This window comes from Polaromonas sp. P4_H1 (assembly GCF_056400945.1).
The window spans coordinates 1-52,835 of record NZ_JBFUKG010000025.1; the positions used below are offsets into that span (position 1 = coordinate 1).

Annotated in this window: 51 protein-coding genes, 1 tRNA gene and 3 pseudogenes; 31 read left to right on the forward strand and 24 right to left on the reverse strand. The window is 61.7% G+C overall.

Features of this window, described 5'->3' with window-relative positions:
* A pseudogene (locus AC1DS5_RS23485) lies at positions 1-197 on the forward strand (IS481 family transposase); the annotation flags it as partial.
* Between the two features lie 643 nt (positions 198-840).
* Here the strand turns inward: AC1DS5_RS23485 and urtD are convergent.
* From urtD to urtA, 4 genes are all read right to left on the reverse strand, one after another.
* Positions 841-1,722, reverse strand: coding sequence for an urea ABC transporter ATP-binding protein UrtD (gene urtD / locus AC1DS5_RS23490; protein WP_477720665.1), 882 nt, complete (start codon positions 1,720-1,722; stop codon positions 841-843).
* Positions 1,719-2,852 (reverse strand): urea ABC transporter permease subunit UrtC, encoded by a 1,134-nt coding sequence (gene urtC / locus AC1DS5_RS23495; protein ID WP_477720666.1) that lies wholly within the window; start codon positions 2,850-2,852, stop codon positions 1,719-1,721. Before urtC ends, urtD begins: the two co-directional genes overlap by 4 nt.
* On the reverse strand, positions 2,849-4,369 hold the full coding sequence (gene urtB, locus AC1DS5_RS23500) for an urea ABC transporter permease subunit UrtB (protein ID WP_477720714.1): 1,521 nt from the start codon (positions 4,367-4,369) through the stop codon (positions 2,849-2,851). The genes urtC and urtB overlap by 4 nt, the downstream gene beginning before the upstream one ends.
* Positions 4,370-4,655: 286 nt before the next feature.
* Entirely contained in the window at positions 4,656-5,933 is a 1,278-nt protein-coding gene (gene urtA, locus AC1DS5_RS23505; RefSeq protein WP_477720667.1) for an urea ABC transporter substrate-binding protein, read from the reverse strand.
* A gap of 664 nt (positions 5,934-6,597) precedes the next feature.
* On the opposite strand from urtA, the gene AC1DS5_RS23510 reads away from it, so the two are divergent.
* The 5 genes from AC1DS5_RS23510 to AC1DS5_RS23530 all read left to right on the forward strand — a co-directional run bounded on the left by AC1DS5_RS23510 (position 6,598) and on the right by AC1DS5_RS23530 (position 9,809).
* Positions 6,598-6,972, forward strand: a complete 375-nt coding sequence (locus AC1DS5_RS23510) for a cupin domain-containing protein (RefSeq protein ID WP_477720668.1) — start codon at positions 6,598-6,600, stop codon at positions 6,970-6,972.
* Between the two features lie 169 nt (positions 6,973-7,141).
* Entirely contained in the window at positions 7,142-8,005 is an 864-nt protein-coding gene (locus tag AC1DS5_RS23515; RefSeq protein WP_477720669.1) for an alpha/beta fold hydrolase, read from the forward strand.
* A gap of 106 nt (positions 8,006-8,111) precedes the next feature.
* Positions 8,112-8,531: a DUF1801 domain-containing protein gene (locus tag AC1DS5_RS23520; RefSeq protein WP_477720715.1), complete on the forward strand. Its 420-nt coding sequence runs from the start codon at positions 8,112-8,114 to the stop codon at positions 8,529-8,531.
* A 38-nt stretch (positions 8,532-8,569) separates the two neighbouring features.
* Positions 8,570-8,734, forward strand: a complete 165-nt coding sequence (locus tag AC1DS5_RS23525; RefSeq protein WP_477720670.1) for a transposase — start codon at positions 8,570-8,572, stop codon at positions 8,732-8,734.
* A 139-nt stretch (positions 8,735-8,873) separates the two neighbouring features.
* Positions 8,874-9,809, forward strand: a complete 936-nt coding sequence (locus AC1DS5_RS23530) for a hypothetical protein (RefSeq protein WP_477720671.1) — start codon at positions 8,874-8,876, stop codon at positions 9,807-9,809.
* A gap of 124 nt (positions 9,810-9,933) precedes the next feature.
* Here the strand turns inward: AC1DS5_RS23530 and AC1DS5_RS23535 are convergent, their stop codons facing one another.
* Entirely contained in the window at positions 9,934-10,290 is a 357-nt protein-coding gene (locus tag AC1DS5_RS23535) for a hypothetical protein (RefSeq protein ID WP_477720672.1), read from the reverse strand.
* A 322-nt stretch (positions 10,291-10,612) separates the two neighbouring features.
* A complete protein-coding gene (locus AC1DS5_RS23540; RefSeq protein WP_477720673.1) occupies positions 10,613-10,765 on the reverse strand; it encodes a hypothetical protein in 153 nt (50 codons plus the stop codon).
* Here AC1DS5_RS23540 and AC1DS5_RS23545 point away from each other — a divergent pair.
* Complete coding sequence (locus AC1DS5_RS23545) at positions 10,752-11,519, forward strand: sulfurtransferase (protein WP_477720674.1); 768 nt, start codon at positions 10,752-10,754, stop codon at positions 11,517-11,519. The two genes, AC1DS5_RS23540 and AC1DS5_RS23545, sit on opposite strands and share 14 nt — an antisense overlap.
* Before the next feature lie 44 nt (positions 11,520-11,563).
* Here the strand turns inward: AC1DS5_RS23545 and AC1DS5_RS23550 are convergent, their stop codons facing one another.
* Complete coding sequence (locus tag AC1DS5_RS23550; protein WP_477720675.1) at positions 11,564-12,268, reverse strand: glutathione binding-like protein; 705 nt, start codon at positions 12,266-12,268, stop codon at positions 11,564-11,566.
* 115 nt (positions 12,269-12,383) lie between these two features.
* Between AC1DS5_RS23550 and AC1DS5_RS23555 the strand changes: the two genes are divergently transcribed.
* The 3 genes from AC1DS5_RS23555 to AC1DS5_RS23565 all read left to right on the forward strand — a co-directional run bounded on the left by AC1DS5_RS23555 (position 12,384) and on the right by AC1DS5_RS23565 (position 14,692).
* Positions 12,384-12,629, forward strand: a complete 246-nt coding sequence (locus AC1DS5_RS23555; RefSeq protein WP_477720676.1) for a SlyX family protein — start codon at positions 12,384-12,386, stop codon at positions 12,627-12,629.
* 121 nt (positions 12,630-12,750) lie between these two features.
* Positions 12,751-13,479 carry an aldolase gene (locus tag AC1DS5_RS23560; RefSeq protein ID WP_477720677.1) on the forward strand — a complete coding sequence of 243 codons (729 nt, stop codon included), beginning with the start codon at positions 12,751-12,753 and terminating at the stop codon, positions 13,477-13,479.
* Positions 13,480-13,705: 226 nt separating this feature from the next.
* A complete protein-coding gene (locus AC1DS5_RS23565; protein WP_477720678.1) occupies positions 13,706-14,692 on the forward strand; it encodes a response regulator in 987 nt (328 codons plus the stop codon).
* 39 nt (positions 14,693-14,731) lie between these two features.
* On the opposite strand, the gene AC1DS5_RS23570 is transcribed toward AC1DS5_RS23565, so the two are convergent.
* The 4 genes and pseudogenes from AC1DS5_RS23570 to AC1DS5_RS23585 all read right to left on the reverse strand — a co-directional run bounded on the left by AC1DS5_RS23570 (position 14,732) and on the right by AC1DS5_RS23585 (position 16,816).
* Positions 14,732-15,517: a DUF899 domain-containing protein gene (locus AC1DS5_RS23570; RefSeq protein ID WP_477720679.1), complete on the reverse strand. Its 786-nt coding sequence runs from the start codon at positions 15,515-15,517 to the stop codon at positions 14,732-14,734.
* A gap of 46 nt (positions 15,518-15,563) precedes the next feature.
* Complete coding sequence (locus AC1DS5_RS23575; protein ID WP_477720680.1) at positions 15,564-15,941, reverse strand: VOC family protein; 378 nt, start codon at positions 15,939-15,941, stop codon at positions 15,564-15,566.
* Between the two features lie 24 nt (positions 15,942-15,965).
* Positions 15,966-16,298, reverse strand: a pseudogene (locus AC1DS5_RS23580) (SRPBCC family protein); the annotation flags it as partial.
* 8 nt (positions 16,299-16,306) lie between these two features.
* The gene (locus AC1DS5_RS23585; protein ID WP_477720681.1) at positions 16,307-16,816 is read right to left on the reverse strand and encodes an ArsR/SmtB family transcription factor; all 510 of its coding nucleotides are present in this window, start codon (positions 16,814-16,816) and stop codon (positions 16,307-16,309) included.
* Positions 16,817-16,947: 131 nt separating this feature from the next.
* Here AC1DS5_RS23585 and AC1DS5_RS23590 point away from each other — a divergent pair, with 131 nt between their 5' ends.
* Positions 16,948-18,042, forward strand: a complete 1,095-nt coding sequence (locus AC1DS5_RS23590; RefSeq protein ID WP_477720682.1) for an endonuclease/exonuclease/phosphatase family protein — start codon at positions 16,948-16,950, stop codon at positions 18,040-18,042.
* Positions 18,043-18,386: 344 nt separating this feature from the next.
* Positions 18,387-18,812, forward strand: coding sequence for an EF-hand domain-containing protein (locus tag AC1DS5_RS23595; protein WP_477720683.1), 426 nt, complete (start codon positions 18,387-18,389; stop codon positions 18,810-18,812).
* 56 nt (positions 18,813-18,868) lie between these two features.
* On the opposite strand, the gene AC1DS5_RS23600 is transcribed toward AC1DS5_RS23595, so the two are convergent.
* Positions 18,869-19,831, reverse strand: a complete 963-nt coding sequence (locus AC1DS5_RS23600; RefSeq protein WP_477720684.1) for a rhodanese-like domain-containing protein — start codon at positions 19,829-19,831, stop codon at positions 18,869-18,871.
* A 250-nt stretch (positions 19,832-20,081) separates the two neighbouring features.
* On the opposite strand from AC1DS5_RS23600, the gene AC1DS5_RS23605 reads away from it, so the two are divergent.
* The 10 genes from AC1DS5_RS23605 to AC1DS5_RS23650 all read left to right on the forward strand — a co-directional run bounded on the left by AC1DS5_RS23605 (position 20,082) and on the right by AC1DS5_RS23650 (position 32,069).
* Positions 20,082-22,475 carry an ATP-dependent DNA helicase gene (locus AC1DS5_RS23605; RefSeq protein ID WP_477720685.1) on the forward strand — a complete coding sequence of 798 codons (2,394 nt, stop codon included), beginning with the start codon at positions 20,082-20,084 and terminating at the stop codon, positions 22,473-22,475.
* Between the two features lie 266 nt (positions 22,476-22,741).
* The gene (locus AC1DS5_RS23610) at positions 22,742-24,097 is read left to right on the forward strand and encodes a hypothetical protein (RefSeq protein WP_477720686.1); all 1,356 of its coding nucleotides are present in this window, start codon (positions 22,742-22,744) and stop codon (positions 24,095-24,097) included.
* A 368-nt stretch (positions 24,098-24,465) separates the two neighbouring features.
* Entirely contained in the window at positions 24,466-25,293 is an 828-nt protein-coding gene (locus AC1DS5_RS23615; protein WP_477720687.1) for a VOC family protein, read from the forward strand.
* Positions 25,294-25,338: 45 nt separating this feature from the next.
* On the forward strand, positions 25,339-26,142 hold the full coding sequence (locus AC1DS5_RS23620) for an IclR family transcriptional regulator (RefSeq protein ID WP_477720688.1): 804 nt from the start codon (positions 25,339-25,341) through the stop codon (positions 26,140-26,142).
* The gene (locus AC1DS5_RS23625; protein ID WP_477720689.1) at positions 26,139-27,830 is read left to right on the forward strand and encodes a bifunctional 3-(3-hydroxy-phenyl)propionate/3-hydroxycinnamic acid hydroxylase; all 1,692 of its coding nucleotides are present in this window, start codon (positions 26,139-26,141) and stop codon (positions 27,828-27,830) included. Before AC1DS5_RS23620 ends, AC1DS5_RS23625 begins: the two co-directional genes overlap by 4 nt.
* A gap of 34 nt (positions 27,831-27,864) precedes the next feature.
* On the forward strand, positions 27,865-28,884 hold the full coding sequence (locus tag AC1DS5_RS23630) for a Bug family tripartite tricarboxylate transporter substrate binding protein (RefSeq protein WP_477720690.1): 1,020 nt from the start codon (positions 27,865-27,867) through the stop codon (positions 28,882-28,884).
* 43 nt (positions 28,885-28,927) lie between these two features.
* On the forward strand, positions 28,928-29,776 hold the full coding sequence (locus AC1DS5_RS23635; protein ID WP_477720691.1) for a fumarylacetoacetate hydrolase family protein: 849 nt from the start codon (positions 28,928-28,930) through the stop codon (positions 29,774-29,776).
* A 4-nt stretch (positions 29,777-29,780) separates the two neighbouring features.
* Entirely contained in the window at positions 29,781-30,179 is a 399-nt protein-coding gene (locus tag AC1DS5_RS23640; protein ID WP_477720692.1) for a nuclear transport factor 2 family protein, read from the forward strand.
* Complete coding sequence (locus AC1DS5_RS23645) at positions 30,176-30,925, forward strand: class II aldolase/adducin family protein (RefSeq protein WP_477720693.1); 750 nt, start codon at positions 30,176-30,178, stop codon at positions 30,923-30,925. Before AC1DS5_RS23640 ends, AC1DS5_RS23645 begins: the two co-directional genes overlap by 4 nt.
* A gap of 166 nt (positions 30,926-31,091) precedes the next feature.
* Positions 31,092-32,069: a Bug family tripartite tricarboxylate transporter substrate binding protein gene (locus AC1DS5_RS23650; RefSeq protein WP_477720694.1), complete on the forward strand. Its 978-nt coding sequence runs from the start codon at positions 31,092-31,094 to the stop codon at positions 32,067-32,069.
* 350 nt (positions 32,070-32,419) lie between these two features.
* Here AC1DS5_RS23650 and AC1DS5_RS23655 read toward each other — a convergent pair whose 3' ends face one another.
* From AC1DS5_RS23655 to AC1DS5_RS23685, 7 genes are all read right to left on the reverse strand, one after another.
* Positions 32,420-33,877, reverse strand: a complete 1,458-nt coding sequence (locus AC1DS5_RS23655; protein ID WP_477720695.1) for an aldehyde dehydrogenase family protein — start codon at positions 33,875-33,877, stop codon at positions 32,420-32,422.
* A 75-nt stretch (positions 33,878-33,952) separates the two neighbouring features.
* A complete protein-coding gene (locus tag AC1DS5_RS23660; protein ID WP_477720696.1) occupies positions 33,953-34,927 on the reverse strand; it encodes a Bug family tripartite tricarboxylate transporter substrate binding protein in 975 nt (324 codons plus the stop codon).
* 359 nt (positions 34,928-35,286) lie between these two features.
* Positions 35,287-35,979 (reverse strand): hypothetical protein, encoded by a 693-nt coding sequence (locus tag AC1DS5_RS23665; protein ID WP_477720697.1) that lies wholly within the window; start codon positions 35,977-35,979, stop codon positions 35,287-35,289.
* Positions 35,980-36,529: 550 nt separating this feature from the next.
* Positions 36,530-37,339 carry a hypothetical protein gene (locus AC1DS5_RS23670; RefSeq protein WP_477720698.1) on the reverse strand — a complete coding sequence of 270 codons (810 nt, stop codon included), beginning with the start codon at positions 37,337-37,339 and terminating at the stop codon, positions 36,530-36,532.
* A gap of 134 nt (positions 37,340-37,473) precedes the next feature.
* Complete coding sequence (locus tag AC1DS5_RS23675) at positions 37,474-37,704, reverse strand: hypothetical protein (protein ID WP_477720699.1); 231 nt, start codon at positions 37,702-37,704, stop codon at positions 37,474-37,476.
* Positions 37,705-37,918: 214 nt separating this feature from the next.
* On the reverse strand, positions 37,919-38,092 hold the full coding sequence (locus AC1DS5_RS23680; protein ID WP_477720700.1) for a hypothetical protein: 174 nt from the start codon (positions 38,090-38,092) through the stop codon (positions 37,919-37,921).
* Complete coding sequence (locus AC1DS5_RS23685) at positions 38,089-38,469, reverse strand: hypothetical protein (protein ID WP_477720701.1); 381 nt, start codon at positions 38,467-38,469, stop codon at positions 38,089-38,091. The genes AC1DS5_RS23680 and AC1DS5_RS23685 overlap by 4 nt, the downstream gene beginning before the upstream one ends.
* 364 nt (positions 38,470-38,833) lie before the next feature.
* On the opposite strand from AC1DS5_RS23685, the gene AC1DS5_RS23690 reads away from it, so the two are divergent.
* Positions 38,834-39,454, forward strand: coding sequence for a DUF502 domain-containing protein (locus tag AC1DS5_RS23690; RefSeq protein ID WP_477720702.1), 621 nt, complete (start codon positions 38,834-38,836; stop codon positions 39,452-39,454).
* A gap of 182 nt (positions 39,455-39,636) precedes the next feature.
* Entirely contained in the window at positions 39,637-40,998 is a 1,362-nt protein-coding gene (locus AC1DS5_RS23695) for a dicarboxylate/amino acid:cation symporter (protein ID WP_477720703.1), read from the forward strand.
* Positions 40,999-41,087: 89 nt separating this feature from the next.
* Here the strand turns inward: AC1DS5_RS23695 and infA are convergent, their stop codons facing one another.
* The 4 genes from infA to AC1DS5_RS23715 all read right to left on the reverse strand — a co-directional run bounded on the left by infA (position 41,088) and on the right by AC1DS5_RS23715 (position 46,643).
* Positions 41,088-41,345 carry a translation initiation factor IF-1 gene (infA, locus tag AC1DS5_RS23700; protein ID WP_477720704.1) on the reverse strand — a complete coding sequence of 86 codons (258 nt, stop codon included), beginning with the start codon at positions 41,343-41,345 and terminating at the stop codon, positions 41,088-41,090.
* A 116-nt stretch (positions 41,346-41,461) separates the two neighbouring features.
* On the reverse strand, positions 41,462-41,701 hold the full coding sequence (locus AC1DS5_RS23705) for a hypothetical protein (RefSeq protein WP_477720705.1): 240 nt from the start codon (positions 41,699-41,701) through the stop codon (positions 41,462-41,464).
* Positions 41,702-42,085: 384 nt separating this feature from the next.
* On the reverse strand, positions 42,086-43,135 hold the full coding sequence (locus AC1DS5_RS23710; RefSeq protein WP_477720706.1) for a response regulator: 1,050 nt from the start codon (positions 43,133-43,135) through the stop codon (positions 42,086-42,088).
* Positions 43,119-46,643, reverse strand: a complete 3,525-nt coding sequence (locus AC1DS5_RS23715) for a hybrid sensor histidine kinase/response regulator (protein ID WP_477720707.1) — start codon at positions 46,641-46,643, stop codon at positions 43,119-43,121. The genes AC1DS5_RS23710 and AC1DS5_RS23715 overlap by 17 nt, the downstream gene beginning before the upstream one ends.
* 187 nt (positions 46,644-46,830) lie before the next feature.
* Here AC1DS5_RS23715 and AC1DS5_RS23720 point away from each other — a divergent pair, with 187 nt between their 5' ends.
* The 7 genes from AC1DS5_RS23720 (at position 46,831) to AC1DS5_RS23750 (ending at position 51,933) form a co-directional block, all read left to right on the forward strand.
* Positions 46,831-47,133: an urease subunit gamma gene (locus tag AC1DS5_RS23720; RefSeq protein WP_477720708.1), complete on the forward strand. Its 303-nt coding sequence runs from the start codon at positions 46,831-46,833 to the stop codon at positions 47,131-47,133.
* Between the two features lie 317 nt (positions 47,134-47,450).
* Positions 47,451-47,789: an urease subunit beta gene (locus AC1DS5_RS23725; RefSeq protein WP_477720709.1), complete on the forward strand. Its 339-nt coding sequence runs from the start codon at positions 47,451-47,453 to the stop codon at positions 47,787-47,789.
* Entirely contained in the window at positions 47,789-49,510 is a 1,722-nt protein-coding gene (ureC, locus tag AC1DS5_RS23730) for an urease subunit alpha (protein WP_477720710.1), read from the forward strand. Before AC1DS5_RS23725 ends, ureC begins: the two co-directional genes overlap by 1 nt.
* Before the next feature lie 118 nt (positions 49,511-49,628).
* The gene (gene ureE, locus AC1DS5_RS23735) at positions 49,629-50,303 is read left to right on the forward strand and encodes an urease accessory protein UreE (protein ID WP_477720711.1); all 675 of its coding nucleotides are present in this window, start codon (positions 49,629-49,631) and stop codon (positions 50,301-50,303) included.
* Positions 50,304-50,331: 28 nt separating this feature from the next.
* Positions 50,332-51,033 (forward strand): urease accessory protein UreF, encoded by a 702-nt coding sequence (locus AC1DS5_RS23740; RefSeq protein WP_477720712.1) that lies wholly within the window; start codon positions 50,332-50,334, stop codon positions 51,031-51,033.
* 80 nt (positions 51,034-51,113) lie between these two features.
* Positions 51,114-51,770, forward strand: coding sequence for an urease accessory protein UreG (gene ureG, locus AC1DS5_RS23745; protein ID WP_477720713.1), 657 nt, complete (start codon positions 51,114-51,116; stop codon positions 51,768-51,770).
* A 73-nt stretch (positions 51,771-51,843) separates the two neighbouring features.
* Positions 51,844-51,933 (forward strand) — tRNA-Ser (locus AC1DS5_RS23750).
* 670 nt (positions 51,934-52,603) lie between these two features.
* Here AC1DS5_RS23750 and AC1DS5_RS23755 read toward each other — a convergent pair.
* Positions 52,604-52,835, reverse strand: a pseudogene (locus AC1DS5_RS23755) (IS4 family transposase); the annotation flags it as partial.

Sequence of the window (52,835 nt, forward strand, 5' to 3'; positions counted from 1 at the left end):
CATCGTGCATCGTGCGGGTCGTGGGCTGGAATGGTGCTGTCGCGTTTCAGGGTGTCAAGCTCAGGGTCTCCACTGCGCTGCACCGACTGCCCATCGCGTTCAGGGCAGATCCCCGGGCCGATGGTTGCTTCGATGCTTTCTTCTGCCATCATCACTTCATGCGCATCAACATGAACACCATCCTCGATTCCAACTAACCGGGCAAAGTGTTTCCTATGTCTCCGAACACCTGTTTCCCATGTCTCCTGTCCATACACTTCGCCAAAGAAACCTAAGGAAAAGAAAGGCGACCCGCAGTCTGGGTCCCTTCGCTGCGCTACGGGCAACCTGTGCTGCTCGACTCCGGCGGGGGTCCGCAGAACTCGCCTTCGGCTCAAACAACTGCGGCCCTGATCCCGCCTCCATCTGCGCTGCTCGGCCCAGCCACACGGGTGAGGGGCGGATAGCAATACCGAATGCCCAAAGAAAATACCAAGACAAACAATGACACGCCACGGCGTGTCATTGTGATCTTCGGACTTCGGACTCCGGTATTTGGGCTTTCCTCTCAAACCCCCTTCTGTCTGCGCCGAGGAGCGCAGGGCCAGGCGGATCAGGGATCGCGATTGTCTGAGCGCAGCGAGTTGAGCGAGACCCCGCCTGGACCGAGCACCGCAGGCTGCCCGCAGCGCAGCGGAGGGACGCAGACAGCAGGGTCGCCTTTTCTTTGGTGACTTTCTTTTGGCGAAGCAAAAGAAAGTTACTAGCTGCCGGGCTACCCCCGGCCTCGTCGTGAAAGCACGCGGCGACCGCATCATCAGGGCTTCAACAGACTCAGCCTGAACGGATGAAAAGAACACCTCACCGCCCAAGATACACCTCAATCACCCGCTCATCCGCCTGCACCTGATCCAGCGTCCCCTGCGCCAGCACCGCCCCATCACACAGCACCGTCACAATTTCCGAAATGGTCTTGATGAAGCTCATGTCATGCTCCACCACCATCAGCGAATGCTTGCCCTTGAGCGACAGAAACAGCTCGGCCGTGCGCGCGGTTTCCTCGTCTGTCATGCCTGCCACCGGCTCGTCCAGCAGCAGCAACTTGGGGTCCTGCATCAGCAGCATGCCGATTTCCAGCCACTGTTTTTGTCCGTGGCTCAGGTTGCCCGCCATGCGGTTCACGCTGTCGGCCAAATGAATCGTCACCAGTGTTTCGGCCAACTGGTCGCTTTGCGCCGAGTCGAGCCTGAAAAACATGGAGGACTTCACGCCCTTGTTGGTCTTCAGGGCCAGCTCCAGGTTTTCAAACACGGTGAGTTGTTCAAACACCGTGGGCTTCTGGAACTTTCGGCCAATGCCCATCTGAGCAATTTCGGCTTCCTTGTGGCGCAGCAAATCAATCGTGCTGCCAAAGAAAACCGTGCCTTCATCGGGCCGGGTCTTGCCGGTGATGATGTCCATCATGGTCGTCTTGCCGGCGCCGTTGGGGCCGATGATGCAGCGCAGCTCGCCCGGGGCAATGTCCAATGACAGCTTGTTGATGGCCTTGAAGCCGTCGAAGCTGACGCTCACATCTTCCAGGTAGAGGATGCGGCCGTGGGTGGTGTCAACTTCGCCGGACTCAACTATGCGGCCCGTGCTGGCGTTGCGCCCTCCCGATTCCGTGTTGTTTTTTCCGGCCGCCAGCAGCGCCAGGTGCTCTTCAACGCGGCGTGCGCCTTGCTCAAGCAGGTCGGGGGTCATTGCGCGCTTCCCTTACGCAATTTCTTGACCAGCCCCACCACGCCCTGGGGCAGGAACAGCGTCACGCCAATAAACAAGGCGCCCAGAAAGTACAGCCAGAACTCCGGATACGCCACGGTGAGCCAGCTCTTGGCGCCGTTGACGATGAAGGCGCCCACAATCGGCCCGATCAGGCTGGCGCGCCCGCCCACCGCCGCCCAGATGGCAATTTCAATCGAGTTGGCCGGGCTCATTTCGCCGGGGTTGATGATGCCGACCTGCGGCACGTATAGCGCACCCGCCACACCGCACATGATGGCAGAAATCACCCAGATGGTGAGCTTGTAGCCCAGCGGGTTGTAGCCGGAGAACATGACGCGCGTTTCGGCATCGCGTATGGCCTGCAGCACGCGGCCAAACTTGCTGCCGACCAGCCATTTGGAAAACAGGAAGAAGCCCAGCAAGGTCAGGCCCGTCAGCACGAACAGCACCATGCGCATGGAGGGCGTGGCGAGCGGGATGTGCAGAATCCGCTTGAAGTCGGTGAAACCATTGTTGCCGCCAAAGCCGGTTTCATTGCGAAAGAACAGCAGCATGGCCGCAAAGGTCATGGCCTGCGTGATGATGGAAAAGTAAACACCCTTGATGCGCGAGCGGAAGGCAAAGTAGCCGAACACAAAGGCCACCAGGCCCGGCACCGCCACAATCAAAATCAGCGTGGCAATAAAGCTGTCGCTGAAGGTCCAGTGCCAGGGCAGCGCCTTCCAGTCGAGAAAGACCATGAAGTCGGGCAAGTCGCTTTTGTAGTTGCCGTCGCGGCCAATCTGGCGCATGAGGTACATGCCCATGGCGTAGCCGCCCAATGCAAAGAACACGCCGTGGCCCAGCGACAAAATGCCGGTGTAGCCCCAGATCAGGTCCATGGCCAGCGCACAGATGGCGTAGCACATGATCTTGCCCAGCAGCGCCACGGCATAGGTGCTCATGTGGAACATGCTGCCCTGCGGCACCCACAGGTTCAGCACCGGCGCCACCGCGCAGACGGCGATGAGCGCAATCATGAAAGCGCTCCAGCCGGCGCGGGTAAGCAAGGGGCCTTTGGCCGGAAGGTGCACGATGGTGGGCATGGGGATGGGCATTTTCATGTTCATGCCTCTGCCGAGCGGCCCTTCATCGCAAAGATGCCCTGCGGCCGCTTCTGGATGAAGATGATGATGAACACCAGCACGGCAATCTTGGCCAGCACCGCGCCCGTCCAGCCTTCGAGGAATTTGTTCAGGATGCCCAGGCCCATCGCGGCATACACCGTGCCGGCCAGCTGGCCCACGCCACCCAGCACCACCACCATGAACGAGTCCACGATGTAGCCCTGCCCCAGGTCCGGCCCCACATTGCCGACCTGGCTCAGCGCGCAGCCCGCCAGCCCGGCAATGCCCGAGCCCAGCGCAAACGCGTAGGTGTCCACGCGTGCCGTGTTCACGCCCATGCACGAGGCAATGGGCCGGTTTTGCGTGACGCCGCGCACAAACAGGCCCAGCCGCGTCCTGCTGATCAGCCAGGCCATGCCCAGCAGCACGGCAATGGCAAAGCCGATGATGACCAGCCGGTTGTAGGGCAGCGAGAGATTGCCCAGCACCTGCACGCCGCCGCTCATCCATACCGGGTTTTCGACGCCGACGTTTTGCGCGCCGAAGATGGAGCGCACCAGCTGCTGCAGCATCAGGCTGATACCCCAGGTGGCCAGCAGTGTCTCGAGCGGGCGGCCATACAGGAAGCGGATCACGCTGCGCTCCAGCGCCGCGCCCATCAGCGCCGACGCCAGGAAGGCCACCGGCACGGCGGCCAGCAGGTACCAGTCAAACGCGCCGGGCAAATACTTCTGGAAGAGGCCCTGCACCACGTAGGTGGCGTAGGCGCCAATCATCATCAGCTCACCGTGCGCCATGTTGATGACGCCCATCAGGCCGTAGGTGATCGCCAGGCCCAGCGCCACCAGCAGCAAGATGCTGCCCAGGCTGATGCCGCTGAAGATGGCGCCCAGCTTGTCGCCCCAGGCCAGCGAAGCCTCCACCTTGGCCAGAGCGGCCCGCAGCGCCACCTTGACGTCGGCATCTTCCTCGCTGCCCAGGCGTTCGATCAATACGGTCTTGGTGTTGGGGTTGTTGCTGGTGGCGAGTTGCGTGGCCGCTTCCAGGCGCTTGGCCTTGTCGCTGCTGCCCAGCAGGATGGCGGCGCGCACCAGCTCCAGCTGGCTTTTCAGCGCCGGCACGGTTTCGGCCGCATAGGCTTTTTCAATCAGCGGCAGGCGGGCTTCGTCGCTGCCGCCCGAGAGGGTCTTGATGGCATCGCGGCGCACCTTCTCTTCTTTGGAGAACAGCTTCAGCGCAGCCAGTGCCGTGTCCAGCTCGCCACGCATCATGTTGTTGTTGATGACGTCTTCAGCATCGGCCGGCAAGGTCAGCTCGGCGCCCGTCACCGGATCTAAAGCCTTGTCGTCCTTGACCACAAACACCTTGTCGCCCGCGGTTTTGACGGCATCGTCGGCCATGGCCTGGATGAAGGCGGCAGTTTTCGCATCCGCATTGGCTGCGGCCTTGTTCAAGGCCTCGACCCGCGCCTCGGTCTCGCCCAGCGCCATGGCCCTGGCCTCCTCGCCCGTCAGGGCCATGGCCTGGCCGGCGAATGAAAAAACCGCGACCAGCAGAAGCTGCGGGAGGCGTCGGTAAAAGAAAAGTCGTCTGTAGATGTGCATGAAAGAACCTGTAGGCTGGGCTCGGCAAGGACCCAGGCTGCAACTCCCTTGGGTGATGAAACGACTGGCACCACTACGGCGCAAGAAGCGGGCCAAGAATCACATACCCTTGACCTTCGTGGGTCTGCAGCTGAAAAGCCGCACCTATTTCTTGCGAACCAGGTGCGGCTTGCGTTACAGGCCCGCGTGGGCTGCGGTGCGCTTACTTCGAAGCGACCTTGGCCGGCTCGTCTGGCTTCTTGTCGTTGCCTTCGATGTACGGGCTCCATGGCTTGGCCTTCACCGGGCCAGGCGTCTTCCACACCACATTGAACTGGCCGTCGGCCTTGATCTCACCGATGAAGACCGACTTGTGCAGGTGGTGGTTTTTCTCATCCATCTTCGACACGATGCCCGACGGTGCCTTGAAGGTCTGGCCAGCCATGGCGGCAATAACCTTGTCGGTGTCGGTGGACTTGGCTTTCTCGACAGCCTGCTTCCACATGTTGATGCCGATGTAGGTAGCTTCCATCGGGTCATTGGTCAGAGGCTTGTCTTTGTGGCCGGCAATGCCCTTGGCCTTGGCGTAGTCAGACCACTTCTTGATGAACTCGGTGTTGGCCGGGCTCTTGATCGACTGGAAGTAGTTCCAGGCAGCCAGGTGGCCGACCAGCGGCTTCGTGTCCACGCCGCGCAGTTCTTCTTCACCCACCGAGAAGGCGACCACAGGCACGTCCTTGGCCTTCAGGCCGGCATTGCCCAGCTCTTTGTAGAAAGGCACGTTGGAGTCACCGTTGATGGTGGACACCACGGCCGTCTTGCCGCCGGCAGAGAATTTCTTCACGTCAGCCACGATGGTCTGGTAGTCAGAGTGGCCAAACGGGGTGTACTTCTCGTCGATGTCAGTGTCCTTCACGCCCTTGCTCTTCAGGTAGGCGCGCAAAATCTTGTTGGTGGTGCGTGGGTACACATAGTCGGTACCCAGCAGAACCCAGCGCTTGGCGCCGCCACCGGCCTTGCTCATCAGGTAGTCCACCGCAGGAATGGCCTGCTGGTTAGGCGCCGCGCCCGTGTAGAACACGTTCTTGGAGAGTTCTTCACCTTCGTACTGCACGGGGTAGAACAGCAGACCGTTCATTTCCTCAACGACGGGCAGCACCGACTTGCGGGACACCGACGTCCAGCAGCCGAAAATCACCGAAACCTTGTCCTGGCCCAGCAACTGCTTGGTTTTTTCAGCAAACAGCGGCCAGTTGGAAGCCGGATCCACAATCACGGGCTCAAGCTTCTTGCCCATCACGCCACCTTTGGCATTGATCTCGTCAATCGCCATCAGCACAGTGTCTTTCAACACGGTCTCGGAAATGGCCATGGTGCCCGACAGGCTGTGCAGAATGCCAACCTTGATCGTGCCCGTGGTCTGGGCATGTGCTGACAGGGCAGAAAGGCCCGTCAGCGCGACGGCAGCGGTAAGCGCCTTGAGGGTAAATCGACGTTGCATGAGTGCTTCTCCGGTAGGGTGGTAAATCGCGTTTCGCAGCGCTCAAGCCCGGAAACTCGGGCTTTTACGCAGCGATGAATGGATTCTGGGGACCGGAGGGGGATTGGGATATACGCCGGGTGGCGTATGTTGCAGGCAGGTGAAGAAGTGGTTTGAGGCTGGTTGAACGCCACTTGGGCCAGTCCGCTAACCTAGAGATAAAGATATTGTTGGAGGCGAGCAATGACCACCTTGGACCGAGGCAAGCCGTCCAAACACTTTGGCCGATGACAACCACTCATCCTCAATTCCGAGGATAGCCAGACCGTCACAGTTAATTAAGAATGGATGTCTTGGTGCCGTAATTGACGACGGCGACTTTCTCAAATCCAATATACCTGTGCAAATACGCAGTTGACCGAGTTAACTAAATGATTAAAAACAGGGTTTTTGAGTTTTCAGCGCCATGTTATCCGGCAGGGCGCCGTGTTATTCCGCAGTTTTGCGGGATATATCAAAGTTAGGCGTCATCAGCGCACCCTACGACGTCGATTGCTTCTATTACTCGTTTCCGCTACAAAGAGATCCCAGTCGCTGTTCTGCTGCGAAGGAAGCAACCAACTTTTCCACCAGTGCAACGTGACGGTGGGCAGAAAAACGCTGAGAAACTTGCCAAGGAGAGAAAATGATCACCGGAAGCATAGTGGTAGTAAACCCCTCTGAGATGGAATGGACTGAAAGGCTAATGGAGCAAATCGGAAGACCGTTTCATGTCAAAAACCTACTCAACGAACCTGAAACCGGGATGAGTGTGACGCTATTGCGGTATCCGGCTGGACTGATAAACCCTCATCACAGACACCCTTGCGGTCACGGAATGTACGTCCTTGAGGGCAAGCTTGTAACTCACCGGGGTGAATTTGGTCCGGGAACATTCGTTTGGTTTCCAGAGGGTGAAGCAATGGAGCATGGCGCATCTCCAGACGGAGACATGACAGCGCTGTTCGTTACGAACAAGTCGTTTCGCATTGACTACATAACAGATCAAAGTCCAGGCTAATAGCCACACCCCTCACAAGAGGCCGCGCCGAGAGTGATCCTATTGAGCCGCCACTCAAATGACGCCTAACCCCATCAATCGACACGGACCCACAGCAGCAGGAGGCGGCTTCGCCGCATGTGTTGGTGGTCCGGTCATCTTTACGTTGGGCCGCAAGAGAAGGAGACCTATGAAGATTGTCGGCGCGGCAATCCTGCTACTTGGTGTAGCTCTGTCATCTGGCTGCGGCAGTCGTAGTCTCGCCAGTGGCGTCGTCAAGCAGCCTGTTCAGACCGGCTATGCTCCCGTCAACGGCCTGCGAATTTACTTTGAGATTCACGGCATTGCCAACCCGGCGCGACCGCCACTCGTGCTGCTACATGGCGGCGGCGACACAATCAAGACCTCTTTCGGTCACATCCTGCCGGAGCTTGCGCGTGACCGGCAGATCATTGCGTTCGAGCAGCAGGGCTACGGGCACACGGCGGACATTGCTGACCGTCCGTTCAGCTTCGAGCAGTCGGCGGACGACACTGCCGCGTTGTTGGACTACCTGCACATCGAAAAAGCCGATCTCTTCGGTTTCAGCAATGGCGGCACGATCGCGTTGCAGGTGGCGATCCGGCATCCGAAAGTCGTGCACAAGCTCGTATTGGCATCGGCCTTGTCCAGGCGCGATGGCGCCTATCCTTGGCTTTGGAAGGCGATGGCCAAGGCCAAGCTGGAGAACATGCCGAAGGAATTGCAGGAGGAGTATCTCAAGGTCGCGCCGCACCCCGAGAACCTGCGAATGTTTCACGACAAGGCCGCCCAGCGCGTGCGCGACTTCAAGGACATCCCGGCTGACGCCATCCGCGGCATCACCGCGCCGGCGCTCGTTATCGTCGGCGACGCCGACGTCATACGCCCCGAACACGCCGTGGAGATGTTCCGGGCCCTTCCGCAGGCGCAGCTTGCCGTGCTCCCCGGCACCGATCACATGAAGGTGACGGCGCGCACCGAGTGGCTGGTGCCGACGATCAGCGCGTTTCTGGACGCACCGGCGGCGAAGTAACAGTAGCCCCGGCCTTGCCTCATTGTTTTCCAATTTGCGGCCCAACAATGCGCTCCAGCCGACGGTCTTGCAAATGAAATATATCTGGAACTTCCAGGATGAAAACATGAAAAAGTCGGACGCGAGCCAAGACCAGTCGGCATCGGAGCTCATCTCGAAAAGAATCGCCGAACTCGGGGACTGGCGCGGGGAAACCCTCGGCAGAATGCGCAAGCTCATCCAGGAAGCAGACCCGGACGTTGTCGAGGAGTGGCAGTGGATGGGCACTCCGGTTTGGTCGCACGACGGCATCATCTGCACTGGCGAATCCTACAAGGATAAAGTGAAGCTCACCTTCGCCAAGGGCGCGTCTCTGAAGGATCCGGCCCGTCTCTTCAACTCGAGCCTCGACGGAAACGTACGCCGCGCGATCGACATCCACGAAGGAAAAGCAGTTGACGAGTCCGCCTTCAAGGCGCTCGTTCGCCAAGCAGTCGCCCTCAACAGTTCTGGCAAGTCGAAACCTTCGAAGAAAGCGAAGGCCTAAGGGATTCTCTGGACTACCTGGTTGATCATGTACTCGATTTGGGTGCCCTGCATGTCCGCTACAACAACGACGCCACCGGCGCGCCCGCTTATGACCCGGCCGTCCTCCTCGAGATAGTCCTGCTGGCCTACAACCGGGCCCTCGTCTCCAGCCGCAGCATCAAATGCCTCTTGGGAGTGGCCGTTCTCGGGAAGCCCGGTTAGCTACTCCAGCCTCAATTATTCGTTACGACTGCTGGACGTGTATGTCATACGATGTGTCGCACATCGCGAGGCTGCTTTCAAGATATTGCATCAAGTTGTCGAAGGACTTCTTTTGGGTCGTATGCTGCCGGTGACCTCCATGAGACGAATGACCCTTGCCAGTTTTTTTCAGCTTGTCACCACCAACTCTTTGATGGGCCGGATTGCAGCGTGGAAGCGGACACTAATCACGGGAGGAATTAGCGGTCTCTTGCCGAAGCGCCAAGAGATCAGCCGCAGTCGAGGATCAAGGTATATTGCGCTCAATATAAAAATTAAGCGGGGAGAAAATAAAGTGAGTCGGACTAAGTTCATTTGGGCGTATATCGCCGGGATGTTGGTGGCCCTGTATGGTGGAGCGCCTTGGTCCTATCTTTTTGTCTTCATGTCTGCTCATACCGGACCTGTCGAGACACCACCTCATTTCTACTTTTTTGCGTTGATCGCACCAGCTTGTCTTGTATGGGTAGCTCATGCACGGGGAGGCTCCATTGGGCGACCTCAACTGGCTTTGTTTCCAATTGGGGCCCTTTTGTTGTCCTTCTTTGGCATCCTCTGGGATCGCTATTTAAGTGGGGCTCCAGCAGCTATGAATCGTGGAACCACAACTCCTGTAGTAACGCTGCTGTCACTTTATGGCCCAGGGTTAGTCCACGCAATATGTTTTTCAATTGGCGCGAAGCTGAGAGCGTCTACCTCTATCGAACGAAATCAACCTCTCGGAGCAATGACAAACGATGAGCCCGATTCAGCGGAGAAAGGTGAGCCCCCAGTATTGGCAATGGCTTTCGTGAACTGCGTGGCGATTCTTCCGTTGGCTCTTCTATTTCGATTGGGCGCAAGTAATGGCCAAACGATAATTTTTTGTGCAGTGATCGTGCTTTTCATAGCTGTTTTCACAGCGGCAGGAATGGCTGCTGCAAAAGGAAAATTTAGACACTCAGCTGTAGCCATTGCTGGAATGGCCTGGCCTAGTTTTGTTGTTGCCTTCATTGCCTTGAATTACATACTCCGCGCAATGGGCGGCAAGATCTAGGCGGACGTTTTGGCCGCTGACAGTCTGGAGTAGACCTTCGACCCCGGATGCTCGACCGGTCGGTCTTTGTGGAAGACACCGAGCTAGCCCATGAGGCCGGCCAAGTGAGCGCATGAATTCAGCCCTAGCCGTCCTTGTCCTCATCTTCCTCATCATCCGACTCATCCACCGCCAGGTCATGCACGTCGGCCACGGCGGCGTCAAAGTCGGAGTCGACATCGGACGAGGACTCGTCGTCGTCTTCTTCCCCTTCAATATGGTCGGGCAGAATGTCGGCGTCCGACGGGTCCATGCCTGCGCCCGCCGACGCGCGCTCGCCGGTGCCCACGGCGTCGCTGTCGCTGGACATTTCGTCGTCGCCGTAGGCGCCCTGGGCATCACTGCCGCTGTCGGAGTTGTCGCTGGGGCCAAGTGCGTTGGTGTCTTTTCCCCGGACATGTTCGGGAGCGTGCAGGCCGCCGAAAATACTGCTGGTTGCCATGTTGGTCCTTCGTAAGAGAAATCACTCTATGCCTTCTTGGGATTCAAGGCAAATCAGGGCAATGAAATTACTCTGCAAATGGCCTTGGCAGCGCCGCTTGATTTAATCGGAGATTCCCGCTAGTCACTCTCAAAACGATAGCTTCTCTCGCAGATATTCACTGGGTCCATAGCCCACGCCATCAACAGTCTGGGGTCTTGCCGCACGGGCGCGGGTTCGCCCGGCCGTGACGTGAGAAAATCTATCCCTTCATTGCAATCCACTGGCTTGGGCATCGCCTGAATCCTGGCCTCTAAAAATACGCACGCGCTTTGCCCTTCTTTCACGTCGCCTCGCCACGCTGGCAACAGCTCATCACGCCAGCCTGGCTCGCCAGGCTGATGGCGGGCGCCAGCGTGAGCGCCGCACCGGCGAACAACTGGCGTTTGTTGGAGGTCGATTGCGGGGCGCCCAGCGCATTCTTGAAAAGCCACATACCCGGCGCCGCCTACCTGGACACCCTCTGCCTGGAAGAAGGACCGTTCTGGAACAAGGTGCCTGACTCGGCCTTGCTGCAATTGTTGTTGGGCCTGGGTATTCGTCATGACACGACGGTGATTCTGTACGGCCGAAACACAACGGCCGCGGCGCGTGCCGCTCACCTGATGCTCTATGCGGGCGTCAGGGACGTGCGCCTGCTGGACGGCGGTTTTGACGCCTGGGTGCGCGCGGCGCTGCCTTGTGCAGAAGGCGCGCCGCAGCGCCACCCGCCCGCAGCCAGCTTTGGCGCGGCCTTTCCGGGGTGTCCGCATTACCTGATCAACACGCACCAGGCGAAGTCGCTTTTATCGCAGCCTGACGGCGCGCTGGCCAGCATCCGTACGTGGGATGAGTTCACCGGCAAGACCTCTGGCTACAGCTACATCAAAGCCAAGGGCGACATTGCAGGGGCACGCTGGGGCCGCGCTGGCAATGGCGCTGATGTGAACAACATGAGCGCCTTTCAACGGCCGGACGGCACCATGCGGCCTGCCGGCGATATCTGCCAGTTCTGGGCAGAAGAAGGCATACACCCCGGCCTGCAAACAGCGTTTTACTGCGGCACGGGCTGGCGCGCATCAGTGGCGTTTTACTATGCCTGGCTGATGGGCTGGGAGCGCATCAGCGTGTACGACGGCGGCTGGTTCGAGTGGAGTCATGGACTCGGCCACGAAACGGTGACCCAACCAGGTCTTTGTGCGCAAGCCTGACGAACGACAACCGTTCGCCAGCTATCGACCAAGCCGCGCAGCCGTCAACCCCGTTTCGGTATCCCCAGGCCTTTGACAACCGCCGGCCGCGCCACAAATGCCGCGAGCACCCGCTTCACATTCGGGAAGCTGTCAAACCGCACCAGTTCACCCGCCTCGTAAAACCCGACGAGGTTGCGCACCCAGGGGAAGGTGGCGATGTCGGCGATGGTGTAGGCGTCGCCCATGATCCAGGTGCGGCCCTCCAGCCGCTGCTCCAGTACGCCGAGCAGGCGTTTTGACTCGGCGACGTAGCGGTCACGCGGGCGTTTGTCTTCGTAGTCTTTGCCGGCGAACTTGTGAAAGAAACCGATTTGCCCAAACATGGGCCCGATGCCGCCCATCTGGAACATCAGCCACTGAATCGTCTCGTAGCGGGCAGCGGCGTCTTGCGGCATGAACTGGCCGGACTTGTCGGCCAGGTACAGCAATATGGCGCCGGATTCGAACAATGCCAGCGGTTTGCCGCCGGGGCCGTTCGGGTCGAGGATGGCGGGAATCTTGTTGTTGGGACTCAATGACAGAAATTCTGGCGACATCTGGTCATGGGCTTCAAAGCTGACGAGATGAGGCTCATACGGCAGGCCGGTTTCCTCAAGCATGATCGATGCCTTGACGCCATTGGGCGTGGGCAAGGAGTAAAGCTGGATCCGGTCAGGATGTTGGGCGGGCCATTTCTGGGTGATGGGGAAGGCAGAGAGTTGGGTCATGATGGAGCAGCATTGTCTTGCCAGAAACACGAGCGCGGGTTTGGCACACCCCGTAGCCCGAGCAACCGGAATGGGTATTTAAACGTCACTTCCCCAGTTCATGTCCAATAAGCCCATGGAACAACCGAACACCACCGCGAACACCACCGCCAACACAACCGACCAGCGCCTGACCGATCTGGAGATCAAGGCCTCGTTTACCGAAGACCTGATGGATCAGCTCGACAAGGTCATCGTGCGCCAGCAGCAGCAAATTGATGCCCTGATACACGAGATTGCCGAACTCAAGCAGCAGCCCGTGCGCGACGGCGATGTTGTGGTGGGCCGCAGCCTGCGCGACGAGCTGCCACCGCACTTCTGACGCCCTGCCCCGATGCGCCGGCCGCCGCCGCGCTATAAAGACGGGTCATCCGTTTGAATTCAAATTCATTTGAATTAATTGAATTCATTTGAGTTCGTTTGAATTACAGAAAGACCCGCTCATGCCCCACGCCGATTCACACCAGAAAGATTTTGAGGCGGCATACCAGCTGCGCAGCGACCTCGCCCTGGCCTTGCGCGCCGCCGCGCGGCATGGGCTGGCCGAAGGTGTCTGCAATCACTTCAGCGTGGAGTTGCCGGACGGCTCGGACCGCTTTTTGCTGAACCCGCGCGGCCTGCTCTGGAGCGAGATCGGCGCGGACGATATCGTGATGATTGATGTGGAGGGCAACAAGCTGGCGGGCCGGCATGAGGTGGAGCCCACGGCCATGTTCATCCACGGCGCCATTCACGGCCATGCCCGCAAGGCCTGCGTGCTGCACACCCACATGCCTTACGCCACGGCCCTGACGCTGACGTCCGACCGCGGACTGGACACCACGCTGTCGCAAAACGCGATGCGCTTTCACGGCCGGGTAGCCATTGATGCGAATTACAACGGCCTGGCGCTGGACGCTACCGAGGGCCTGCGCATTGCCAAGGCGATGCAGGGGGCGGACGTGGTATTTCTGGGCAACCATGGCGTGGTCGTTTGCGGCGCGCGCATGGACCACGCGTACGACGACCTGTATTACCTGGAGCGGGCCTGCATGGTGCAGGTGCTGGCACAGTCCACCGGCAGGCCCCTTGTGCCGGTCGATGCGGAGATTGTCGAGCGCGTGGCCGGGGACACCATGGGCGAGCGTTTGCAGTCCGAGCTTTTCTTTGAAGCGCTTCGTCGCACGCTTTGATTGAGGCCGGGGCGTTTTTTGTTTTCGTTTGTGTATTTGGTTTTGGTTTTGGCATTTGTTGTTTTGGCGTGCGCTCAAGGCAAGCTGGTAGGCGATCATTGACGCCTTTAGCCAAAAGTTCTACGCTGTCATCCTGGCGCGCGAGGGATCGAGGCGAAATAAGCTGCCAGCACTTGCGGTCGCCGCAGAAAGACACCACCTAGCATGGTCACTGGAAAAGGCTTCCGTGCATCCTGACCTTCCGCAATCCGCAGGGCCGGTCAATCAAGGGCTTGAGCCCATCGTGACGCATGCCCTGCAGCGCTTTCGCGCCCTGCTGCCGGGGGAGGTCGAGCTTGCGGTTGAAATGGCTCATGAACATCCCCAGGTGCGCGCGCATGCAGACCGGCTGGAGCAGGCGCTGGTGAGTGTGTTCATCGTGGCATGGCACTCCATGGTTGGCCTGGCAACAAGAATCGTGGTGGAGATGAGCGAGGTGCTGCTGGACGACGTTGTGCTGGACCCCGACGCGGGCAAATTGCAGGGCGGGCTGCCGCCCAGGCGTTACGTACGGCTGGTTGTCAGCAACAACAGCCGGGTGACCACAGGCCCCGCCCACACGCTGATGCCGGCGCCTACGCTCGTTGACGACAGGCCCGCAAGCGCGCGCCGGCTCCCGCTGGTGGAGATCAGCAACATCATCGCCCAGCACCACGGCATGATCACCTCGTCCCCGGAGCCGGGCCGGGGAACCGCTTTTGATATTTACCTTCCCACCGCACTGCCCAGGGAAACCCCGGCAGTCGACACCTTGCACTCCGACCTCAAGCACATCGTCTATGTGGACGACTATCAAGCCATGCGGGGCCTGGTCAGCGAGGCACTGCCCGATGCCGGCTTTCGGGTCACCTGCTATGAAAGCGGCCGGGACGCCCTGCCAGCCCTTAAGGCGGATCCGTCCGGATGTGATGCGGTGGTCACCGACTACCGGTTGCAAGGCTATTCCGGTATTGAATTGCTCAAGCAAATCAAGCGGCTGCGCGCAGACCTGCCGGTGATCATTATGTCGGGCTACGTGGATGACGCGCTGAGGGCCAGCGCTCTCGAGGCGGGGGCGGCCCTGGTGATGAGCAAGACCCATGACCTCAGCGAGTTGTGTATCGCCCTGCGCGAACTGTTCGGCGATTCACCGCACCCCGATCTGGTCACCTATTCCGGCTGGTCGAAACTCTGAGCGGCGTACGGGGACTTCAGCGGGGCGGATGCTTGGGTCTCATATGGCGCCGGCCTCCGCATGGCAGCAACTGGAGGCAGCCTGCGCGGCCGGCTTGGGCGCCCCTTCATAGTTGTCATATTTGTCGTGGTGGCGCACCCACGCCATGGTGAAAGGCAAGCTGTCTTCATTGCGACCCTGGGGGGTGAGGTCTATCCAGCTGTAGGTTCCCAGCAGCAGCTCGAGGCCGCGCGCGTAGGTGGAGTAGGTGTGAAAGATGTTGCTCTGGTCGTCTTTGCAAAACACGCTGGCGCCCGGCAGTTCGTCAAATCCTTCCGTCATGCGGTAGTTGTAATACACCTTGCCCCGGGCCAGCTCCTCATTGGTGAAGGAGACGTGGTAGTCGCGATTGAAGTCGCTCGCGTATGACGACAGCCACTTGAAGCGCCAGCCCATGCGCAGCCTGAAGGCGGCCAGGTCGGCCAGCGGCGCATGCGACACGACAGCCACGGTGATGTCGCGCTGCGCTATGTGCGTCAACACGCCGTCCAGATGGTCGGCCAGCAACGAACAGCTGGGGCAGCCTTCCTTCCAGCCCGGGCCGAACATGAAGTGGTAAATGATCAGCTGGCTGCGCCCTTCAAACAGGTCGGCCAGGGTCTGCCTGCCCTGGGGGCCCTCAAACACGTAGGGCTTGTCGACCTTCACCCACGGCAACCTGCGCCGCTCGGCGTTCAGCAGATCGCGCTGGGCGGTGAACTCCTTTTCCCGGGCAAGCAGGTGCTGCCGGGCTGCGACCCATTCTTCGGGCGACACGATGGCGTGGATGGCGGGATTTGCGTTCACGGGTGCACTCCTTGAAAGTTGGGCCGGACGTGAAAAGGCCGGCGGGTCAGCGATTGACGATGTGAAGGATGTTGCCGTCCGGGTCCTTGAACCAGGCGCCCTTGAAGGTGCCGGCAACATGGGCATCGCCCTGCCGCGTCAACCCGGGCAGGTCGTAGTGTTCAAACACCACGCCCTTGGCCTTCAGTGCCCGCATGACGCTGTCGAACTCGTCGCCCACACTCCAGGTAGCCGACGTAGCCTGATTGGTACCGGCATAGAGTGAGGCATACACAATCACGGCAGCGCCGCCGCTCTGGTAGACGAGCACGCCTTTTTCCGAACTCTCCAGGGGCTGAAGGCCCAGCGTGCCTCCGTAGAACTTGCGGGCCACGTCGATGTCCTTGACAGCAATGGTGGCCATGGCGTTTCTGTTTGCGAGCATGATGATCTCCTGTGGATTGGCATATCAGGTGAAAAGAAGGTCGAGTTTGGCGAAGGCCCCCGTCCAGCCCTGGTTGTGGCTATCGCGCGCGGCCTGGTCGTAGAACATTTCGTGCACAAACGTGAGTTCGCAACCGCCGTCCCAGGGCCGCAGCATCACAGTGACCTGCGACACCCGCTCGGGCGTGCTCTTCCAGGCCCAGCTGAAGACCAGCTTCTCGGAGGGCACCACTACCTGGTACACGCCGCTCACGTCATGCACCTCGCCGCCGGGCGCGCCAAACCGGATGTGGTACCGGCCGCCGACGCGCACGTCGAGGTCGGCCACCGAAACCACACTTTCGGGGTCGGGCCCGAACCAGCGGGCTAATGCTTGCGGGTCGGTCCAGGCCCGCCAGACTTTTTCGGGCGAGGCCTTGTAGTGCCGGGTGAAGTTGACGGACGGCCGCTCCTGGGTGCTGCTGGCTTCACCACCTTGGCTGCCTTGACTTCCTTGGCCGCCGTCGCTGTTTTTACTGTTTTCCATGGGGGGTTTAACTCCTCTTGCTGATACAGGTAGCGGCCCAACGCATCCAGGCGATCGGACCAGAATTTCTCGTAACGGGACAGCCACATGGCGGCCTCCTGCATGGGCTCCGGCAACAGGGCCAGGTTGACGACCCGCCCGTCCTTGGCACGGGTCACCAGCCCCGCGGTTTCCAGCACGCGCAGGTGCTTCATGAACCCGGGCAGGGACATGCCATGCGGCTCTGCCAGCTGACCCACCGAAAGGCTTCCCTGCTCCAGGGTTTGCAGCACTTTGCGGCGCGTCGGGTCGGCCAGCGCGGCAAACACGGTGTTGAGTACATCGTCTACATTGTCTTGATACTTAACCATATGGATTAGTATTAGACGAGTCACGCGCCTTGTCAACCCGTCAAGGCGGAGAAATCTGTTTCTTTGTGTATTCGTCAGTGGGAAATAATGCCGACCTGCTGGCCCGCCGGCGGACATGCTGCAATTGGAGGATGCGCCACGCAGCCCCGCTGGATAAACTGCGCCTTCATCCACTCGGGGGGCGTGCCATGCTGCTGTGCAACTTCAACGTCAACAACCTGTTTGTGCGCTACAAGTTCGGTAAAACATTTCCGGGCGACCAGGGTGGCAAGAGCCAGGTAACTAGCCCCAATGTGGGCTATTTGCCGCTCTACCAGAAGGGCGCCTTCGAGGTCTTCAACGCCGAGCAGCGCAAGCTGGCAGCGCTGGCCATCACCCAGGGCAATACCGTGCTACCCGACGTGGTGTGCATACAGGAAGTGGAGAGCCTGATTGCATTGCGCGAGTTCAATGAGCGGTTCCTGGCGGCGGCTTATCCGTATGCCGTGGTGCTGGACTCGCGCGACTTGCGGCAGATTGATGTGGGCATTTTGTCGAAATACCCGCTGGACAGCATTGCCACCCATGTGGACGACACGGCCGCCGGCAAATACATCTTCAGCCGCGACTGCCTGGAGGTCCGGCTGCGCGTCAAAAAGACCGCGTTCGTCACCTTGTTCATCAACCATTTCAAGTCCAAGCTGGCGCTGGGGGCCAATGAAGAAGCCCGCAACAGGGAGCGCGCCGCAGCCAACCAGAGGCGCCAGCTCCAGGCCGAAACCGTGGCCAAGCTGTTGAAGACCCGGTTTCCCGGCGCGGCCTTCACGTCAGACTATTTCGCCGTGCTCGGTGATTTGAACGACACGCCGCTGGCACCACAGCTCTCCCGGCTCTGCCTGAAGTCGGGCCTGGTGGATGCGCTGGCCATGCTGGCGCCAGAGGAGCGGTGGACGCATTACTGGAAAGCGAAAAACAGTGTGTCGCAACTGGACCATGTGTTGCTGTCCCCCGCCCTCGCCGGCAAGCTGAAGAAGAATGGGATTTCGATCGAGCGGCGTGGCATCGGCTTTCGGGCTGAATCGAAGAAAGTCGATGGCGGCTACCTGCCCAAGCAGGTGGGGGTGGAGGCCATCGAGGACGACCCCGATGCGCTACTGATTGATTTCCAGTTTGAACGCTTCAAGGAGGTGTCCAGCCACAACGTGGCCTCGGACCACTGCGCGATCTTCCTGAAATTTGCGATCTGAGCTGCGGACCAAATGCAGGCTACTTGCAGACCTACTTGCAGACCACTTGCGCGCGGCCCAGGGGACGGCCTGCTGGAAGGCCACACTTCGGGTGCGGAGAAGGCTTCGTGGCACCATTGGGCCGCATATGGAGGTCCATGCGAGGGGTTCACGCAGGAGATGACGCGGCATGAAGCAAAGATATGTGTCCGCCGCACGCCCGAATGTAAAGCGGCGAAACACCCTGCAAGCGTACTGGCACATGGGCACCTGTTGGTGTTCAATGTTCGTCATGGCTCTACCTGAACTTGAGCAACAATATTTCAAAACACTCCAAAACATTCCAAACATTCAGCAGCCAACCCATGACCCTTAAGACCCTCAAGACCCTTAACGCCAAGCCCTTTACTGCAAAACAGATCTCGCGGAGGATGTCTTCGCGCGTCGCTTCTGCATCTCACAGGTCCTGGCTTTATGCCACCGCCATGATGCTGACGCTGACCGCTGCTGGCGCGCTGCTGGCCATGCGCGCGCAAGCCCAGACGCCCGAGCCCGACGCCGCGGCCCCTGCGCAGGCGGCACCCAGCCCGGCGGCGCCCAAATACGCAGCCAAGGACATGGCGATGGCATTCAGCTACATGGATGCCAACAAGGATGGCAAGGTCAGCCGCGACGAAGCGGCCGGTTTTCGCGGCGTGGCGAGACACTTTGACGAAGCCGACACCAACCGCGACGGATTTCTTTCACGCGAGGAATTTGAAAGCGCATTGAACGGCAGAAAGCCCCAGTAAAGTCCTGCCCGCTCCCGTTCAAGGTATTACGGTTTCAAGCATTGCGGTTTCAGGCACTACGGTTTCACCACCTCGGCGGGCTCAAGCCCGCTGGGGTACTCCAGTGGAAATCCCGCTGCTTCCCAGGCATCGATGCCGCCGTGAAGCGGGCGGACATTGCTGAAGCCCGCAGCCATCAGGCGCTTGGCGACCTGGGCGGCAGACGCATCGTTGGGACAGGCGCAGTACACCACCACATGCGCGTCGTGCGGCAGATCGAGCGAGGCCATCTTGCGATCCAGGTCCGACCAGACCAGCGCACCGGGAATGATGCCGCCGCCGGCACGGCTCAGCTCCGTGCGTACATCCAGGATCACAGTGGGCTTGTTGTCCTGTGTCCACTGCTGCAACTGATGGGGTGAAATACGGGCCATGCGCAGTTGACGGTACAGGCGCTGGCGTTGCCACCATTTGTGCGCCAGAAACAGGCCGAAGCAGAGCAGCACCACCACCACCCCGATGCGACCCAGTTGCTCGAAGACCAGCAACACATCCGCCACCGCATCGTGGAACACCAGGCCGATGGCCAGGCCGCCGCTGGCGTACAGAACGGAGCCAATCGCATCAAAGAAAATGAAGCGGCCAAAAGGCACGCCGGTTCTGCCGGCCAACGCCGTCGCCAGCGAGGCAAAGCCCGGAATGAACTTGGCCAGGATCAGCGATTTGGCACCCCAGCGCGTGAAGATCGACTCGGTCTGCCGCACGCAGGAGTCGGGTGAGAGGGAAATGCGGCACAGGGTTTTCAGCACACGGCCGCCATAGTGGTGGCCGGCCCAGCACCACACGCTGTCGGCAATCAGGCAGGCCAGCACGGCCGTGAAAAGCAGGCCCCCTGCCGAGTACTGGCCGGTAAAGCTCAGTGCGCCCGTCAGGATCAGCACCGGGTAGGCCGGAATGGGCAGACCGAGCTGTTCCAGCCCGATATTCAGGAAGACGGCGGCCAGGCCGTATTGCTCCAGCCACAGGATAATCTGGTTCATAAATTCAATGCTGTCCGGTTGCGGGTTGGAGGTGGCAACGCAGGTCACACCGCCGGGCCCATAGGAACCCATGAGGGCCCATAAGGCTCCATAGGCAGACTGTAGACGGCCTGGGTGCGCGGGTAAATGGCGGGTGCGCTAATGCAGTGTTACCCGCGCCTGAACAGTCACCGCCCGTGACTGTACTACCATGGCTACCATGGGCCTTCCCCTCTGAAATGATACAACCCACCGCCCAAGCGAGCCCCGATTGAAATACCTTGTAGCCGTCAGGGCCCTGTGCGCGTTCACGGCCAAGCACGGTGACCTCGACCTGCGCTTTACGCCGTCGCCTTCCGCGCAGGAAGGCATGGCCGGCCATGCGCTGGTGGCATCGCGGCGCGGTGAGTCCTACCAGGCGGAAGTGAGCCTGCAAGGCGACTACAAGACCCTGACAGTGCGCGGCCGGGCTGACGGCTATGACCCGGTGCTCAACCAGCTCGAAGAAGTGAAAACCTTTCGCGGCGACCTGCATGCGATGGCCGAAAACCGCCGGCAGCTGCACTGGGCGCAGCTGAAGATTTACGGCTGGCTGCTGTGCGCTGAAAAAAACCTCTCCGACATCAACCTGACGCTGGTCTACTTTGACGTTGCCAGCCTGCAGGAAACACCGCTCACCGAGCAATTTTCGGCCGCCTCGCTGAAACAGTATTTTGAAGCGCAATGCGAGCGCTTCCTGGCCTGGGCCAACCAGGAACTGGCGCACCGTGAAGCGCGTGATGCGGCCCTGAAGGCCCTGGAGTTTCCGCACCCCGACTTTCGGCCCGGGCAACGCGCGCTGGCCGGGGCCGTGTACAAAACAGCCCAGGCCGGCACCTGCCTGATGGCGCAGGCTCCCACCGGCATCGGCAAGACCATGGGCACGGTTTTCCCGCTGCTCAAGGCGGTCCCGGGGCAGCAACTCGACAAGCTGTTTTTTCTGGCGGCCAAGACCCCGGGCCGCAAACTCGCGCTGGATGCGCTGGAACGCATCCGGGCCAGCAGCGCCGACAGCGCGGGTGGGACCGGCAACCCACCAGCACAGGCCACGCCCTTGCCACGGCACCTACCGCTGCGCGTGCTGGAACTGGTGGCACGCGACAAGGCCTGCGAGCACCCCGACAAGGCCTGTCACGGCGACTCATGCCCATTGGCCAAAGGTTTTTACGACCGCCTGCCGCAGGCGCGCAGCGCCGCGGTGGGCCATGCGGCCGCGCATGGCATGCTGGACAAGAGCGCCCTGCGCGCAGTCGCGCTGGCGCACCAGGTCTGCCCCTATTACCTGAGCCAGGAGCTGGTCACCTGGTCGGATGTGGTGGTGGGCGACTACAACTATTACTTTGACACCAGCGCGCTCCTGCATAGCCTGGCCAGCACCAACCAGTGGCGCGTGAGCGTGCTGGTGGACGAAGCGCACAACATGGTGGAGCGCGGGCGAAAAATGTACTCGGCCCTGCTGGACCAGGCCCAGCTGCAGCAGGTGCACGCCCTGGCACCCAGGGCCGTCCGGGCTTCGCTGGAGCGGCTGAACAAAAGCCTGCATGAACTGCACCAGACGCAGCTGGAGACCTATCAGGTCTACCCCGAGCTGCCCACCAGCTTTCTCAAGGTGTTGCAGCAGGCCCTCACCCACATCACGGACTTCTTGCTGGCCAACCCGACCCGGGTAGACAGCGCCTTGCAGGATTTTTACTTTGAGGCCCTGCACTTCTCCCGCATGGCCGATGCGTTTGGCGAACACTCGGTGTTTGACGTGACGCTGCGCCAGGAGACCGGCGAACAAAATGCCCTGCAGGCGGGCCCGGACACGGCCCAGCTGAACATTCGCAATGTGGTGCCGGCGCCCTTCCTGGCGCCCCGCTTTGCGGCGGCGCAGTCGGTGGCCCTGTTTTCGGCCACGCTGAGCCCGCAAAACTACTACACCGACACCCTGGGCCTGCCCGTCGGCACGGCCTGGACCGATGTGCAGTCGCCCTTCCTGGCCGAACAGCTCGCGGTCCATGCGGTCAGCGATATTTCGACCCGCTACCAGCACCGCGACGATTCGCTGTCACCCATCGTGGACCTGATGGCGCGGCAATATGAAGGCCAGCCCGGCAACTACCTGGCGTTTCTGAGCAGCTACGACTACCTGCAAAAACTGGCCGTGCTGTTCAGGCAGCGCTACCCGCATATCCCCATGTGGGAGCAGACGCGCGGCATGGAGGAAGCCGCGCGTGATGCGTTTCTGGCACGCTTCACGCCGACGTCCATGGGCATTGGTTTTGCCGTGCTGGGCGGCTCGTTTGCCGAAGGCATAGACCTGCCGGGCGACCGGCTGATAGGCGCCTTCATCGCCACGCTGGGCCTGCCGCAAGTCAACCCGGTGAACGAGCAGATCAGGGAGCGCATGGGCGCCAACTTTGGCGCCAGCCAGAGTTATGACTACACCTATCTCTACCCCGGTTTGCAAAAAGTGGTGCAGGCGGCAGGAAGGGTGATCCGCACCACCTCGGACCGCGGCGTGGTCTACCTGATGGATGACCGCTTCACCCGGCCCGAAATTCAAAGCCTGTTGCCGGCCTGGTGGAAGGTGGTGCACCTGCGCGCGCGGCGCAGCAAACGGAGCAGCCTGGCTGCGGTGTGAGCGCCCTGCGCCCCCTGCATGGAAACAACCATTCACGGAGACACGGCATGATCTAACTGATGCACAAAACATACCCAAAGCCTTCTCGCAGGCTTTGAGTATGAAAAACAGAGAATGCACAGGGTTGGAGCGTACGCGTCATCCATGGCATGGCTGATTAGAAAAAAAGAAATCCAAATAGCTATCGCCCCCTAGTCCTGCGCGATCGATATCTTCGGTAACGAAACAAGATCACAAAACGTCAAGAGAAATTCAAGGACTAAAAAGTGAGTATCGAGAATAAGACCAGCAGCAAAGCGAAGAGCAATTCCTTTGAAATGGGAAAGAAAAACCATCGCATCATTGATGACGCACTTTCGAAACTTTTTAAGCCTTCGGCGTTTGTACGACTGGAGTTAATCAAAGATCGTCTCGGCAAAGACGACAGTCTGTCGCGAAAAATTCAAGTGGATCGAAACCGAATGTGGTTTCTTTCAGATGTCGGGATGACGGCGGTCAGAACGATAGTTTCAATTATTGACTCGAGCAAGCTATTCGAAGGCCGTGCCGCGTACTCTGACATCTGGTCTGCCTGGATAACCACATTTCAAGAGTTATTGGCAAAAAATCTAATGCCGGAAAATTCTTTAGAAGCCATTCAGCTGATCAGCGACAAACTTGCCTTGAAAATTTCGTTACATACGTTTGCTGTACCTATTTTTGGCATTGAGCTGAGCGGCATCGACTCACTCGATCTTGGATCGATGAAGTTAATTAAATTAACAGCCGCCTATCTTGATGCTTCAGGAGTAAAACATGCGCACACTGATGTCGGCAAGTCGATTGATGCAACTGAATCCAGATTTTGGTTAGTTGGATCAGCAGTTGGCACTGAGCGGATGGCCAGGCAGAATTTTCGCCATCAAGCAGAACTTGCGGTGGGTATGCTCGCAATATCCGCGGCGTCAACTTATGTCAACGGGGCAACGGCATTCCGCATTGGAATCGTTATGTCCCCTGAACAAGGACACGATGGGAGGGCCATTTGGTTTTCATGGAACGAAAACGAAATGGAATTGAGAACGACATACAGCTTTCAAAGCTCCCAACTTTTCAAGATAGACCAAGCTTTGGTAGAAGAGTTTTCCACCGCAAATGTCTTTGATCAAGCATTTGCGATTTTTGAGAACACCAACAGGAGCGAATTGGAAGACGCAATCGTCAAGTGCGTTTATTGGTACTCCGAGGCACAACGAGATTCCGTTCATGTGATGAAGCTGATCAAGTATTGGAGTTGTGTCGAGGTCTTCTTTTCCTTGGGGAAGGAAGATATCACGAAGTCGGTATCCGCTGGTCTCACAAGCGTACTTGTCTATGGGAGCTTTCGATTTATTCCGCAGTCCGAGTACGCCTCAATCAAAAAACGAATAAAGGCGCTGTATGACTTGCGGTCAGACGCGGTTCACTCAGCGTGGTATTCGCACGTGTCTGAACGCGATGTATCCGACCTAAGCCAATGGGTTTCATGGTTGCTAATCAATATGATCGCGTTTGTTGGCGCCGGTTACAAAACGCGCGCGCAAGTCAAAGATGAGTGCAACAGACTGGATCAGCTCGAAAATAATGATGCTGTCGCTTCTTAAAGCACAACATGAATAGCGTCTGTACCTTATTGCAGACTCATGGTGCTACGCGAGACGCTCAAACGGTAGAGGGCGGACTATTGCGCCCCTGACGGCCTGCAGGCCTATCGCCGGTAAGGAATGTCTGACGCGCGTGCAGTGGCGCCGTGCAGCCAGTCTGATCCCTCCTGGAATGGGCTCCAATCAGCCTTTCTATCCAATAAGGACAAGGGCAAGAAGCTCCTGAAAAGATAGCAATTCTGCGGGAGATCGTGCCGGAGGACTGCCGACAAAATATGGCTCCAGTCTCACCTGTTGAGATTTTTGTTTGACAGCTTTTCCCACCCCGGCGACAGTGATGGCACCGATTCATCACACAAGCCGCCATCATGGAACTGCAAGCCGCACTGCAATGCATTCACCTTTATTCGCCTGACCCGCTGCGGGCCGCCCGTTTCTACAGCGCCACCTACGGCATGACGCTGGAGCCCGGCACCGACGGCTACCTGTGCCGCGGCCCGGGACGCGAGGTGCAGCTGTCGGCAGGCCCCGCCAACCAGCTCAGGTATGCGCACTTTGCCCTGAGCAGCACCCGTGCATGGGAGTCGTTTGACGCCCGCACGCAAGGCCTTGCACGCCAGGCTTTGCCCGCCGCCTTTGCCGGCCGGACCGCCGTCGCCCTGCGGGACCCGGACGGCAACCTGCTGGTCTTCACATCCCGCGAGGGCATCACGGCTGAAAGCACTGATCCGGCGTTGCCGCCCGCTGCATTGCAGCACTTTGCGCTGCGCACGCCCAACCTGCCCGCCCTGCTGGATTTTTATACCGGACCCTTGGGCTTTGTGCTGTCGGACGAGGTGAAAGATGCGGAGGGCGTTGTGCGCGCCTGCTTTTTGCGCACCGATGCCTTGCACCATGCGCTGGCGCTGTTTTTTGCGCCCACCGCCTGCTTTGACCACCAGTCGTTTGAAGCACCCGACTGGGCCGGCATGAAACAGTGGGGCGACCACATGGCGGCCCTGCGGGTGCCCATCGTCTGGGGCATCGGCCGCCACGGCCCGGGCAACGACGTGTTCTTCATGGTACGCGACCCCGACGGCAACCTCGCCGAGATTTCAGCAGAGATAGAGCACTGCGCACCCGGCCGCCCTGCCGGGCTCTGGCCGCACGAGGAGCGCACGCTCAATCTGTGGGGCAAAGCTATTTTGCGCAGCTAGGCCACCGGAAAAAGACGCGAGAGCCAAACACGAAAGACAAACACCATGGCAAGCACCAACCGCATGTTGCGCATCCTCGGGTTTTTCAACCTGGAGCGCCCTGTCATCACGCCGGAGTGGCTGATCGAGCAGCTTGGTGTGTCGCGCGCCAGCGTCTACCGCGACCTGGGCCAGCTCGCCAGCGCGGGCATGCTGGAGCGCGTGGCCGATCGCGGCTATGTGCTGGGCCCCATGGTGGTGGAGCTGGACCGCCAGATCCGCCTGGCCGACCCGCTGCTGGGCGCCGCCGGTGAACTGCTGGGCCGGCTGGCGGAAGAGACCGGCGGCATCGTGCTGCTGTGCCGCTTTCACGGCAACAAGGTGATGTGCATTCACCAGGCCAGCCCCTTGAAGAACCGCCATCCGGGGGCTCAGCCGGGCCTGTCGGTCAGCTACGACCGGGGGCGCGCCATGCCGCTGTACCGGGGCGCCACGTCAAAAATCATCCTGGCCTATCTGCCGCAACCCCAGCTCAGGCAGCTCTGGGCCACCGAGCGCAAGACGCTGGTGGCGGCGGGTCTGCCCGACGACTTTGCGCAGCTCGGCAAGGTGTTGCGGGGCATCCGCGAGGTGGGCCACTGCATCACCGCGGGCGAGGTGGACCCCGACGCCGTGGGCTTTGCCGTGGCCTTGCGCGACGGCGAGTACCTGCTTGGCAGCCTGAGCATCGTGCTGCCGGCCGCTTCGCTCACGGCCGCACTGCGCAAGACCATGCTGACCCGATTGCAAAGTACCGCGGGCCGCATCGAAGGCCGGCTGCAAGACCAGCGTGCGAAAGCCCGCGCAACCAAAAAAACGGATACCCCATGAATGCACCACTGCCTTTTTCATCGCTCTCGCCACCGCTACCCGCGTTAGCAGGCGAGACGCACTTTCCGGTCGTGATTGTGGGCGCCGGGCCCACCGGGCTCATGCTGGCCAACCTGCTGGGCGTGCAGGGTGTCCGCAGCCTGGTGATAGAGCGCAACACCAGCACGGTCGGCGAGCCGCGCGCAGTTACGATTGACGACGAGAGCCTGCGCACGGTGCAGGCCACGGGCCTGATCCGCGACGTGCTGCCGCAGGTGGTGCAGGGCTATGGCGTGCACTACTACTCCTGGCGCAACAAGGAGTTCGCGCGCATTGAACCGCGGGGCATGGAACACGGCTTTCCCAAACGCAACGCCTTCCGGCAGCAGGTGCTGGTGGGCCAGCTGCGCGACGGGCTGCAACGCTTTGACGGGTCGGCGATCTGGTTCGGCCATGAACTTGTGCGCTTTCAGGACGAAGGCGTGGATGGTGAAGCCGTGCACCTTGAACTCAGGCATGCGGGGGAGACAAAACACATCAGCTGCAACTGGCTGGTGGCCTGCGACGGCGGGCGCAGCGGCGTGCGCGAGCAGCTGGGCATCCAGCTGACGGGCAGTACTTACGACGAAAAATGGCTGATTGTGGACTTGCTGGACCGCACCTGCGCCTTCCGCCATACCCGCACCTACTGTGACCCGGTGCGGCCCGCCATACGCCTGCCCGGGCCGGCCGGCACGCTGCGCTATGAATTCATGCTGCATGAGGGTGAAGACCCCGAGCAGATGCTGGACGAGGCCCGCATACGCAGCTGGATCCGTGCCCGCGAGCCGGCGGACGCCACGCTGGCGATCACGCGCAAGGTCGTGTATGCCTTCCATGCGCGGGTGGCCGAGCGCTGGAAATCAGGCCGCGTGTTTCTGGCCGGCGATGCGGCGCACCTGACGCCGCCGTTTGCCGGACAAGGCATGAACAGCGGCGTGCGCGACGCGGCCAACCTGGCCTGGAAGCTGGCGGCCGTCGTGCAAGGCCGGCTGTCCGCCTCGGTGCTGGAAAGCTATGAGCAGGAACGCAAGCCGCATGCCTGGTCGCTGATCCGCATGGCGGTGCGCATCGGTGCCTTCATGCAACCCAAATCCGCGCTGGCCGCCATGCTGACGCAGGGTGCGCTCAAGCTGTGCAGCCTGTACCGGCCGGTGCGCGACTATGTGATGCAGCTCAAGTTCAAACCCCGGCCGCGTTTTGCTGACGGATTTTTTGCGGATGGCGAGGCCGCCCCGGCCCTGGTGCCGGCCGGGCAACTGCTGCCCCAGCCGATGGTGGAGCTGCCAGGCGGCACGCGCACCGCGCTGGACGATGTACTGGGCTCCGGCTTTGCGTTGCTGACGCTGGCCGGCGCCGACGCGGGCGCCGCGCTGGAAAGCATGGCGTCCTCGGGCCTGGCCTGCAGGCACGTGCAGGTGGTCCTGCAGGCAGACGATTTCATCACGGTCGCCGCACCGGGCGCCACACCCGATGCCGTGCTGCGCGATGGCGACGGCACGCTGGAAAAGATCATTCGCAGCGCCGGCGCCGATGCCGTGCTGCTCAGGCCCGACCGCTACGTGCTGGCGTACTTCAACCGCCAGGATGCGCGCGCCGCCACCCGGCTGCAGGCGCTGCTCCGTCAGTTTTCACCGCACCACGCCCACCCCATGCCCAACGCGGCATAGACCGCGCCTTTCACCCACCCCCTGGAGACAAACCATGACATCCCTTGCCCCTGCGGCCTTGTTCAAGCCCGCCCAGACTTTTGCTTTCACCCTTGCGGCCCTGCTGGTTCCGCCCGTCCTGCTGGCCGCGGCACCCGCCGCCCATGCGCAGGACTTCCCCACCAAGCCGGTCCGGGTCGTTACGCCCTTCCCGGCCGGCAGCGGGCCCGAGGTGGCGCTGCGCCTGGTGGCCGAGAAGCTCTCCAGGCTGTGGGGCAAACCGGTGATCGTGGACAACCGCCCCGGCGCCAGCGGCTTTCTGGCCATTGAAGCGATCAAGCGCGCCAGCCCCGACGGCCACGAGCTGCTGCAGATGGACAACGCCCAGATGGCGGCGCAACCCTTTCTCTTCAAAAAACTGCCTTACGAACTGCTGCGCGACTTTGAACCGGTCACGCCCATCCTGCGCAACTACTTCTTCGTCACGGTGCCGGCGGGCAGCCGCTACAAGACCATGGGCGACCTGGTCGCGAGCGCCAAGGCCGGGCCGGGCCTGGTCAACTATGGCTCGTGGTTTGTCGGCAGCCCCGGCCACATTGGCGCGGCCATGCTGGAAGCCTCCACGTCCACGAAGATGACGCATGTGCCCTACAAGGAGATGTCGCAGCTCTATGTGGCGGTGGGCAACCAGGAAGTCGACTGGGCCTTTGGCAGCGCCGCCAGTGCCGGCGCCATGCAGCGCGCGGGCCGGACACGCTACCTGGCGGTGGCCGCGCCCAAACGGGTGGCGGGCTTTCCCGATGTGCCCACGGTTGCCGAGTCCGGCGGCCCCGCCGGCTTTGAACTGAGCGCCTGGACGGCCCTGCTGGCACCCAAGGGCACACCCCGTGCCGTGGTGGAAAAAATCCAGAAAGACGTGGCGGCGGTGCTGTCCGAACAGGACGTGAAAGACAAGTACAGCGCCATGTACTACGAGCCCTACTTCCTCAACACCGAGCAGTTTTTGCAGCAGCTGCGCACCGATTCGCAGCGCTACGGGGACACCATCCGGCGCCTCAATATTTCGCTGGACTGAACGCGGGCCGCGACCGAATTTTTTACCTCACAGAAAGCACACCATGAAAATCATCAGCTACCTTCACCAGGGCCAACCCGGCTGGGGCATGACCAGCGGCGCCGGCATTGTCCCCCTGCACAGCAGCCAGTACCCCACCCTGCTCAGCGCCCTGCAGGCCGGAAAGCTCGAAGACCTGGCAGCCGCCGCGGAGGGCGCGCCCGCGGTGGCCCTCGGCGACATCCAGTTCCTCCCGGTGATCCCCACACCGGGCAAAATTTTCTGCGTGGGCCACAACTATGAAGAGCACCGCATCGAGACCGAGCGAGACCCGACCCAGCATCCGCTGCTCTTCATCCGTGTGGCTGAGTCGCAAACCGGGCACCTGCAGCCCATCGTGCTGCCCACCGAATCGACCCACCTCGATTACGAAGGCGAGATTGCCGTGGTGATCGGCAAGGCCGGGCGGCGCATCCGCCCGGCGGACGCCTGGTCGCATGTGGCCGGCTACAGCGCCTACAACGACGGCTCCATCCGCGACTGGCAAAAGCACACCATCCAGTTCACCGCCGGCAAGAACTTCACCGCCACCGGCGCCTTTGGCCCGTGGATGGTGACGCGCGGCGAAATTGCCGATGGCGAGGAGCTGACGCTGGAGACGCGGCTGAACGGCGAGGTCATGCAGCGCACCACCACGGCATCGATGATTTTCAGCATTCCGGTGCTGATCGAATACATCTCGACCTTCACCTCGCTGCAGCCGGGCGACGTGATCGTGACCGGCACGCCGGGCGGCGTCGGCGCCAAGCGCAACCCGCCGGTGTGGATGAAGCCGGGCGACCACGTCGAGGTCGAAGTCGGCAAGGTCGGCATCTTGTCCAACGCCATTGCGGCCGAGCCGGCGCAGGGCTGAAGCCATGACCACCGCGAATGAAGACAGCCCCGCAGCGGCGGGCGCGCGGGCAGTTGAAGAAGCCCGGCGGCAGGCCATGCTGGACGGCAAGCTCCTGACGCTGGCCGACCTGCTGTCGGACACGCTGGCCTACACACACTCCACGGGTGTGCAGGACAGCAAGCAAAGTTACCTGGAGCAGCTTTCCAGCGGCGCACTACGCTACGAGGCCCTGGAATTTGTGGCGCCTGTCATCCGGGTGCTGGGCCCTGTGGCGCTGGTGAGCGCGCTGATGAAGGCCACGGTGCAGCGCGGCGGCAACCGGCGCGACGTGGCCAGCAGCTACCTGGCCGTGTGGGAGAGCACGCCCGCCGGCTGGAAGCTGCAGGCGGTCCAGGCCACCCCGTTGGCGGCGGCAGCATGAACAGCAGCCCGATGACAGCATCCGAGACCGCGCTGGCGGCGCCGGTGACGCTGGTGGCGCAGCTGGTGCTGGCCAACCACATCCTGGCGGCCCGCGGCGTGGTGGATGGCTTTGGCCATGTCAGCGCGCGGCACCCGGCCGACGCGGGCGCCTTTTTGCTCTCGCGCAGCCGCGCTCCGGCGCTGGTGACGGCGGCCGACATTGGCTGCTATGACCTCGAAGGCAATCCGCTGGGCGAAATATGCGGCGCACCTTATCTGGAGCGCTTCATCCACAGCGAAATCTACCGCGCGCGTCCCGATGTGATGGCGGTGGTGCACAGCCATTCGCCCAGCGTCATTCCGTTTGGCGTGACCGGCCAGCGCCTGCGCCCGGTCTTCCACATGAGCGGCTTTCTGGGCAGCGGCTCCGCGCATTTCGACAGCCGCGACAGCGTGGGCGACAGTGACCTGCTGATACGCAGCCCGGCCCTCGGGCAGGCGCTGGCAACGGCCCTGGGCGATTGCGCCTGCGTGCTGATGCGCGGCCACGGCAGCACGGTGACCGGCAAATCGCTGGAGCAGGCGGTCTACAGGGCCGTGTATGCCGAAGCCAATGCCCGGCTGCAGACCGCAGCCATGGGACTGGGGCCGGTGACCTACCTGAGCGAGCGCGAGGCAGCGCTGGCCGCAGCGGCCAACGACAGCCAGACCGGCCGCGCCTGGGCCCTGTGGCAGCACGAGCTGGCCGGCACCGCCGACACATAGTCGCCCCCTCACCGCCGCTACCACCCCAACACCCGCCCCATACCCCACTCACCACTCACCACTTCCCACCAGCTACTCCCCACTACTACAACCTGGAGACCAGAACATGACACCGGCATTGAATTTGAATTTGAATTTGAAATCGAAATCGAAATCGAAATTGACCTTGAAATCGCCTTGGGGCCTGTGCAGCATCCTCGGCCTGGCGCTGGCCTGCCTGAGCACGGCACCCGCTGCCCGGGCGGACACCTACCCCAGCAAATCCGTTCGCATCATCGTTCCCTACGGAACCGGCGGCGGTGCCGACACGCTGGCGCGCCAGCTGGGCGCCAGCCTGCAGCAGCTGTGGGGCCAGGGCGTCGCCGTGGACAACCGCGCCGGCGCGTCGGGCAACATCGGTTCGGAAGCCGTGGTTCGCTCGCCGGCCGACGGCTACACGCTGCTGCTGCAAAACAGCACCATGGTGGTCAACATGGGGCTGGGCGTGAAACTCAATTACGACCCCGAGAAAGACCTGACGCCCATCATGCTGCTGGGCATCACGCCGATTGCGCTGGCCGCCCACCCCAGCCTCAACGTGAAAAGCCTCAAGCAGCTCCAGGACTATGCCAGGGCCAACCCCGGCAAGCTGAGCTACGGCTCCTGCGGCGTGGGCACACCGATGCACTTCGTCATGGAACTGGTCAAGCAAAAGACCGGCCTGGACGCCGTGCACGCGGGCTACAAGGGCTGCGCGCCAGCCGTCACGGACGTGGTGGGCGGCCAGATTCCGCTGGCCATCCTCAGCGCCAACCTGGTCGCGCCCTACGCCAAGGCAGGCAAGCTGAATGTGGTGGGTGTGGCCAGCCAAAAGCGCTACGCACTGCTGCCGGACGTGGCCACGCTGGAAGAGCAGGGCCTGAAGCCACTCGACTTTTCCACCTGGTTCGCGCTGATGGGACCGGCCAACATGCCGGCGGCAGTGGTGACACGCATCGTTGCCGACGTGCAAAAAGTGCTGGCAGACCCTGCCGTGCAGTCGCGCCTTTCCAACGCTGGCGTGGAGCCTTATGCGGGCAGCGGTGCAGACCTGTCGCGGCTGATCCGCTCGGACAAGCTGCGCTATGAGCAACTGGCCAAGGCGGCCAATATCAAGCCGGAATGAAGCGTTCCTGGTTCTTGTTTTGCCGTCCTGTCGCGCACGCGCTGCCCTGCCGCCCCGGCCTACCCCAGATTGATGGGGTGGGCAGGGCAACGAAAGTGGAGAAGACCAAGGGATTGCGCGACTGATTTCCCACCGATTGCGGTTTGATTGCCTCTTGATCACCGCCTGATTGCAGTCAAAGCGGGTTGCGGTAGGAGGCCCATGTCATCACCAGCCGGCGGTCGGTCAATCCAGGGCCCTCAGGGCCTGAGACCGTGCGCAACATCCCGTGGCTTTGTGTCACCCGCGCCACGGCAGGAGACGCGGCAGCCCGGCGTATCGAACGGTCTGGCGCCCCATCGGATGCAGCACTAGAAGGCGATATGCACGTTCTTGTTCTGTGTGAAGCTGAGGAGTTCCTCGAAACTTTCCTCCCGGCCAATACCCGATTGTTTGTAGCCCCCAAACGAGGCCCCCAGAAAATGCGTGCTGGCCTTGTTGACCCAGATGTAGCCTGCCTCGATGCGGCTGGCCGCCTTGTGGGCGTTGCGCAGGTTGGTGGTCCAGATCGAGCCGGTCAGCCCGTACTCAACGGCGTTGACATCGTCGAACATCTGTTCCTCGTCGTCCCACTGGATGACAGACAGGACAGGGCCGAAGATCTCTTCGCGGGCAATCCGCATGGCGGGTGTTACGCCGGTGAACACCGTGGGCTCCACAAAACACCCATTGCGCAACTCAGCCGCTTGCGGCCTCTTGCCACCGTAAGCAAGGGTTGCCCCCTCCCGCTTTCCGATCTCGATATAGCCCAGCACCTTGTCGAGCTGCGCGCGCGAGACGATGCAGCCCATGGTGGTCTGCATCTCGGTCGGGATGCCGGGTTGGTAGTGCTGCATTCTCTGGAGCAGGATGTCCATCACACGGCCATAGACGGACTGGTGCACAAACAGCCGCGAGGTCGACCCGCAGGATTGCCCGCACCAGGTGAAGTTCATGCCGTCCACGGCAGCACGTGCGGCCTTTTCGATGTCGGCATCGGGGTAGATGATGCAGGCGTTCTTGCCACCCAGCTCCAGCGTCACATGCTTGAGCCGCTCAGCTCCGGCCTTGGCAATTGCGCGGCCGGTCGGCACACTGCCGATCAGCGACAGCCGGGGCACCAGCGGATGGGCCACCAGGGCCTGCGCGCCCGGGGTGCCGCAGGTCAGGACGTTGAGGACACCGGGCGGGAGAATGCCATCGACCAGTTCCATGAACCGATAAGCCGACAGCGGGGCCTGGTAGGGAGGCTTCATGATGACGGTGTTGCCGGTGGCCAGCGCCGGCCCGGCCTTGCCCGCGGTGAACATGAGCGGATGGTTGTAGGCCACGATGCGCCCGCATACGCCAAAAGGTTCACGCACTGAAAAATTGGTGACATCCTCGCCCATGGGAATGGTGTCGCCCTTGACCTCTCCCGCCAGCGCGGCCGACAGGTCCAGCATGCGCGCGGCAGCTGCCGCATCGCCCATCATTTCACGCACCGGGTTTCCGCAGTTGGCCGCATCAATCAGCGCCAGCTCCTCGGCGTTTGACCTGAGGATGTTCGCCATCTCGCGAAGTGCAGTGGCGCGGACAGCCGGCGTTGTCTTGCGCCAGCCGGCAAAGGCCCTGTGCGCCGCGGCCACGGCGGCATCCACATCCTCCTGATTGGCCTCGGCGCAGGGGCCCAGGCTTTCACCGGTAGCCGGGTTGCTCGTCTCCAGGTAGCCGCCGCGGGGCTGGTGCCACGCCCCGTCGTAGTAGAGATCGCGGTGTGCGGGCAGAACGTTTTGTATTTTTTGATCCATATCAGCTTTCAGGACGTGTTGAATGGGGGGTTGAATGGGTGTTGAATGTGCTGAATGTTTTGGCGGTGCGGCCGCTCAGTCCACCTGGGCGCCGGACAGCTTGACCAGCCGGCCAAACTTCTCGTACTCGCTGCGGATGACAGCGCCAAATTCCGCCGACGAACCCACCCGCAAACCAACGCCCACGGCGGAAAAGCGTGCGGCCAGCTCGCTGGACGTGGCGGCTGCCGCGGCGGCATCGTGCATTTTTTTGATGACCTCCGGCGGCGTGCCGGCGGGCGCAAGAAGTCCGGCCGTGGCATACATCTGATAGCCGGGCAAGCCCGACTCGGCGAGCGTGGGCACATTGGGAAACGCCGGCAGGCGCTGCGCCGTGCCGATGGCCAGAATGCGGACTTTTCCGGCGCTGACGCCCTGCGTCGCTGCGGTGTAGCCCATGAACGCCATGTCCACCTCGCCGGACATCAGGGCCATACCCACCTGGGCCGCGCCTTTGTAGGGGACATGCGTGATGTCGACCCCGCCCATGAACTTGAACAGCTCGGCACTGATGTGGTGGATGGAGCCGTTACCCGCCGAGCCGTAGCTCAGCTTGCCGGGCATTTTTTTGGCATGCGCCATCAGCTGCTGCAGGCTGGTTACCGGAAGCGAGCCGTTCACCACCAGAAACATGGGCAGGATGCCTACCTCCACGACGGGGACCAGATCCTTCAGCGGGTGATAGGGAAGCTTGCTGAACAAATGCGGATTGATGGCCCACGCGGAACTGTCAGCAAACAGCAGTGTGTATCCGTCCGCCGAAGCCTTGGCAACGGCGTCGGATGCCAGCGTCCCGGATGCCCCGGGGCGGTTGTCGACGACGACGGGCGTTCCGAGATTCTCCGTGATTTTTTGGGCCATCAGCCTGCCCACGACATCGGGAGTCGATCCGGCTGCGGACCCCACGACGAACTTCACCGGCCGAGAGGGGTAGCCTTGCGCCATGGCGGCCTGGCAAGCTGCCAGGACGGCCGTCATGGCGATCATTTTCATGAGATTCCGGAAAATCATGGGTTTGTCTCCTGCAATGGTTTTTGCGCAACTGTTTTGCGATGCCCGGACGGGCGCGATCCAATGTCGCCGCCGCTCGATGACGCGTCAAACCAGCGTCTCAAGCGGCGAGACTGCAGGGTAAATTTCAAGGTTTTCCGGTTGCGCCGGGGGTGTCAGAGCGATGCCCGACAAGACAATTGGGCAATTGAGCAATTGCCGGAGCGACCACCTGATGCGGGTGGCGGTGCTGACGTAGGACAGCTGGCGTCCGGACAGACTGCGCGATGAAGCAGTTGCTCAGGTCTTCAGTTGGCCAGCGTGGCCAGTACGGTTAGTACGATCAGTACAGTCCGTATTGGGCGCAGATAAGGCGGGGTTTACCGCTGGCTCAGGGCTGTGGCACCCAGGATGTGCTGCACGGGCTGAGTCTCGGGCAGCACATACACAACGCCGTAGCTTTTGCCCAGCACAGGGGCCACCACCGTGTCGTAGAAATCCACAGGCACCACGACACAGCCGATGGAAATGCGGTTGTCGTCGGGCGTGGCGGACACCAGCCGCTCCGCACGGCGTTCTTTCGGGTCGGCCGGGCGCAGCCGGTGGATGGCCAGCTTGGCGGCGTAGTCGATCCAGACAATCGCCTCACCCTGGAGGTTGTGCCCCGGCTCCGAGACAAACCGGCCGGCGGGCGTGGTGCGTTCGTCCACCCGCAAGCTGGCCACGCTGCGCTGCTCAATGCCGGGAACCGAGTGGTCGCCTGGTGTGAGGCCCAACAGCGCAGCGGAAGCGCCGCGCAGGCGGCCGTTGGCCGCAAACACAAAGACGCGGGCGCCCTTTTTATCGACGATGACAAAGGGCAGCCCCTGGTTGTCGCCCTGCCCGACAATCCATTGCAGCGCGTATTGCGCATCGTCCGAAGCGGACTCCAGCGCCAGGTCAAAGCCGCGGTTGTCCATCGGCTCCAAAGCCGCCGCCGGCGCGGCAGCTGACAGCAAGGGCGCCAGCGCCGCGCCCACGAGCAGTGCCATCTGGACGATGGGAGCGTGCAGCAGCTTGCCTGTCAACAACATCGGAGATCCTGCGGATTGCGCCAATAACGTGCGCAAGCGCACAGATCAAAAAAAGCCGGACCCACCCCTCGGTGATTGGTCCGGCTACGGATGCCGCTGATGTTAGCGATGCAAGCAAATGTTTACAACGAATGCCCCATCAAAACACTCTCCAATTCGCTATCACTTCTGTAGCATGAGATGACCATTCCTTGTGGGCACACTCCTGTTTTTTGCACCGCCGGAGGGCCGTGTAACAGATGCCGGGCTGTGGCTTATTTTCTGCATGGCGCCTTTTTTTCCCGGCAAGCGAAATCCGTCCCGGGCAACCGGGAGGGTCTGTTACAAATCAGGTCATCGGAAAAAGGGAGCAGGATGTGAAGGCCCTTTCATTCCTTGAGGGCCGTGAAGCTCCCTCCCCTGCCGGGGGAGGGTTGGGGTGGGGGCCAGCGACGACCAGGTCAGCACGGCGGCGCGACGCCCACGCCGTGAGCCCCCATTCCGGCCTTCCCCAGCGGGGGAAGGAGATGATCGGCACTGCACGCGGTGTGCTAGCTGAACCGTATTGTGACTAGCCTGCGGGCCTCAGGCCGTGCCGGGCGGCCACATCGTAGGCTGAGGTAAAAACTTCGCCGACGGACTTGACCTCCGGCAGCACATACACCACGCCATAGCGGGCGTTGAAGGCCGGCTTGAGCACGTTCTCAAAAAACTCGACCGGCATGTTGATGCAGCCATAGGAAATGCGGTTGTCTTCGGTGGTGGGCGAGGCCAGGCGTTCCAGCCGGCGCTCCTTGGGCTCCAGGGCGCGTACCCGGTGCATGGACACCGCCGCCTCGTAGTCGACCCACACCACGTCTTCGCCGAGGGTATTGCGGCCTGGTTCCGCCATGAAGCGGCCGGCTGGCGTCGTGCGCTCCTGCGGCTCCACTTCCGCAATGGGCCGCCCGCCAATGCCGGTGACGGAATCGTCGCCTTTCGCGGCGCCGATCAGCACCGGGGTCGCACCGCGCAACTTGCCGGCAGGGTCAAACACAAACACCCGGGTATTTTTCTTGTCCAGGATCACGAAAAAAAGCCGCTGGTTGTCGCCCGAGTCGACCACCCAGTTGGCGACATGCTGCGCATCGGCGGATGCGCTTTCGCCGGCGAAATCCGCATAGCGCGGCCCCGGCTGGCTGTGAGGGGTGCCCATGCGCAGCGGTGGCAATGGTGGCAATGTAAGCGCCAGAATCGCAGCGCCCAGCAAAACGCCCTGCTTGATGCCATCCAGCAGATCCGAGCGCCGGTTGGCGGTTTCCCCCGGCTCGGGCAGAGGCAGGGCCGTCTCACCACCAGCGGCCTGGGAGCCGGGCACTTGAATGGATCGCACGAATTGCATGAACTCTCTACCGAGGGCCATGTGGACAAACCTTTAACGACCTTGGCGCGTATGAACGCACCTCGGGCCGGCAGCGCGAAACGCGTTCTGCCGGCCCGGGAAGAACTCACACCCGCGTACGGGTTCGCCCAGGCTCAGTTGCGGTCAGCCTGGGCCGGACGCTCGGTTACGGCTGTCGACGGGCTTTCCGTAGTCATGCCCGAACTGGTACTTGGGCTGGGCTGGTTTTGCATGGTCTGGCTGGAGGTGTCGGCCGGTGTAGCCGGTTGCGTGCCAGGATCCGGTGTCTGGGCATAAGCCAGCCCGATGGCACCAACCACAGCAGCGGCGGCTACGGTAGAAGCCAGGGTTTTGGATGCTTTCATTTCTACTCCTTAAGCGTGCCCATTACAGGCACTGTGGTGGGTCGAAGGCTGGCCGTATTGCCAGCTGCCTTGAATTTACGCGTGATCACCTCCGGCGCAGCGTCGGTCCGATGCGAAGGGCCATGTAGGACAAGCGAGGTCACAAAATGCTACCCATGTGCCGACTCGCAAGCACCAGGACCTGCTCAAGGCGTCGCATCAGTCCAGCAGCTGGCTATTCGTTAGGGTTGTTGCCTTTGACGCCGTGCTCTGCCTTGAGGGCGAGCTGAACCTGCTCAAGCTGGTCCACGATCTGGTCGATGCGCAGAAAATCTTTCACAGGCTGCATCATCAGGGCCTGCAGATCGGCCCGCAAGCGGGCGTAGTCAGCCTCCAAGTCGGGTTTCATGCGAGCCTTCGTATGTGCGAGGTGAAGCCGCCATTGGTCACGGGCGGGGGCTTCAAGGGGTCGGCACGTTCAACAGGCCTCGGAGGCGGCGCAGAGGCTATGCGGATGAAGTTCACCACAGCGTCAGGCGCCGCACGCGGACCATACTGGAGGTCGGGGCCAACCAGGCGCTGCAACTCGCCATAGCCGGTAGCGAGTGCCGCGTCGTAGGCCGAAAACGTCCTGTTGGCGCTCCCTATGGATTTGAATACCGGAGGGTTGCCGTGGCCTTCCAGAATACGCCAGCGAAAATCCCCGGGGGCCGTTTCTTCGACGGTTAGGGCCAGCGAGCGCAACGGCGCGTTGAACTGCGCGCTGACCAGTTTGGACTGATTCATGGCTTGTTCCAGATCCAGGCGAATCCACAGCGATCCGCCTGAAAAATTATTTGAAAATTTTCCTCAAGACTCACCAATATTCACCGATGTTCACCAATGGAACCAGCAGGCATATGAAGATTGAAGATAAAGACGAACCGGTTCAACATCAGTCTAGGCAAATGCAAGCCGGCGCGGGCAGTGCTTCATACCCAGCCAATGTAGGACGGCGCCGATGACAGGGGACAGCGCTCGTGTCACGTGAAAAGCCGCGTCACGTGAAATGGTTATATTGGGACCCGGAGTTACACCATGCTGTCAACGTCATCTGCGGTGATGCCTTTGCCGGCTCCCCCGGCGGCCACGAACAAACACCCTCACTCCCATGAAAAGCCTCTACAAATATTTCTTTCGCGGCCTCATCACCGTTTTGCCGGTGGCCCTGACGCTGTACCTGCTCTATATCTTTCTGGCCTGGACAGAAACTGCGGCCCTCTGGATATTGCGTCCAGTGATAGGCGGCTTTTATGTGCCCGGCCTGGGCCTGGTGTTCGGCATTTTGATCATTCTGGTGATTGGCTTCCTGGTGTCCAAGCCCCGTGTGCGAAAGCTGCTGTCATTTGCCGAACTGCCATTTACCAACCTGCCGGTGGTGAAGAGCATTTACTCGTCGCTGAAAAGCTTTGCAGACTACTTTTCACCGGCCGGCAAGCAGGCGGAACAAAGCGTGGTGATCCTGCGCATGCCTGGTCACCCCCTGGAAATTGTGGGGCTGATCACGCGACGCAGTTTTGCCGATTTGCCCGCAGGCTTTTTGCCGGGTGAACGCGTCGCGGTGTATTTGCCCATGGGCTACATGATTGGCGGCTACACCGTGTTCGTGCCGACCGAGTGGGTGCAGCCCATTGACATGTCGGTGGAAGAAGCGATGCGGTCCTCGCTGATTGCCTGGATGGCACGGCCGACGCCCACCGCGCATCCCGGCGGCGCAGGCCCCGCGACCTGAGCCGGGACACCTTATCGCCTTTTACAGGGCCGCGCCCGGAGCGGCGGAGACCCATGAACGGCAACCCGCAGCTCTTGTGTGGCCCGGGTTTCCGGTGCCCCGAACCCGCCTTGCAATTTTTTCTCACAAGGCTATATTGAACACCCCGTCATAAACACCGCATCTGGCGATGCGCTCCGGCCATGACAACGACAATAACAGGCAGCAGCAAACCTCCACTGTACCGCTCCCTTTATTTTCAGGTGGTGTGCGCCGTGATCGCTGGCGTGGCCCTCGGGCATTTTTATCCTGCCCTCGGCGCCGAAATGAAACCCCTGGGCGATGGTTTCATCAAGCTGATCAAGATGATGATTGCCCCCATCATTTTCTGCACCGTGGTAGTCGGCATCGCGGGCATGGAAGACATGAAGAAAGTGGGCAAGACCGGTGGCCTGGCACTGCTCTACTTCGAAGTCGTCAGCACCTTTGCATTGATCATCGGGCTGGTGCTGGTGAATGTGTTCCAGCCCGGCGCGGGCATGAACGTCGATCCGTCCACGCTCGACACAAAATCCATCGCAGCGTACACCGGCCCGGGCAAGATGGTGGGCACCACCGACTTCCTGCTCAACGTCATACCAGCGACGCTGATCGATGCATTCGCCAAGGGCGAGATTTTGCAGGTGCTGCTGATTGCCGTGATGTTTGGCTTTGCCTTGCACCGCTTCGGCGGGCGCGGCACGCTGGTCTTCGACTTCATCGAAAAAACCTCGCACGTGCTCTTTACCATCGTCGGCTTCATCATGAAGCTGGCTCCCATAGGCGCCTTTGGCGCGATGGCTTTCACCATCGGAAAATACGGCGTCGGCACGCTGTTTTCACTCGGCAAACTGATGGGCGCGTTCTACCTGACCTGCCTGATCTTCATCTTTGTGGTGCTCGGCCTGATTGCGCGCCTGCACGGCTTCAGCATCTGGAAGTTCATCAAGTACATCAAGGAAGAGCTGCTGATCGTGCTGGGCACCTCGTCGTCGGAGTCGGTGTTGCCGCGCATGATGGAGAAAATGGAAAACCTGGGTGCCAAAAAAACCACCGTGGGCCTGGTGATTCCGACGGGTTATTCGTTCAACCTGGACGGCACATCCATCTACCTGACCATGGCGGCGGTGTTTATCGCGCAGGCGACCAACACGCCCATGACGCTCACCCAGGAGTTGACGCTGCTGGCCGTCTTGCTGCTGACGTCGAAGGGAGCAGCCGGCATTACCGGCAGTGGTTTCATCGTGCTGGCCGCCACCCTGTCTGCCGTGGGCACGGTTCCGGTGGCCGGGCTGGCGCTGATCCTGGGGATAGACCGGTTCATGTCGGAGGCGCGGGCGCTGACCAACCTGATCGGCAATGGCGTGGCCACGCTGGTGGTGGCCAAGTGGACGGGTGATCTGGACACCAGCCGGCTGAAAGCCGGCCTGGACAATGAGACCTGGATCGAGGCCCAGGAGCCTGAAGTCCTGCTGGACCAAAAAACGGAGCACATGGCGGGTTCGCGCGAGGCCGAAGCCATCTGACCGGCCGCGCTGCGGAAACGGTCATCCCTGAACGCGGGCCTTTCCCTGCTTTTCCTGCTTTGCGGGGTCTGCCTTTGCGCGGGCTTGGCTTAGCGCGCAGGCCGCTGGGCAGGGCCCGGTCCGCGGCCGGCAATGTGGCGGAAGGTGATGCGGCCCTTGCTCAGGTCGTAGGGCGACAACTCCAGCGACACCTGATCGCCGGCCAGGATGCGGATGTGGTTTTTGCGCATCTTGCCGGAGGTATAGGCCACCAGTTTGTGGCCATTGTCGAGCGTCACGCGGAAACGCGAATCGGGCAGCACTTCGTCCACCAGTCCATGCATTTCAATCAGTTCTTCTTTGGCCATGATGTAACTCCTTGAGAATTTGAAAAAAACCTGTTTGACTATCTGTCTGTCTTTTGGCTTGCTTGTTTAACGTTTATCTGGCTGTCCTGGCTGACCCCGACAGGGGCGGCCGGCAGTCAACAGCAAGCCGGCGATGAGCGCTCATGAATCCAGCGCAGGGCGTGCTCGGTGGCGTAATGCAGCGCGGCTGCCGCGCTGTCAAAAAGGCCGCTGAAACGCAGAACGCGGTCATGCGACGCGCTGCCGCGCCCGGAGCGGATGGAAACCGAAGCGGCGTAACGCCCTTCGCCCTGGTCTTTGGCGAGCGGCGAAACTAGGTATTTGCCCACCGCGATTTTGTTGTGATCAATGTTCATAAATGTCCTGGGCCGGGTTGCCAAGTCGTGGGTCCCGGCTTGTAAGTCGAAAAAATAAAGAGTAAACGGCTTGCGAACAAGCCGGCGGGTGTTCGGTTTCTGCCCGCCAGGCCCCTTGGAAAGGGCTGGGCTGGTTGAGCCTTTGAGGGGCACTGTTGGGGGAGTGCTCGCCAGGAAATGGAACAGTGCTGTGAAGGGTTCAGGGCTCTAGGGGCGCTGAACGCACTGTGAATTCGGGCTCTGGGAAGCGCCGTATTTGAGAAGGAAGCCTGTGGCAAAAGGCTTCGATGTAAAAATCTGGTGCTATACCGAAGCCGCTATTGTAACAGTCTGGCCCGCATCGCGCATCCCAGGCCCTTACCCAGCTTCACGCCCCGGCTTCATTCACGCCTCAAACTGCGGATGAAGCTGCCGGATGCGGTTCAGCGCCATGCCGGCGGCGGCCGTGCGGGTTTCCACGCCGAGCTTGGCGTACACATGCTCCAGATGCTTTTTGACAGTGGCCGGACTGGCACCCAGAATGCCGGCGATGTCGCGGTTGATCTTGCCCTTGATCACCCAGTAGAGCACCTCGGCCTCGCGGGCCGTGAGCTTGAAGCTCAGGCTCATGGCCTCGACCACCGCATCGTCGGAGATCTCGCGCATCACGATCAGCCAGTCGCCCGTGCCGTCACCGTCTGCCCCCGCATCGCCGGTGTGCCGGTGCAGCCGGAATGTCAGCCGGCGCGGCCCCTGTTCCACGGCCAGGCGCGGCGGCTCAAGCTCGCGCCCACCCCCCGCCTCGGCTTGGTGGCGACGCAGCCAGTTCAGCACCGGTTCGGGGGTCTGGGGCGCCGAGGTGCCGTAGTAACGCATCAATAGATCACGCGCCAGCGGAGTTTGCCAGATCAGCCTGCCGTCGCCCGGCCCGCCCATGCGCACCGTGATGCTGGCATAACCGAACGCATCCAGCGCATTGCGCGCCTGACCCGCCTGCCGGGCCTCCTGCCTGGCACGGCGAGCGCCCTGCAGGTGCACGCCCATGCGTGCCATGACCTCCTTGGGCTTGATCGGCTTGGTCACGTAATCAACGCCGCCCGCCTCCAGGGCCGCGACCAGATGCTCGGTCTCCGTCAACCCGGTCATGAAGATGATGGGAATGTGCGCGGTCTCGGCCATGGCTTTCAGGCGCTTGGCCACCTCGAAGCCGTCCATGCCGGGCATCATGGCGTCGAGCAACACGATGTCCGGCACGGCCTGCCGGGCCCGGTTCAGGGCGGCTTCGCCGCTGGTGGCGACCAGCACGGTGTAGCCCGACTCATCGAGCGCGTCGTGCAGCACCGAGAGGTTGTCAGGCACGTCGTCCACGATCAGCACCACATCGCTGTTGGCACGGTCCAGGGTGTGGTCCAGCTTGCGGTCCATAGCGCGGGTGGAGTCAAGCACGCTGTTCATGGGCGGCCTCCTGGTTGGTGAGCTGCCGGCCCATGGCTTCAAACTGGAACTGCCGCGCCAGCGCCCGCATGTCCTCGACGAAAGCGGCAGTAGCGGGTTGCTGCGCTTCAATCTCCGCCAGCTTGTTCATGATGCCGCGGTAAAACCCGAGCGTGACCACTTCGAGCAAGGCTGCCAGCTGCGGCGCATCGGGCAGGACGCGCGGCGGCTGCGCCGCCGGAGCAGGCAGGTAGGTACTGCCTGCCTGCGCCTCATAACACCAGCGCAAGCCGAGGCGCCGCTCCAGCCAGTCGATCAGCTCGGTGTGGCGCACCGGTTTCAGGATGAAATCCTCCGGCGGTATGCCGACATCGTTGTCCAGCCCCTTGTCGAACGCATTGGCCGACACGATCGCCAGGTGGGTGCCGGTGTGCCCGGCACTGCGCACGCGGCGCAGGGTTTCCCAGCCGTCGATGCCCGGCATGGCGAGGTCCATGAAAATAACATCCGGCTGGTAACCGGCGGCCAGCAGGTCCAGGCAATCATGGCCGCTGGCCGCGGTGCGCAGGTCAAAGCCCATGGGCTCGAGCAGCTGCACCAGCAATTCGCGATCGGGCTCCTCGTTGTCCACCACCAGCAGCTTGCGGCGCACCCCCTCGTAGCCGCGTGGCTGGCGCCTGGCCGGTGCGGCGAGCGTGCTTTTGCCGGCGCCGGCAGCCACATGCACTTCGGGCAGAAACAGCCGGACGCGGAACACCGACCCTTCACCCGGCGTGCTGAGCACCGTCATCTCGCCGCCCATCAGGTCGGTCAGCATTTTGGCGATGGTCAGGCCCAGGCCGGCGCCGGGTGTGCCTTCCGCACTGTGGCCGGCCGTGGCGCCGCGCGCGAAGGGCTCAAAAATCTGCGCCAGCTCCGCTTCGCTCATCCCCGGGCCGGTGTCTTCAATGTCGATATAGGCCATCTCGCGCGCATGGCGCAACCGGAAGATCACCTGTCCGTGGGCGGTGAACTTGATGGCATTGCCCAGCAGGTTGATGAGGATCTGGCGGACCCGCTTTTCATCGGCACGCACCAGTTCGGGCAGGTTGCCGGTGGTCTCAAACCGGAAGCCCAGGCCCTTGGCGGCAGCCTGCAACTCGAACATGCCCGCCATTTCATGCACGCAATCGGCAAACTGCATGGGCTTGACCGTGAGCGTGAGCTTGCCCGCCTCGATGCGGGCGATGTCCAGCGTGCCTTCAATCAGCGACAGCAGATGCTCGCCGCCGCGCCGGATCACATTGACCGCCTGCTTGCGGTGCGGCGGTATCGCGGCGTCTTCGCCCATCAGCTGGGCATAGCCCAAAATGCTGTTGAGCGGCGTGCGCAGCTCATGGCTGATGGCGCTGATGTAGCGGCTCTTGGCCTGGTTGGCCTGGTCGGCCGCGTGCCTGGCGTGCTCGGCATGCAGCTTGGCCTGTTGCAGGGCTTCATCGGTCTGGCGGTGCAGCTCGATCTCGCGCATCAGCAAATGCGTCTGCCGGTTGGACTCTTCCTGCGCGACCTGCCGGCTCTTGTGCGCCAGCACCAGCCACCAGGCGACCAGCCCGGCGATGACCAGCAGCGCCATGTAGGCCTTCAAAAAACCCGAGCGCAGGGCCGACCCGGACAGCATGAAGTCGCCGAGTGCCCCCATCTCCTGGTGGTAGAGCAGCCCGAACACGCTGGCCAGCAGCGGCACGATGATCAGCATCAGCAGCAGGAAGTGGCCCAGCCCGGTGTCAAGATAAGGCCAGATGCGGTGCGGCAGCAGCCAGCGCAGGGCCGCCGACCACTGCGCCGACAGGCTTGCCTGCGGCTTGCACAAATCGCCGCAGCGCGCGTCCAGGGTGCAGCACAGCGAGCAGATGGGGCCCTGGTAGGCCGGGCAATGCGCCATGTCGGGGCCTTCATAGGCGCGTTCGCAGATCACGCATTGCTGCGTGGCATAGCGCTGGTACGACGCGTCGGCCTCCGACACTCCCGAACTGCGGGCAATGTAGTAGCGGCCCCTGGTCGCCCAGGCAATCAGCGGCGCCGTCACAAAGGCGGTCCCCATGGCGATCACCGCCGAAAAAGCCCGCGCCAGTTCGCCATACAGCCCAAGGTAGGCCGCCACGGACAGCAGGGAAGCCAGGGCCATGGCGCCCACACCCACCGGGTTGATGTCGTAGAGGTGCGCACGCTTGAATTCGATGCCCCGCGGCGACAGGCCCAGTGGCTTGTTGATGACCAGGTCGGCCACCACGGCCATCACCCAGGCAATGGCAATGTTGGAATACAGGCCCAGCACGTCGCCTAGCGCCTGGAACACATTCATCTCCATCAGCATGAAGGCAATCAGCGTGTTGAACACCACCCACACCACGCGACCGGGGTGGCTGTGCGTCAGGCGCGAGAAGAAGTTGGACCACGCCAGCGAGCCGGCATAGGCGTTGGTGACATTGATCTTGAGCTGCGAGATCACCACGAACAATGCCGTGGCCGCCACCGCCAGACCATAGTCGGGAAACACATATTCATACGCCGCCAGGTACATCTGGTTGGGGTCGACCGCGCGGTCTGGCGGCACCATGTTGGTGATGGCCAGGTAAGCCAGCAGGGCGCCGCCCAGCATCTTGATCACCCCCAGAATCACCCAGCCGGGCCCGCCGACGAGCACCCCGCCCCACCAGCGCCAGCGATTGGCCCGGGTCTGCACCGGCATGAAGCGCAGGTAGTCTGCCTGCTCGCCCATTTGCGTGATCAGCGCAATGCCCACCGTCAACGCAGCACCAAATAAGTGCAAATTGAACTCACTGCCGCCCCCTCTATCACCACCGTAGTGCAGCACCCCTGAAAAAGCACCAGGATTGCGCAGCAATACGTAGATGAAGGGGACCACGAGCATCACGATCCACAAAGGTTGCGTCCAGACCTGCAGGCGGCTGATGGCCGACACCCCGTGGGTGACCAGCGGAATCACGACCAGCGCACAGATCAGGTAACCCCAACTGGGGGGGATGCCCAAGGCCAGGTCCAGCGCGTAGGCCATGACGGCCGCCTCGAGCGCGAAGAAAATGAAGGTGAATGACGCGTAGATCAGCGAGGTGAGCGTGGAGCCGATATAGCCAAAACCCGCACCGCGGGTCAGCAAATCCATGTCAACCCCGTAGCGTGCGGCGTAAATGCTGATGGGCAGCCCCGCCAGAAAAATAATCAGCCCGGTGGCCACAATCGCCCAGAAGGCATTGGTGAAGCCGTATTTCACCAGCAGGGTGGCCCCCACGGCTTCCAGAATCAGGAAGGAGGCCGCGCCAAACGCCGTGTTGGCGACCCGGAACTCCGACCACTTGCGAAAACGCTGGGGGGTAAAGCGCAGCGCATAGTCCTCCATGGTCTCGCTGGCGACCCAGCTGTTGTAGTCGCGCCGGACCTTGATGATGCGCTGCACCGCCACCTCGGGCCTGGCGCACGCGTCCGGCGATGCCGGGGGCGCATCGGGTCGGGCTGGCAGCGGCGAAGGCATGACCGGGGCGTCCATGGGGGGTGGCGGCGAAGTGGTGACCTGTATTCAGTGCAGGTTCTGTGCCATGGAGCCGGGGGCCTCCGGACCGCCCTTGGTCTGCCCACCCTCTTGTGGCACGATGCTTGTGGCACCATTCTTGCACCCCGACTCACCTCAACAAGCAGGCAGCCAGCCCCGAGAGAGCCCCATGGAATTGACCCCCCGAGAAAAAGACAAGCTGCTCATTTTTACCGCGGCCCTGCTGGCCGAGAGGCGCCGCGCCCGCGGCCTCAAGCTCAACTACCCGGAAGCCGTCGCACTGATCAGCGCGGCCGTGATGGAAGGCGCACGCGACGGCAAAACCGTGGCCCAGCTCATGAGCGAAGGCCGCACCATCCTCGGCCGGGCCGATGTGATGGACGGCATCGCCGAGATGATTCCCGACATCCAGGTGGAAGCCACCTTCCCCGACGGCACCAAGCTCGTGACCGTGCACCAGCCCATTGTTTGAGCGGGCCGCGCCGCTTTTATCACGCACCCCTCCACCCTGCCTCACCCCGCCCATCACCTCCCCGCCGCCCCCTTCACCTACCTTCGATTGCTCATCATGAAAACTCCCAACGCTCTCAAAAAAACAGCTGTTTTCCCAATGATCATGTGGGCTGGTGCCGCATGGGCCCATGAAGGACATGGCATGGACGCCACCATGGGCGCCACCCACTGGCACGCCACCGACACCTGGGGGTTTCTGGCGGTGGCCGCGCTGACGGCGCTGGCCATCTGGATGTCCCGTGGCGGCAAATAAGCAAAACAACCATTGAGGCAGCCATGACACCCGGCGAACTGTTTACCGACGGCCCCGACCACATCCTCAATGTCGGGCGGCGCACGCTGACACTGGTCGTGCAAAACACCGCGGACCGTCCCATCCAGGTGGGTTCGCACTACCACTTTGCCGAAACCAATGCCGCACTGGGCTTTGACCGCGAGGCGGCGCGCGGCATGCGGCTGAATATTGCCTCCGGTACGGCCGTGCGCTTTGAGCCGGGCCAGCAGCGCACGGTGGAGCTGGTGGACTATGCGGGCGAGCGGAAGGTGTTTGGCTTCCGGGGCCTGGTACAGGGTGGCCTGGACGAATTCGGGCAGAGTCAAAAGGGAACGACGTAATGGCAACCATTGGCAGACGCGCCTATGCGGAAATGTTTGGCCCCACCGCGGGTGACCGCCTGCGGCTGGCCGACACCGACCTGGTGGTGGAGGTGGAAGCCGACTACACGCTGCTGCGCGCCGGCAGCTACGGCGAAGAAGTGAAATTCGGCGGCGGCAAGACCATTCGCGATGGCATGGCGCAGTCGCAAAAAACCCGCGCCGAGGGGGCGATGGACACGGTGATGACCAACGCCCTCATCATCGACCACTGGGGCATCGTCAAGGCCGACATCGGCCTCAAAGGCGGCCGCATCGCCGCCATTGGCAAGGCCGGCAACCCCGACACCCAACCCGGCGTGGACATGATCATTGGCCCCGGTACCGAGATCATCAGCTGCGAAGGCATGATCGTCACCGCCGGCGGCATCGACTCGCACATCCACTTCATTTGCCCGCAGCAGATTGAAGAAGCCCTCACCTCGGGCGTGACGACCATGCTGGGCGGCGGCACCGGCCCGGCCACCGGTACGTTTGCCACCACCTGCACACCCGGTCCCTGGAACATCGAGCGCATGCTGCAGGCGGCAGACGCCTTCCCGATGAACCTGGGCTTTCTGGGCAAGGGCAACGCCAGCCTGCCCGCTGCGCTGCACGAGCAGATCAACGCCGGCGTGATTGGCCTGAAGCTGCATGAAGACTGGGGCACCACGCCGGCCGCCATCAGCAACTGCCTGGATGTGGCGGAGGAAACCGACACGCAGGTGGCGATTCACAGCGACACGCTCAATGAATCGGGCTTTGTCGAAAACACGATTGCCGCCACCAAAGGCCGCACCCTCTGCGCCTTTCATACCGAAGGCGCCGGCGGCGGCCATGCGCCCGATATTTTGCGGGTGGTGGGCGAGCAGAACTTTTTGCCGTCTTCCACCAACCCGACCATGCCCTACACGGTCAATACGCTGGACGAGCATGTCGACATGCTGATGGTGTGCCACCACCTCGACGCGGGCATTGCCGAAGACCTGGCCTTTGCCGAAAGCCGCATCCGCAAGGAAACCATCGCGGCGGAAGACATCCTGCATGACCTGGGCGCGATCAGCATGTTCAGCTCCGACAGCCAGGCCATGGGCCGGGTCGGCGAGGTCATCATCCGCACCTGGCAGACCGCGCACAAGATGAAGCAGCAGCGCGGCAAACTGCCCGGCGACAGCGACCGGCACGACAACTTCCGCGCCAAGCGCTACATCAGCAAATACACCATCAACCCGGCGATTGCCCACGGCATCTCGCACGAAGTCGGCTCGGTCGAAGTCGGCAAATGGGCCGACCTGGTGGTATGGAAGCCGGCGTTTTTCGGCATCAAGCCGTCCGTCATCCTCAAGGGCGGCTTCATCGCGATGGCAGCGATGGGCGACCCGAATGCGTCGATACCCACGCCGCAGCCCGTGCATTACCGTCCCATGTTTGGCGGTTTCGGCGGCGCCATTGCCAGGGGCTCCCTCACATTTGTCTCGCAGGCCGGGATGAATGCCGGCATCAAGGACCGTTTCGGCCTCGCCAAGACGCTCAGCGCCGTCAAGAACATCCGCGGGGTGCGCAAGCAGCACATGGTCCACAACGACTATGCGCCCACAATGGAAGTCGATGCCCAGACCTACCTGGTGCGTGCCGACGGTCAGCTGCTGACCTGTGAGCCGGCCAGCAGCCTGCCGATGACGCAGCGTTATTTCCTGTTCTGAAGAACGCTGAAGAACGATTCTCGGCCGCCAGAACCAGCCCATGGTGTGGCGGGCTGCGTCCAACCCTTGTTTACGCAGGGCTTGCCGCGCTGGCATACTCGTTTTTTTAAGGTTAAACGTGATCCAGGTTTCCAAAGTCATTCCACAGGGCGCGGGTCTCGCGCCCGTTCTCGTCAAACGCGCATCGACCGTCGAACTCGACTGGGACGTGCGCCAGAAAAGCCGCTTCGACGCGACCGATTCGCTGGGCCGCCCGCTCGGCGTTTTTTTGCCGCGCGGCACCCTGGTGCGTGGCGGCGATGTGCTGGTCGCCGAAGATGGTTCGATGGTCAGGGTCATTGCCTCGCCGCAGCCGGTGCTGCGCATCACGGCGTGCAGCGCACACGGCTCGCCGTTTGACCTGACCCGCGCGGCCTACCACCTCGGCAACCGCCATGTGCCCATCGAACTCAAGCCCGATCACCTCAAGATCGAGCCCGACCATGTGCTCGCCGACATGCTGCGCGCCATGCATTTGATCGTCAATGAAGTCGAGGAAGCATTTGAGCCGGAGGGCGGGGCTTACAGCGCCGGGGGCCATGGCCATAGCCATGATCACGGCGGCCACGACCACGACCACGACCACGGCGAGCATGACCATAGCGCCCATGACCATGCGCCGGCCACACCGGTCAAAGCGGCAACGCCCGCTGCCCATGTGCACGGGCCCGACTGCAACCACGGCCACGATCATACGCACGAGGCCAAGCCGGCCACGATACAGATCCACAAACGCCGGCCCGCAAACCCCTAAATCCTCTGATCCATTAAACCCCGTGGACATGCCAGCCTCCCCCGCAGCGCAACTGCCGGCAGCCAGCCTGCTGCAGCTGATCTGGCTGGCCTCGCCCGCCCTGCCGGTCGGCGGCTTCTCCTACTCCGAAGGCCTGGAAACAGCGGTGGAGCGAGCCGGTGTCACGACCGAAGCCCTGGCCGGTGATTGGCTCCGGGACCAATTGCACCTGAGCCTCGCACGCGGCGACCTCGCCGTCATCGCGCAGGCGATTCCGGCCTGGCGATCGGGCGATGTGGTGCGCATTCGTGAGCTCAATGACTGGGTTCTGCAAACCCGCGAGACCAGCGAAATGCGGGCCCAGGCCGAGCAGATGGGCAGGTCGCTGCTCGACTGGTTGCGCAACCATGACGGCGCCAATGCGCAACACATAGCAGCCTGCGCACAGATGCAGCCGACCTACCCCGTCGCATTTGCGCTGGCCGCGTCGCAAACGGCCGCGGGCGTGCGCGACTGCCTGCTGGCTTATGCCTTTGGCTGGGCGGAGAACATGATGCAGGCCGCGCTCAAGTCCGTGCCCCTGGGCCAGAGCGCGGGCCAGCGCATGCTCGCGCGCCTGGCCAGCGACATCCCCGCCGCCGTCGAGGCCGCGATCCTGCTGCCTGATCACGAGCGACAGGCGTTTTCGCCCATGCTTGCCATTCTTTCTTCCCAGCACGAAACCCAGTATTCGCGGCTGTTCCGCTCCTGAATGTCCCGAACGCCCTGAACCTGAACGTCCTGAACGTCCTGAACGTCCTGAACGCCAACGTATCCAACCAGAGTAAACCCATGAGCTTGCACCACATCGCCAACCGCACCAAAAAACTGCCGCCCCTGCGCGTCGGCATAGGCGGGCCTGTCGGCTCCGGTAAAACCACACTGCTTGAAATGCTGTGCAAGGCCATGAAGAACAAGTACGACCTGGTGGCCATCACCAACGACATCTACACCAAGGAAGACCAGCGCCTGCTGACCGTGAGCGGTGCGCTGGCCGCCGAGCGCATCATGGGCGTGGAAACGGGCGGCTGCCCGCACACGGCCATACGCGAAGACGCGTCCATCAACCTGGAAGCCATTGACCGCATGCTGGTGGACTTTCCCGACGCCGATGTGGTGTTCGTCGAGTCGGGCGGCGACAATCTGGCCGCCACCTTCAGCCCGGAACTGAGCGACCTGACCATCTACGTGATCGACGTCGCCGCCGGCGAAAAAATCCCGCGCAAAGGCGGCCCCGGCATCACCAAAAGCGATTTGTTCGTCATCAACAAAACCGACCTCGCCCCCTACGTGGGCGCCGACCTGGGCGTGATGGAAGCCGACACCATACGCATGCGCACCACACCAAAAGGCCTGAAACCCTTCGTGATGACCAACCTCAAGACCAACGCGGGCCTGGCCGAAGTGATCGCGTTCATCGAAACCAAAGGCATGCTGCAGGCCGGCTGAGCGGCAGATACCTCAGCCCAGTCTTTTGGGTTTATTCGAGTCCATCTCAAGCCTGGGTTAAAATTACCGGTCCGGAAGCTTGGCAGAGCGGTTGAATGCAGCAGTCTTGAAAACTGCCGAGGATGCGAGTCCTCCGTGAGTTCGAATCTCACAGCTTCCGCCAATAACCGCATGAACAGGGCCTTCGGGCCCTTTTTCTTTTCCCCGTCATCTCGTCCATCAACGTCGATGCGACATCATGAGTTGATGTGCGACTCCTGTTTCGTTGCGGAGCGCTTCAGGCTCTGCTCTTGATAGCTGCATCATGGCCAGCGGCGACCTTGTCAGTCAGTCGGTTCTCGAAAGAACTTCTGATACCGAAATTGAAGCACAAGGAATGCCCAAAAAGCCTCCCGCTCGCTGGGCGGCAGCGTAGTCTCCGGAATCCTCATTGGCGGCAGGAAGTACTTTGACACCTTCGCTGCTGATTTTTCCGCGGCATGGACCGGCGAAGACAAGGATGAAATTCACAATTCGTTCGCTGCGTACGACGATATTTACGACCTAGCAAAGCGAAAGCAACTGCCGATGCCGCCGCAATACATACATTTGCAAAATGCGAGGATTCAGTTCCTAAACGGCAGCATGCCTACCAATGGAGGTGTTCTTTGGCGCGGCAAGATCAATGCCGTTTCTGGCTTTCATCTGGGGGTGCTGGCGTACGGTGGCAACAAATCATTCATGCCCAAGCCGCTTTGCGAGGCGGCTTAATTTGTCAGGTGCTACAGGGCCCATTCGATCAAGCTCTAGTGCTTTTTCCACCGCGCCTCTGCGGCGCTTAATACGAATGGCACTTACTTTGGCTCATAGGCATGACCATGCCTCTGGACGTGTCGGCGAGCCTGGTCGCGGGGCACCTTCAACCAGGGGTAGGGTTTGGGCCTTCGTTTTCGCATTCGCGGCTCGATGCGTCCGGGTCGATGGCCGACCCTGCATTGTGCGATCAACGTGAATAGCCGCCCGCAATCCTTCGTGGCCGAGAGGCCTCGCGAGACCCACTCTGTCCACAGTTGCACCGTGTGCTTG

What these genes read in the sequence shown, in the direction of transcription:
- AC1DS5_RS23590 (WP_477720682.1), top strand. Translation starts at nt 16,948, where the DNA reads ATGCGCCACGCAGCCCCGCTGGATAAACTGCGCCTTCATCCACTCGGG.
- AC1DS5_RS23560 (WP_477720677.1), top strand. Translation starts at nt 12,751, where the DNA reads ATGCCCCACGCCGATTCACACCAGAAAGATTTTGAGGCGGCATACCAG.
- AC1DS5_RS23635 (WP_477720691.1), top strand. Translation starts at nt 28,928, where the DNA reads ATGAAAATCATCAGCTACCTTCACCAGGGCCAACCCGGCTGGGGCATG.
- urtC (WP_477720666.1), bottom strand. Translation starts at nt 2,852, where the DNA reads ATGAACATGAAAATGCCCATCCCCATGCCCACCATCGTGCACCTTCCG.
- AC1DS5_RS23685 (WP_477720701.1), bottom strand. Translation starts at nt 38,469, where the DNA reads ATGAATCAGTCCAAACTGGTCAGCGCGCAGTTCAACGCGCCGTTGCGC.
- AC1DS5_RS23740 (WP_477720712.1), top strand. Translation starts at nt 50,332, where the DNA reads ATGCCAGCCTCCCCCGCAGCGCAACTGCCGGCAGCCAGCCTGCTGCAG.
- AC1DS5_RS23540 (WP_477720673.1), bottom strand. Translation starts at nt 10,765, where the DNA reads ATGTGGCTTTTCAAGAATGCGCTGGGCGCCCCGCAATCGACCTCCAAC.
- urtB (WP_477720714.1), bottom strand. Translation starts at nt 4,369, where the DNA reads ATGGCCCTGACGGGCGAGGAGGCCAGGGCCATGGCGCTGGGCGAGACC.
- AC1DS5_RS23575 (WP_477720680.1), bottom strand. Translation starts at nt 15,941, where the DNA reads ATGCTCGCAAACAGAAACGCCATGGCCACCATTGCTGTCAAGGACATC.
- AC1DS5_RS23695 (WP_477720703.1), top strand. Translation starts at nt 39,637, where the DNA reads ATGACAACGACAATAACAGGCAGCAGCAAACCTCCACTGTACCGCTCC.
- AC1DS5_RS23555 (WP_477720676.1), top strand. Translation starts at nt 12,384, where the DNA reads ATGGAACAACCGAACACCACCGCGAACACCACCGCCAACACAACCGAC.
- AC1DS5_RS23705 (WP_477720705.1), bottom strand. Translation starts at nt 41,701, where the DNA reads ATGAACATTGATCACAACAAAATCGCGGTGGGCAAATACCTAGTTTCG.
- AC1DS5_RS23625 (WP_477720689.1), top strand. Translation starts at nt 26,139, where the DNA reads ATGAATGCACCACTGCCTTTTTCATCGCTCTCGCCACCGCTACCCGCG.
- AC1DS5_RS23620 (WP_477720688.1), top strand. Translation starts at nt 25,339, where the DNA reads ATGGCAAGCACCAACCGCATGTTGCGCATCCTCGGGTTTTTCAACCTG.
- AC1DS5_RS23600 (WP_477720684.1), bottom strand. Translation starts at nt 19,831, where the DNA reads ATGAACCAGATTATCCTGTGGCTGGAGCAATACGGCCTGGCCGCCGTC.
- AC1DS5_RS23720 (WP_477720708.1), top strand. Translation starts at nt 46,831, where the DNA reads ATGGAATTGACCCCCCGAGAAAAAGACAAGCTGCTCATTTTTACCGCG.
- AC1DS5_RS23660 (WP_477720696.1), bottom strand. Translation starts at nt 34,927, where the DNA reads ATGATTTTCCGGAATCTCATGAAAATGATCGCCATGACGGCCGTCCTG.
- AC1DS5_RS23595 (WP_477720683.1), top strand. Translation starts at nt 18,387, where the DNA reads ATGACCCTTAAGACCCTCAAGACCCTTAACGCCAAGCCCTTTACTGCA.
- AC1DS5_RS23520 (WP_477720715.1), top strand. Translation starts at nt 8,112, where the DNA reads ATGAAAAAGTCGGACGCGAGCCAAGACCAGTCGGCATCGGAGCTCATC.
- AC1DS5_RS23725 (WP_477720709.1), top strand. Translation starts at nt 47,451, where the DNA reads ATGACACCCGGCGAACTGTTTACCGACGGCCCCGACCACATCCTCAAT.
- AC1DS5_RS23550 (WP_477720675.1), bottom strand. Translation starts at nt 12,268, where the DNA reads ATGACCCAACTCTCTGCCTTCCCCATCACCCAGAAATGGCCCGCCCAA.
- AC1DS5_RS23640 (WP_477720692.1), top strand. Translation starts at nt 29,781, where the DNA reads ATGACCACCGCGAATGAAGACAGCCCCGCAGCGGCGGGCGCGCGGGCA.
- AC1DS5_RS23670 (WP_477720698.1), bottom strand. Translation starts at nt 37,339, where the DNA reads ATGCAATTCGTGCGATCCATTCAAGTGCCCGGCTCCCAGGCCGCTGGT.
- AC1DS5_RS23690 (WP_477720702.1), top strand. Translation starts at nt 38,834, where the DNA reads ATGAAAAGCCTCTACAAATATTTCTTTCGCGGCCTCATCACCGTTTTG.
- AC1DS5_RS23530 (WP_477720671.1), top strand. Translation starts at nt 8,874, where the DNA reads ATGAGACGAATGACCCTTGCCAGTTTTTTTCAGCTTGTCACCACCAAC.
- ureG (WP_477720713.1), top strand. Translation starts at nt 51,114, where the DNA reads ATGAGCTTGCACCACATCGCCAACCGCACCAAAAAACTGCCGCCCCTG.
- AC1DS5_RS23680 (WP_477720700.1), bottom strand. Translation starts at nt 38,092, where the DNA reads ATGAAACCCGACTTGGAGGCTGACTACGCCCGCTTGCGGGCCGATCTG.
- AC1DS5_RS23675 (WP_477720699.1), bottom strand. Translation starts at nt 37,704, where the DNA reads ATGAAAGCATCCAAAACCCTGGCTTCTACCGTAGCCGCCGCTGCTGTG.
- urtD (WP_477720665.1), bottom strand. Translation starts at nt 1,722, where the DNA reads ATGACCCCCGACCTGCTTGAGCAAGGCGCACGCCGCGTTGAAGAGCAC.
- AC1DS5_RS23615 (WP_477720687.1), top strand. Translation starts at nt 24,466, where the DNA reads ATGGAACTGCAAGCCGCACTGCAATGCATTCACCTTTATTCGCCTGAC.
- AC1DS5_RS23585 (WP_477720681.1), bottom strand. Translation starts at nt 16,816, where the DNA reads ATGGTTAAGTATCAAGACAATGTAGACGATGTACTCAACACCGTGTTT.
- AC1DS5_RS23655 (WP_477720695.1), bottom strand. Translation starts at nt 33,877, where the DNA reads ATGGATCAAAAAATACAAAACGTTCTGCCCGCACACCGCGATCTCTAC.
- AC1DS5_RS23510 (WP_477720668.1), top strand. Translation starts at nt 6,598, where the DNA reads ATGATCACCGGAAGCATAGTGGTAGTAAACCCCTCTGAGATGGAATGG.
- infA (WP_477720704.1), bottom strand. Translation starts at nt 41,345, where the DNA reads ATGGCCAAAGAAGAACTGATTGAAATGCATGGACTGGTGGACGAAGTG.
- AC1DS5_RS23665 (WP_477720697.1), bottom strand. Translation starts at nt 35,979, where the DNA reads ATGTTGTTGACAGGCAAGCTGCTGCACGCTCCCATCGTCCAGATGGCA.
- AC1DS5_RS23645 (WP_477720693.1), top strand. Translation starts at nt 30,176, where the DNA reads ATGAACAGCAGCCCGATGACAGCATCCGAGACCGCGCTGGCGGCGCCG.
- ureC (WP_477720710.1), top strand. Translation starts at nt 47,789, where the DNA reads ATGGCAACCATTGGCAGACGCGCCTATGCGGAAATGTTTGGCCCCACC.
- AC1DS5_RS23710 (WP_477720706.1), bottom strand. Translation starts at nt 43,135, where the DNA reads ATGAACAGCGTGCTTGACTCCACCCGCGCTATGGACCGCAAGCTGGAC.
- urtA (WP_477720667.1), bottom strand. Translation starts at nt 5,933, where the DNA reads ATGCAACGTCGATTTACCCTCAAGGCGCTTACCGCTGCCGTCGCGCTG.
- AC1DS5_RS23715 (WP_477720707.1), bottom strand. Translation starts at nt 46,643, where the DNA reads ATGCCTTCGCCGCTGCCAGCCCGACCCGATGCGCCCCCGGCATCGCCG.
- AC1DS5_RS23630 (WP_477720690.1), top strand. Translation starts at nt 27,865, where the DNA reads ATGACATCCCTTGCCCCTGCGGCCTTGTTCAAGCCCGCCCAGACTTTT.
- AC1DS5_RS23535 (WP_477720672.1), bottom strand. Translation starts at nt 10,290, where the DNA reads ATGGCAACCAGCAGTATTTTCGGCGGCCTGCACGCTCCCGAACATGTC.
- AC1DS5_RS23515 (WP_477720669.1), top strand. Translation starts at nt 7,142, where the DNA reads ATGAAGATTGTCGGCGCGGCAATCCTGCTACTTGGTGTAGCTCTGTCA.